Source organism: Pseudomonas sp. SK2, assembly GCF_016772395.1.
GTDB classification, from domain to species: Bacteria; Pseudomonadota; Gammaproteobacteria; order Pseudomonadales; family Pseudomonadaceae; genus Aquipseudomonas; species Aquipseudomonas taiwanensis.
This window is the reverse complement of record NZ_CP061944.1, coordinates 3,771,866-3,828,494: the sequence shown is the minus strand read 5'-3', so window position 1 is coordinate 3,828,494 and position 56,629 is coordinate 3,771,866. Positions and strand designations below refer to the sequence as shown.

Below are 56,629 nucleotides of genomic sequence, written 5' to 3'. Positions count from 1 at the left end.
GCGCCGTGACGTCGAGGCCTGGATCAGCCAGGGCCGTATCAAAGTCAACGGCGTCGAAGCCACCCTCGGCCTGCGCGTCGACCTGCACGATGCGATCACGGTCGATGGCAAGCTGATCAAGCGCGAAGAGGCCGCCGAGGCCACTCGCCGGGTGATCATGTACAACAAGCCCGATGGCGAGATCTGCACCCGTGACGACCCCGAAGGTCGTCCGACCGTGTTCGATCGCCTCCCGCGCCCGAAAGAAGGCCGCTGGATCAACATCGGCCGTCTGGACATCAACACCACTGGCCTGTTGCTGTTCACCACCGACGGTGAGCTGGCCAATCGCCTGATGCACCCCTCCTACGAGATGGACCGCGAGTACGCAGTGCGTGTGCGTGGCGAGGTGGACGACGAGATGATCGAACGCCTCAAGGCCGGCGTGATGCTCGAGGATGGCCCGGCCAAGTTCACCGACATCCAGAAAGCCCCCGGTGGTGAAGGCTTCAACCACTGGTATCACTGCGTGGTAATGGAAGGGCGTAACCGTGAGGTACGTCGCCTGTGGGAATCCCAGGGCATGGTGGTCAGCCGACTGAAGCGCGTACGTTTCGGCCCGGTGTTCCTCAATTCCGACCTGCCGATGGGCCGCTGGCGCGAAATGACCCAGGGCGAAATCGACATCCTGGCCGCTGAAGTGGGCCTGCAGCCGGTAGCGCTGCCAGCCATGAACCTCAAGGCCAAGGACAAGATGGAGCGCATGCAGCGCAAGTCGACCCGTCCACTGGGCCGCAACGAGCGCGTACGCAACCTTCGCCCGGCGCACGAGGGCAGCGCTGCCGAGCGTCCTGCGCGTCAGCCACGTGAAGAAGCCCCGCGCAAAGGCAGCCGCGGCAGCACTGTCGCCGAGCGCCCGAGCGAGATGCGCAAGCGTCCTGCAAGGCCGGAAGGCGACAAGCCAACCGGGCGCGGTCGTGGCAAGCCGCGTGGTTGATCTGCACTGCTGATCAAAGAGCCAGCCTTCGGGCTGGCTTTTTCATGTCTGCACGATGCGGCCGCGCCATGCAACGCTCAGCCAAGATCTTGAACGAAAAGAAATTTTCCGACGACTGGCAAGTTTTCAAACCGCCTTGTAAAGAAAATTGTACGAAATCATCCGATTTCCCTGACCGTCACCTTTTTCTGTAAACAGAACTTGCCGACAAGCACCTCCTCGAACCTGCCCTGTCCCCGCCGGCCTATTGCCCAAACCCCCGCCCCACGCTGATATAGCGAGCATTGCCGCGTGCAAGAAGCCCCTCCGCAGAGCTGGGCATACAGAACAACAAATGGAGGCGCCATGTACGCCGATCACCTCGCCTTTGAAGGCCTACACCACAGGACCGGTGCGTTTTTTTCCCAGGAAACGACGCAACGCGTTGACGCCTGCGCGTTCGCGGGGGTATACAGTGCGCCGCGTTTTACCTGTGACCCTTATGCGTACCGCGCACTCTTGGCCACGCCCGGCTGATCCGCCCCGGCGGAGCCTGTGTCCAAGAAACCCAAGGTAACCACCTTGCCCCATTCCGCTGCGCCACGAGCGCGGTGGGTCCGATTCCGTCACAGATAAAAACAATGCAGGTGACTTCGTTCATGAGTGGACAAAACATGCATTCAGGCGAGCTCAAGCGGGGCCTGAAGAACCGCCATATCCAATTGATCGCCCTCGGCGGCGCGATTGGTACCGGTCTGTTCCTCGGCTCGGCAGGCGTGATGAAATCCGCCGGCCCGTCGATGATCCTTGGCTACGCCATCTGCGGCTTCATCGCCTTCATGATCATGCGCCAGCTCGGCGAAATGATCGTCGAAGAGCCGGTGGCCGGTTCGTTCAGCCACTTTGCCCATAAATATTGGGGGGGCTTCGCCGGTTTTCTGTCGGGATGGAACTGCTGGGTGCTGTACATCCTGGTCGGCATGTCGGAGCTCACCGCGGTTGGCAAGTACATTCACTACTGGTGGCCGGAGATCCCGACTTGGGTCACGGCAGCGGGCTTCTTCCTGCTGATCAACTTCATCAACCTGATGAACGTCAAGGTATTCGGTGAGGCCGAGTTCTGGTTCGCAATCATCAAGGTCGCGGCGATCGTCGGCATGATCGGCCTGGGTGCCTATCTGTTGACCAGCGGCAGCGGCGGCCCCGAGGCCTCGGTGACCAACCTGTGGGCGCATGGCGGCTTCTTCCCGCATGGCGTCAGCGGCCTGGTGATGGCCTTGGCATTCATCATGTTCTCCTTCGGTGGCCTGGAAATGCTCGGTTTCACCGCGGCCGAGGCCGACAAGCCGAAAACCGTCATCCCCAAGGCGATCAACCAGGTCATCTACCGCATCCTGATCTTCTACATCGGTGCGCTGGTGGTCCTGCTGTCGCTGACCCCTTGGGACAATCTGGTCGCCAGCATCGACGCCTCTGGCGGCAGCTACGGCAGCAGCCCGTTCGTCCAGGTGTTCTCGTTGCTGGGCAGCGATGTGGCTGCGCACCTGCTGAACTTCGTGGTACTGACTGCAGCGCTGTCGGTCTACAACAGCGGTACCTACTGCAACGCCCGCATGCTGCTGGGTATGGCTGAGCAGGGCGATGCACCTGCGGCGCTGGCAAAGGTCGACAAGCGCGGTGTGCCGGTTCGTTCGATTCTGGTTTCGGCGGCGGTGACCTTGATCGCCGTGCTGCTGAACTACCTCATTCCGCAGAATGCGCTGGAGCTCTTGATGTCGCTGGTGGTCGCGACCCTGGTGATCAACTGGGCGATGATCAGCTACTCGCACTTGAAGTTCCGCCAGCATCTGGATCGCACTGGCCAAAGGCCGCTGTTCAAGGCGTTGTGGTACCCCTATGGCAACTACATCTGCCTGGCTTTCGTGGTGCTGATCCTGGGCGTCATGCTGCAGATTCCTGGGATCCAGGTGTCGGTGTACGCGATTCCGGTGTGGCTGGTGGTGATGTATGTGTTCTACGTAGCTAAGGGCAAGCGTGGGGCGCAGGCCGTCGGCGAGGCTGGGACCATTACCAAGTAACCGCCTGATGGCATGAATGAAAACCCGACATCCGGTCACCGGTGTCGGGTTTTTTGTTGTCCGTCACTGCTTGTCAAGGGCGGTTTGCCGACGTTGAGGGTCGCTGCAGGCAACCCGCCCATCAGATCTGCTCCAGCAACCACCCGCGAAACGCCCGCAACGACGGCAGCGCCTCATTTCTCGGCGGGTAGATCAGGTAGTAGCTGCGTTGACTGGCAAAGGCGGTCCCTGGGCTGAAGAGCTCACCCTTGGCCAGTTCCTCCTCCACCAGGATTCTCGGCACCAGGCCGATGCCGATTCCGGCCCGTACCGCTTGGATCAAGTGTGAGGTCAGCTCGAAGCTGGGCCCCAGGCGCATGGCCCGGTGGGATAGGCCATGGTGCGAGAACCATTCGCCCCAGGCGTGCGGGTTGTTGGCCACGTTAAGCAGCACTTCTTCACTGATCCGCGCCGGCTCCCAGCCTTGGGCGTCGTTGCCGGCTTCGGACGGCAGGATCACCACCAGCTCTTCGGCATGCAAGCGATGGCAGATCAGGCCCGGCAAGTCGTGGCTGGCCACGCCAATGGCCGCGTCGATCTCGCTGGTGTCGAAGTTGATCGCTTCGATGCGTGAATGTATATGCACCAGCATGCCTGGGTGCGCGCTGTAGAACGCATGCAGGCGAGGTAGCAGCCATTTCGAGCCGAAGGTGGGAAGGGTTGCCAGGCGCAGGGTGCCGACGCCGGACTGGTATGCCAGGGCCTGCAAGGTCGCGTTGCGGATGCGCCCCAACGCCTCGCTCAGTTCGCGCTGGTACAGGCGGCCAACGTCGGTCAGCTGCACCTGTCTGCCCTCGCGCCGGAACAGCGTCAGGCCAAGCTGCTGCTCCAAGGCCTGCACTTGCCGGCTGACCGCGCTCTGCGTCAGGGACAGCTCGGCGGCGGCACGGGTGTAGCTTTCATGCCGGGCGGCAGCTTCGAAGGCCAGGAGTAGCGACATCGAAGGGGTCAGGTGGCGGTAATTCATTCATAAAAGTCATCGATAGCGGCAGGATTATCCGTTTGCCCCTGGGGCGAAAGTACAGGAACATGGGCCTATTCGTCATCCGTGCATACAGCGAACCATGCCGGAAAGACAGGATTTCCGTGAATTAGCCCATATCAAGAGGCCATCCTTCGATGATCGCCCAGCTGCCCACCCGCGCGCCGGCCGCCAACTACCCCGAATTTCTCGAAGCCCTGCGCAGCAGCGGCTTCCGTGGCCAGATCAGTGCCGACTACGGCACGCGCACCGTGCTGGCCACCGACAACTCGATCTACCAGCGCCTGCCCCAGGCAGCGGTGTTCCCGATGGACGCCGACGACGTGGCGCGGGTCGCTACACTGATGGGCGAGCCACGCTTCCAGCAGGTCAAGCTGACCCCGCGGGGCGGTGGTACCGGCACCAACGGTCAGTCGCTGACCGACGGCATCGTCGTCGACCTGTCGCGTCACATGAACAAGATTCTGGAAATCAACGTCCAGGAGCGTTGGGTGCGGGTTCAGGCGGGGGTGGTCAAGGACCAGCTCAATGCTGCGCTCAAGCCCCACGGTCTGTTCTTCGCCCCTGAACTGTCCACCTCCAATCGTGCCACTGTCGGCGGCATGATCAATACCGACGCCAGCGGCCAGGGCAGTTGCACCTACGGCAAGACCCGCGACCACGTCCTGGAGTTGCACAGCGTGCTGCTTGGCGGTGAGCGCCTGCACAGCCTGCCGATCGATGATGCGGCGCTGGAGCAAGCCTGCGCCGCACCTGGCCGGGTGGGCGAGGTGTACCGCATGGCTCGCGAAATCCAGGAAACCCAGGCCGAGCTGATCGAAAGTACCTTCCCCAAGCTCAACCGCTGCCTGACCGGCTACGACCTGGCGCACCTTCGCGACGAACAGGGCCGCTTCAACCTCAACAGCGTGCTGTGCGGTGCCGAAGGCTCGCTGGGCTACGTGGTCGAGGCCAAGCTCAACGTGTTGCCGATTCCCAAGTATGCGGTGCTGGTGAACGTTCGCTACACCAGCTTCATGGATGCCCTGCGCGATGCCAATGCGCTGATGGCGCTCAAGCCATTGTCGATCGAGACGGTGGATTCCAAGGTGCTGATGCTGGCGATGAAAGACATCGTCTGGCACAGCGTGGCTGAATATTTCCCCGCCGACCCCGAGCGCCCGACCCTGGGCATCAACCTGGTGGAGTTCTGCGGCGACGAGCCAACCGAGGTCAACGCCCGGGTGCAGGCGTTCATCGAGCACCTTCAGAATGACACCAGCGTCGAACGCCTGGGCCACACCTTGGCTGAGGGGGGCGACGCGGTCACGCGGGTCTACACCATGCGCAAGCGCTCGGTGGGCCTGCTGGGCAACGTCGAGGGCGAAGTGCGCCCGCAGCCCTTCGTGGAAGACACCGCGGTACCGCCAGAGCAGCTTGCCGACTACATCGCTGACTTCCGTGCCCTGCTCGATGGCTATGGCCTGTCCTACGGCATGTTCGGCCATGTCGACGCCGGGGTGCTGCACGTGCGTCCGGCGCTGGACATGAAAGATCCAGCCCAGGCGGCGCTGGTCAAGCCGATTTCCGACGCCGTGGCGGCGCTGACCAAACGCTATGGTGGCCTGCTGTGGGGCGAACACGGCAAAGGCCTGCGCTCGGAATACGTGCCGGAGTACTTTGGTGAACTCTACCCGGCGCTGCAGCGCCTCAAAGGCGCCTTCGACCCGCATAACCAGCTCAACCCAGGCAAGATCTGCACCCCGCCGGACAGCGCCGAAGGCCTGACACCGGTCGATGGTGTGACCTTGCGCGGCGATCTCGACCGTACCATCAGCGAGCGCGTGTGGCAGGACTTCCCCAGCGCCGTGCACTGCAACGGCAACGGCGCCTGCTACAACTACGACCCCAACGACGCCATGTGCCCCTCGTGGAAGGCCACCCGCGAGCGCCAGCACTCGCCCAAGGGCCGTGCCTCGCTGATGCGTGAGTGGCTGCGCCTGCAAGGCGAAGCCGATGTCGACGTGCTGGCGGTGGCGCGCAACAAGGTGTCCTGGCTCAAGGGCCTGCCGGCACGCCTGCGCAACAATCGCGCCCGTCAGCAGGGGCAGGTGGACTTTTCCCACGAGGTGTACGACGCCATGGCCGGTTGCCTGGCGTGCAAGTCGTGCGCGGGTCAGTGCCCGATCAAGGTCAATGTTCCAGACTTCCGCTCGCGCTTCCTTGAGCTGTACCACGGTCGCTACCAGCGTCCGCTGCGTGACTACCTGATCGGCTCGCTGGAATTCACCATCCCGTACCTGGCTCATGCGCCAGGGATTTACAACGCGGTGATGGGCTCGAAATGGGTCAGCAAGCTGCTGGCCGATAAGGTTGGGATGGTCGACAGCCCGCTGATCAGCCGCTTCAACTTCCAGTCGACCCTGACTCGCTGCCGGGTGGGTGTGGCCAGCGTACCGGCCCTGCGTGAGCTCACCCCGGCCCAACGCGAGCGCAGCATCGTGCTGGTGCAGGACGCCTTCACCCGGTACTTCGAGACACCGCTGCTGGCATCGTTCATCGAGCTGGCCCACCGCCTGGGCCATCGGGTATTTCTGGCGCCTTACAGTGCCAATGGCAAGCCGCTGCATGTGCAAGGCTTCCTGGGCGCCTTCGCCAAGGCTGCGATCCGCAACGCTACCCAGCTCAAGGCGCTGGCCGACTGTGGCGTGCCGCTGGTGGGCTTGGACCCGGCGATGACCCTGGTCTACCGCCAGGAATACCAGAAGGTGCCTGGCCTGGACGCGTGCCCGAAAGTGCTGTTACCCCAGGAGTGGTTGATGGAGGTGTTGCCGGAGCAGGCTGTGGTCGCGCCAGGCACCTTCCGGCTGATGGCCCACTGCACCGAGAAGACCAATGTGCCGGCCAGCACCAAGCAGTGGGAGCAGGTGTTCGCCCGTCTGGGCCTGAAGTTGGTGACCGAGGCCACCGGGTGCTGCGGCATGTCCGGCACCTATGGGCATGAGGCGCGCAATCAGCAGACCTCGCGGACCATCTTCGAGCAGTCCTGGGCGACCAAGCTGGACAAGGAAGGTGAGGCGCTGGCGACTGGTTATTCGTGCCGCAGCCAGGTCAAGCGCATGACCGAGCGGCAGATGCGCCACCCGCTGGAGGTGGTGTTGCAGTACGCGCAGCGCTGATCCGCGGGCGTAGACGGGGCGCCCTCTTCGTGGATGAACTCACAACCATGGGCTGATGCGGCCCTTATCTGTGGGGTCGGCTTTGGCGCGAAGAGGGCGTTGGCGATTCAGGATGGTCGCGGCATTTTGCGGGCTCGCCGCGCCTGTTGGTAAAGGTACAGGCTCAACGCAAGTCCGCAGCAGGACGCCGCCGCCGCGAACAGAAACATCGAAGCGAATCCGAACCCCGACGCCACAGCACCGACCAAGGGTCCGGTGATCCCCAGCGACAGGTCGATGAACAGCGAGTAGGCCCCCACCGCTGCGCCACGGTTGGCCGCCGAGACCTGATTGACCGCTTCCACGCCCAGCGCTGGAAACACCAGCGAGAACCCGAAGCCACTGAGGGCGGCGCCCGCCAGGGCCATTTCCGCGCTTGGCGCCAGCCACAGCATGAGCAGGCCCACGGTCTCCACCGAAAGACAGGCAATGGCCACCCGAAAACCACCAAGCCGGTTGATCATGTTGCCGAACAATAGCCGTGCGCAGATGAAGCTCGCGCCGAACAGGCTCAGGGTCAGTGCTGCGTTGGGCCATTGGCGGCTGGCGTAGTACAGGGTAATGAAGGTGGCGATGGTGCCGAAGCCGATCGAGCCCAGCGCCAGTCCGGAACCATGGGGGAAGACCTTGCCCAATACCCGCATGAACGGCAGGCGAACGCCACTGACGACAGGTGCGGCGCGCTTCGGCCAGGCCAGCAGCAAGCCGATGATGCCCAGCAATAGGATGCTCGCTCCCATGCTCCACAGGCCCAGGCTCTTGACCATCAGCACGCCCAGCGGTGCGCCGACGGCCAGTGCACCATAGCTGGCGATGCCATTCCAGGAGATGACCTTGGCGGTATGTTCGGCGCCGACCCGGCCAATGCCCCAGCCGATGGAGCCGGAGCCCACCAGGCTCTCAGCGCTGCCTAGTACCAGGCGGCCGACGAACAGGCAGGCAAGGCTCAGCCACGGCAGGTCATTGAGGAAGGCGCAAGCCAGCATGAACACGCCGCTCAGGCCGCAGCCGAACAGGCCGTACATGACGGCCTTCTTGCTGCCGAGGTTATCGATGATGCGCCCGGCAGTGGGGCGGCTGAGCAGGGTGGCCAGGTACTGGACGCTGATCACCAGGCCGGCGACCACGGCGCTGAAGCCCAGGTCGTTATGCACATAGCCGGGCAGCACGGCCAGGGGGATGCCGATGTTCAGGTAGCCGATGAAAGTGAAGAGAACGATGGAGACGACTTGCTGGGTGACCGCAAGAGGTCGCGGTGAATCTGGCATGGGGGCCTTCGTGGCAGAGGTTCTGGACGGTGTGAAAACGCGATGACAAGGGTAGACCGCGGGTCAGCCGTTTTCACACTGTCGGAGGGCGTGCGCGGTTATTCCTGGTCGGCGCTGGATTTATCGTCGCCATCCTGCTCGACGCCAGGCGTCGGTTCGGTGTGGGCGGCAACGGATTGCTCTTCGGGGTTCAGGCTTGGGAAGGGAAGATTCGGGATTTCATGCATCTCGTCGTTCCTCGCAAGAGTGAGTGAAAAGACTGCGCCAGGCGCGTGAGTGGCTTCGAAAAGCTGGGGCAGGATACAGCACTCGGGATGACAGTTTGAACTTTTTGCCGGTCAACTGTCGGTTTTGCGGGCGGATATCGGGCGTTGAATCCAGGGCGCAGGCAGAGGCGCTGCGCCCCGCCGACAGGGTGGGCGTGCACTGCGTGGGTGTGGCCTTGCGTCGCGGAAGGGGGCAAGCGCCCCCCGCTTTTGGACGGCGTGCGGTTACTTGCGGCCTTCAGCCGTCTCGGCAACTTTGTCGGTGCGTGCGCACATGATGAAGTCGTTGCGATGCAGGCCTTTGATCGAGTGGCTCCACCAGGTCACGGTGACTTTGCCCCACTCGGTCAGCAGGCCTGGGTGGTGGCCTTCGGCTTCGGCGATTTCGCCGACAGCGTTGGTGAAGGCCAGCGCGTGCTTGAAGTTCTTGAACAGGAACACACGCTCCAGCTCCATGTGGCCGTCACGCACTTCGATGTTCCAGTCCGGGATCTCGCGAATCAGCTCCGCCAGTTCTTCGTCGGTCACTTTCGGCGCGTCGGCTCGGCAGGCTTCGCAATGGGCTTGGTTCAAGGCATTCATGGGTTGTTTTCCGGTTTGAGTTGTTATCGGCAAGGTCGCTCAGGCAGCGACCTTGGGTGGAAACTTCGGCGCATGCAGGCCCAGCTGCATGGCCTGGTGAACCATGCCCATGATGTCTTCATGGGCCAGGTCGAACAGGCGCTTGAGGTTGGGCAGCACGAAGTAGATCGGTTGCAGAATGTCGATACGATAAGGGGTGCGCATCGCTTCGATCGGGTCGAAGGCCTGGTGTTCTGGCTCGTCCGAGAGACTGTAGACGGTTTCTTTCGGCGAGGAGAGGATGCCGCCACCATAGATCTTGCGACCTTGCGGGGTTTCCATGAGGCCGAACTCGATGGTCATCCAGTACAGACGGGCCAGGTAGACGCGCTGTTCCTTGGTCGCGGCCAGGCCGAGCTTGCCATAGGTATGGGTGAATTCGGCGAACCAGGGGTTGGTCAGCAGTGGGCAGTGGCCGAAGATTTCGTGGAAGATGTCCGGTTCCTGCAGGTAGTCGAGCTCTTCCGGGGTGCGGATGAACGTCGCTACCGGGAAGCGCTTGCTGGCGAGCAGTTCGAAGAAGGTCTGGAAGGGGATCAGTGCGGGCACGCGGGCGACTTGCCAGCCGGTGGTGGCTCCCAGCACTTTGTTGATCTCGCCCAGTTGTGGAATGCGGTCATGCGGCAATTGCAACTGATCGATGCCGTCCAGGTATTCCTGGCACGCACGGCCCTCGATGACCTTCATCTGGCGAGTGATCAGTGTGTTCCACACCGCATGCTCTTGCTGCGGGTAGTCGATAAAACCGTGCGCATCGGGCTCGCGTGCCACGTACTGCGTCTGTTTCATGTGGCTCTCCTAGTAGGGCTTTTCTTGTTATGTCCACGACATACCCTAGGAATATCCCTTCATCCGCTCGATTGCACGGTGTGTCCTGGCTGCGACTAGCGCTTTTCGTCTCGTTGTTGTAACGATAATTTTACAAAATCAGCGCTTTGCCTGAAAATCCGCAGCGTCAGGCTGGAGAATTCGATGAATTTGTCAGCTTATCTTTACGACTTTTCCGCGCGCAGGTGAAAAACTTCGGCGCTTCGAGAGCTTTCATGCGTATCAAAGTCCATTGCCAAAACCGCATCGGCATCCTTCGGGACATTCTCAACCTGCTGGTGGAATACGGCATCAACGTGCTGCGCGGGGAGGTGGGGGGTGACCATGGCAACGCCATTTACCTGCACTGTCCCAACCTGATCAACCTGCAGTTCCAGGCGCTGAGGCCAAAGTTCGAGTCCATCGCCGGGGTGTTCGGGGTCAAGCGCGTGGGGCTGATGCCCAGCGAGCGCCGGCACATGGAGCTCAACGCGTTGCTCGGCGCATTGGATTTTCCGGTGCTGTCGATCGACATGGGTGGCAGCATCGTCGCCGCGAACCGCACCGCTGCACAGCTGCTGGGGGTGCGGGTCGATGAGGTGCCTGGCATGCCATTGGCACGCTACGTCGAGGATTTCGACCTGCCGGAGCTGGTGCGAGCCAACAAATCGCGTATCAACGGCATGCGCGTCAAGGTCAAGGGTGATGTATTCCTGGCTGACATCGCGCCCTTGCAGTCCGAGCACGATGACAGCGAGGCGCTTGCCGGTGCGGTGCTGACCCTGCATCGCGCCGACCGTATCGGCGAGCGCATCTACAACGTGCGCAAGCAGGAGTTGCGTGGCTTCGACAGCATCTTCCAGAGTTCACGCTTGATGGCTGCGGTGGTGCGTGAGGCGCGGCGCATGGCGCCGCTCGATGCGCCCCTGTTGATCGAGGGAGAGACCGGAACCGGCAAGGAGTTGCTGGCCCGTGCCTGCCATCTGGCCAGCCCGCGTGGCCAAGCGCCGTTGATGGCACTCAATTGTGCCGGCTTGCCGGAGTCCATGGCGGAGACCGAATTGTTCGGCTACGGGCCCGGCGCTTTCGAGGGCGCGCGGGCCGAGGGCAAGCTTGGGCTGCTGGAGCTGACGGCGGGCGGCACGCTGTTCCTCGACGGGGTAGGGGAAATGAGCCCGCGTCTTCAAGTGAAACTGCTGCGTTTTCTGCAGGACGGGTGTTTCCGTCGTGTTGGCAGCGATGAAGAGGTGTACCTGGATGTCCGGGTCATCTGTGCAACCCAGGTGGATTTGTCTGAATTGTGCGCGCGCGGCGAGTTCCGCCAGGACCTCTACCACCGCCTCAACGTGCTGTCGTTGCATATTCCGCCGCTGCGTGAGTGCATGGACGGGCTGGAGGGCTTGGTGCAGCATTTTCTCGACCAGGCCAGCCGGCAGATTGGCTGTGCGATGCCGCGTCTGGCGCCAGCGGCGATGGACAAGCTCGGCCAGTACCATTGGCCAGGCAACGTGCGGCAATTGGAGAACGTGCTGTTCCAGGCCGTATCGTTGTGCGAGGGCGGGGTGGTGAAAAGCGAACATATTCGTTTGCCGGACTATGGCGTGCGCCAACCGTTGGGTGAGTTTTCCCTGGACGGGGACCTTTCGCAGATTGTCGGGCGCTTTGAAAAAGCCGTACTGGAAAGTTTGATGGCCGAATACCCAAGCAGTCGGGCATTGGGAAAACGACTGGGGGTTTCGCACACGACGATTGCCAATAAGTTGCGTGATTATTCGCTCAACAAGTCGGGTGAATAGTCAAGAACGCGAAAGGGCCCCAGTGGGGCCCCATTCCAGCTCGCAACGCCAGAGAAACTTAGCCGTTAGAGCAACCGTTACCCATCACACGGTATTCGAGAACGTGCTTCTGGCCCTTGGAGTCCTCGTAGGTCATGCGGGCAGGTACTACTTCGCAGACATTAGGCACTTCGCTCATGGAGATCACGCGGGCGATGTCCAGGTGCTGCGAGTAACTGTATTGTTCAACCGGAATCTGCTCGGCCTCTTTTGCAACTTCGCCCGCCATCGCTGCGCTGCAAACAACACTGCCAAGTACCAATGCCAGTAACGCTTTCATTTTCATTTTACCTTTCTAAGGTCGTGAGGGGGTGCGCGGCGCTTTTGGCGCCGCGAGTACAGCTAAGTTTCAACTATCAGTTAGAGGGAGATTAACAGTTGCCTTCGTGGGGGCTGTTACCAGTAGTTAATCGCCTTGCCGTTGTTGGCGAGGTGAAGTTTATGCCCAGGTAGTGGGGTGAAACAGAGCGTGTTTTGATAAAGTTTTTTTGCCTTTTGACAGAATCTGTAACAATCCCTGGGCAACCTCCTTGGTTTTTTCCTCTGGCAGGGCCGCCGGGCGCGGGCTAGAGCGTTTGTGAAAAAACCTTCAGGGGAAATCGGGCCCCGCTACTACCAACGTCGAATGGCTTTTGCCGCTCTGGTACAGTTACAAACGAATCCATACAACAACAACTATTACACCGAGGTAACACAGATGAGTGCGGCTCCACTGTATCCCGTTCGTCCCGAGGTTGCGGCCACTACCCTGACCGACGAGGCCACCTACAAGGCCATGTACCAGCAATCGGTGATCAACCCGGACGGCTTCTGGCGTGAGCAGGCCCAGCGAATCGACTGGATCAAGCCTTTCACCAAGGTCAAGCAGACCTCTTTCGACGACCACCACGTCGATATCAAATGGTTCGCCGACGGCACTCTGAACGTTTCCTCCAACTGCCTGGATCGCCACCTCGAAACGCGCGGCGACCAGGTGGCGATCATCTGGGAGGGCGACGACCCTTCCGAACACCGCAACATCACTTATCGCGAACTTCACGAGCAGGTGTGCAAGTTCGCCAACGCTCTGCGTGGCCAGGACGTGCACCGTGGTGACGTGGTGACCATCTACATGCCGATGATTCCAGAGGCGGTGGTGGCCATGCTGGCGTGCGCCCGTATCGGCGCCATTCACTCGGTGGTGTTCGGCGGCTTCTCGCCGGAAGCGCTGGCCGGGCGCATCATCGACTGCCGCTCGAAGGTGGTGATCACCGCCGACGAAGGTGTGCGCGGTGGTCGTCGCACGCCGCTCAAGGCCAACGTCGACCTGGCCCTGACCAACCCCGAAACCAATAGCGTGCAAAAGATCATCGTATGCAAGCGCACCGGTGGCGACATCGCCTGGCACCAGCACCGCGATATCTGGTACGAAGACCTGATGAAAGTGGCCTCCAGCCACTGCGCGCCGAAGGAAATGGGGGCCGAGGAGCCGCTGTTCATCCTCTACACCTCGGGTTCCACCGGCAAGCCCAAGGGTGTGCTGCACACCACCGGCGGCTACCTGGTGTATGCCGCACTGACCCATGAGCGCGTGTTCGACTACCGCCCGGGCGAAGTCTACTGGTGCACCGCGGACGTCGGTTGGGTCACTGGTCACAGCTATATCGTCTATGGCCCTCTGGCGAACGGTGCCACCACCCTGTTGTTCGAAGGCGTGCCGAACTACCCCGATATCACCCGCGTGTCGAAGATCGTCGACAAGCACAAGGTCAACATTCTTTACACTGCGCCTACCGCCATCCGCGCGATGATGGCCGAAGGGCAGGCCGCGGTGGAGGGCGCCGATGGTTCCAGCCTGCGCCTGCTCGGTTCGGTGGGCGAGCCGATCAACCCGGAAGCCTGGAACTGGTACTACAAGACCGTTGGCAAAGAGCGCTGCCCGATCGTCGATACCTGGTGGCAGACCGAAACCGGCGGCATCCTTATCAGTCCGCTGCCAGGGGCTACCGGCCTCAAGCCCGGTTCGGCGACCCGTCCGTTCTTCGGGGTGGTGCCCGCGTTGGTGGATAACCTGGGCAACCTGATCGAGGGCGCCGCCGAGGGCAATCTGGTGATCCTCGACTCCTGGCCGGGCCAGTCGCGTTCGCTGTTTGGCGATCACGATCGCTTCGTCGACACCTACTTCAAGACTTTCCGAGGCATGTACTTCACCGGCGACGGTGCGCGTCGCGATGAAGATGGCTACTACTGGATCACGGGGCGCGTGGATGATGTGCTCAACGTGTCCGGGCACCGCATGGGTACCGCCGAGATCGAAAGTGCGATGGTTGCCCACTCCAAGGTCGCCGAGGCGGCGGTGGTGGGGGTGCCGCATGACATCAAGGGGCAGGGCATCTATGTCTATGTCACCCTCAATGCGGGCATCGAGCCCAGCGAGCAACTGCGTCTGGAGCTCAAGAACTGGGTGCGCAAGGAGATCGGTCCAATCGCTTCGCCGGATGTCATCCAGTGGGCGCCAGGGCTGCCGAAGACCCGTTCGGGCAAGATCATGCGCCGTATCCTGCGCAAGATCGCTACCGGCGAGTACGACGCGCTGGGTGATATCTCGACACTGGCCGATCCAGGGGTGGTGCAGCACCTGATCGACACCCACAAGTCGATGAGCCTGGCTTCAGCGTAAATCGTGCAAAGGCCGGCTCGCCGGCGATGGGGCCGCTCTGCGGTCCTTGTGAACAATAAAAACCCCGTCCGGGCAACCGGCGGGGTTTTTGCTTTACTTACATCCTGTTACCCGACTTTCATCGGTAACCCTCTTTGTCACCGATTTCGCACAAGGCCGGGGCAAGAAGAAACAGGTTCGTGCGGTTTTGGTGCATTTGCGTAGGCATTTTTTGCAAGTCGGCACGCTGCACTTGCCGTACTACAAGGCTTTGCCAATAATAGGCCCGGTAATTGCTAGGTCAATAGGTTCTATTCCTTGCGCTTTTGCATATTTTGCAATGGCTGTCAACATCGCTCGATGCCGTTTCAAGCGCTTCTGTAAGTAGTTGTCGCTTTGAAGAAATATCGGCTTTCGGGCTGTCGTTAAAATGCCACTCACTCGCTCGTGGTCTGCGACCTTGGTCGAAACCTGCGCGGCTCGCGTTGTACCCATTCGCATATCGGGCAGCTGTTACCTCCTGCCTCGTATTGCCCCGTACCGATGGAGTTACCTGATGAAGAAGCTTGCACTGCTTGGCGCCCTGGCGCTGTCCGTGTTTTCCCTGGTGTCGCAGGCCGATGAAAAACCGCTGAAAATCGGTATCGAGGCCGCCTACCCACCCTTCGCCTTCAAGCAACCCGACGGTAGCATCGCCGGTTTCGACTACGACATCGGTAACGCCCTGTGCGAAGAAATGAAAGCCAAGTGCACCTGGGTCGAGCAGGAGTTCGACGGCCTGATCCCAGCGCTGAAAGTGCGCAAGATCGACGCCATCCTGTCGTCCATGTCGATCACCGAAGACCGCAAGAAGTCGGTGGACTTCACCAAGCGCTACTACCTGACCCCAGCTCGCCTGGTGATGAAGGAAGGCACCACCGTCAGCGACAGCCTGGATGAGCTCAAAGGCAAGAAAATCGGTGTGCAGCGTGGCTCGATCCACGACCGCTTCGCCAAGGAAGTCCTGGCTCCGAAGGGCGCCACCGTCGTGCCTTACGGTACCCAGAACGAAATCTACCTGGATGTCGCCGCTGGCCGCCTGGATGGCACCGTCGCCGACGCCACCTTGCTGGAAGACGGCTTCCTGAAGACCGATGCTGGCAAGGGCTTCGCCTTCGTCGGCCCATCGTTTACCGATGTGAAGTACTTTGGTGATGGCGTCGGCATCGCCGTGCGCAAGGGCGACAAGGCCAACGCCGATCGGATCAACGCCGCCATCGACGCTATCCGGGCCAATGGCAAATACAAACAAATTGAAGCCAAGTACTTCAACTTCGACATCTACGGTCCAGACTCGAAGTAAGACGTCGGGTTTCACCTGTGCAATGGTGCAAACAGCAGAGGCTCTGAGGTTTGCACCATTTTTATTTCTCTAGGTCGAGGACCTCATCATGTTGAAAGGCTACGGGGCAGTCATCCTCGACGGGGCGTGGCTGACGCTGCAGCTCGCCCTGTCGTCGATGGCCCTGGCCATCGTGCTCGGTCTGATCGGTGTGGCGCTGCGCTTGTCGCCGGTGCGCTGGTTGGCCTGGCTGGGTGACATGTACGCCACGGTGATCCGTGGTATTCCGGATCTGGTGCTGATCCTGCTGATCTTCTATGGCGGTCAGGACATCATCAACCGCGTGGCACCGCTGCTTGGCTACGACGATTACATCGATCTGAACCCGCTGGTCGCCGGTATCGGCACGCTGGGCTTCATTTTCGGGGCGTACCTCTCGGAAACTTTCCGTGGCGCCTTCCTCGGTATTCCCAAGGGCCAGGCCGAAGCCGGCGTGGCCTATGGCATGAGCAATCGCCAGGTCTTCTTCCGCATCCTGGTGCCGCAGATGATCCGGCTGGCGATTCCCGGTTTCACCAACAACTGGCTGGTGTTGACCAAGGCGACGGCGCTGATTTCGGTGGTCGGCCTACAAGACATGATGTTCAAGGCCAAGCAGGCTGCCGATGCCACCCGTGAACCTTTCACCTTCTTCCTGGCGGTGGCGGCGTTGTACCTGGTGATCACCAGTGTCTCGCTGCTGGCCCTGCGGTATCTCGAGAAACGCTACTCGGTAGGCGTCAAGGTGGCTGAACTATGATCTTCGACTACAACGTGGTCTGGGAGGCGATGCCGCTGTACTTCGGTGGATTGCTGACCACCCTGAAACTGCTGGCGCTGTCGCTGTTGTTCGGCCTGCTGGCGGCCATCCCGCTGGGCTTGATGCGGGTCTCCAAGCAGCCGTTGGTGAATGTCGTGGCCTGGCTGTACACCTATGTGATCCGCGGCACGCCGATGCTGGTGCAGCTGTTCCTGATCTACTACGGCCTGGCGCAGTTCGAGGCGGTGCGGGAGAGTATCTTCTGGCCATGGCTGTCGAGCGCGACGTTCTGTGCGTGCCTGGCCTTTGCCATCAACACCAGCGCCTATACCGCCGAGATCATCGCCGGTAGCCTCAAGGCCACGCCCCATGGCGAGATCGAGGCTGCCAAGGCGGTGGGCATGTCGCGCATGAAGATGTATCGACGCATCCTGCTGCCCTCGGCCCTGCGCCGTGCGCTGCCGCAGTACAGCAACGAGGTGATCATGATGCTGCAGACCACCAGTCTTGCCTCCATCGTGACCCTGATCGACATCACCGGTGCCGCGCGCACGGTCAATGCCCAGTACTACCTGCCTTTCGAGGCCTACATCACGGCGGGCGTGTTCTACCTGTGCCTGACCTTCATCCTGGTGCGCCTGTTCAAGATGGCCGAACGCCGCTGGCTCGGCTACCTGGCGCCGCGCAAGCACTGATCGCTCTGTGAGAACCGAAAGCATGTACAAATTAGAAGTCCAAGACCTGCACAAGCGCTACGGCAGCCATGAAGTGCTCAAGGGTGTGTCCCTGGCGGCCAAGGCAGGCGATGTGATCAGCATCATCGGCTCCAGTGGCTCGGGTAAGTCGACCTTCCTGCGCTGCATCAACCTGCTCGAGCAGCCCCATGCCGGCAAGATCCTGCTCAACAACGAAGAGCTGAAGATGGTCGCTGGCAAGGATGGCGCGCTGAAGGCTGCCGATCCGCGCCAACTGCAGCGCATGCGTTCGCGGTTGTCGATGGTGTTCCAGCATTTCAACCTGTGGTCGCACATGACTGCGCTGGAGAACGTCATCGAGGCGCCGGTGCATGTGCTTGGGGTGAGCAAGAAAGAAGCCCTTGAAAAAGCCGAGCACTACCTGGCCAAGGTGGGTGTTGCCCATCGCAAGGATGCCTTCCCAGGCCATATGTCCGGTGGTGAGCAGCAGCGCGTGGCGATTGCCCGTGCCTTGGCAATGGAGCCCGAGGTAATGCTGTTCGACGAGCCGACATCGGCGTTGGACCCGGAGCTGGTGGGCGACGTGCTCAAGGTGATGCAGGCCTTGGCCCAGGAAGGCCGCACCATGGTGGTGGTGACTCACGAAATGGGCTTCGCCCGCGAGGTGTCCAACCAGCTGGTGTTCCTGCACAAGGGGCTGGTGGAGGAGACAGGTTGCCCGCGTGAAGTGCTGGCCAACCCGAAATCGGAGCGCCTGCAGCAGTTTCTCTCCGGCAGCCTGAAGTAAAGGCTGCACCTTTGCACCAGAATAGGGCATGCTGCGCGGCAAGCGCAGCCTGACCCGGCGCCACAGACTCGAAGAACCTCAGGTTTCGGACCGTACCCTATGACCACCCAGCGAATCGGTTTTCTCATCTGGCCCAGCACCAAGCCCCTGACTTTGGCGCTGGCCGAGGACGTGTTGCAGGTGGCGCAGCGGGTGCATCCGGATGTGGTGTATGAGACGGTCTTCCTGCAGGCGGAGCCGGCCCCGGAGGGCGCCTGGCGCCTTCCTGGCGAGCCTTGGAGCGGTCGACTCGAAGGTTGCCACAAGCTGTTCCTGCTGGCGGACGAGCCGCCGCAGGTCGTGGGCTCTGCCTTGTCGTCCGCGCTCAAGCAGCTGGCGCGCAGCGGTTGCATGATGGGCGGATTGTCCGCCGGGGTGTATCCGATGGCCCAGCTTGGGCTGCTCGATGGTTACCGTGCGGCGGTGCACTGGCGTTGGCAGGATGATTTCGCCGAGCGTTTTCCCAAGGTGATCGCCACCAGCCATCTGTTCGATTGGGATCGCGATCGCCTTACAGCCTGCGGTGGCATGGCGGTGACCGACCTGCTGCTGGCGGTGCTGGCGCGTGACCATGGTGCGGAGCTCGCCGGGGCTGTGTCCGAAGAGCTGGTAGTCGAGCGCATCCGCGAGGGTGGTGAGCGCCAGCGTATTCCGTTGCAGAATCGCCTGGGCTCCAGTCATCCAAAGCTGACTCAGGCGGTGGTGTTGATGGAGGCCAATATCGAGGAGCCGCTGACCACCGACGAGATCGCCCAGCATGTGTGCGTTTCGCGCCGGCAGTTGGAGCGGATCTTCAAGCAGTATCTCAACCGGGTACCTAGCCAGTATTACCTGGAGCTGCGCCTGAACAAGGCGCGGCAGATGCTGATGCAGACCAGCAAGTCGATCATCCAGATCGGCCTGTCCTGCGGGTTCTCGTCGGGCCCGCATTTCTCCAGCGCCTATCGAAATTTCTTTGGTGCCACTCCGCGCGAAGACCGCAATCAGCGGCGTAGCAGCAGCCCGTTCGAGCTGAGTTCGGCGCCTGCCGAAAAAGGCTGAATTTTTCTGGGGTGGGGCGCATGCCTTGGGTTTGAGGGGGCGTGAATCGAGCGCCGCCCGCGCGGCGCATCGCGAGCAAGGCTCGCTCCTATGCTTGTTTCGGGCCCATCATGCCTGTGGGATTTGCGCGCAACCGCTTGGGTGCACGGCGCGATATTGGATTGTACAAACAAGGCGGTCGCGCGCGTCTGGCACAGACATAATTGGCCGGAAACAAGCGTAGGAGCGAGCCTTGCTCGCGATGCGCCGCGCGGGCGGCGCTCGATTTCGGCCGCACTGCAAAAACCAACCCCGTTCACCCAGCCCATCTCTACCGTTACACTGCGCGATTGCGACAGTGTTTGTCGCATTGCCGAAAACCTTGCTGAAACAAGGTTTAGCGCTGTAACAAGTTGTCGCTTGGCCGCAAGGACAGGCGCGGATCAGTCCTTACAATCCCCCCCATCGCTCGCCACTTCCAGGCCAGCGTTCCTCTTCAGGAGACTCAGATGTCCGTTGAGCAAGCCCCGGTGCAACGTGCCGATTTCGACCAGGTCATGGTTCCCAACTATTCTCCGGCGGCCTTCATTCCTGTGCGAGGCGAGGGTTCCCGAGTCTGGGATCAATCGGGCCGCGAGTTGATCGACTTCGCCGGCGGTATCGCCGTCAACGCCCTGGGGCATTGCCACCCGGCGCTGGTCAAGGCGCTGACCGAGCAAGCCAACACCCTCTGGCACGTTTCCAACGTCTTCACCAATGAGCCGGCGCTGCGCCTGGCCCACAAGCTGGTGGACGCGACCTTCGCCGAGCGTGCTTTCTTCTGCAACTCCGGCGCCGAGTCCAACGAGGCTGCCTTCAAGCTGGCCCGTCGTGTCGCCCATGACCGCTTCGGCCCGGAGAAGCATGAAATCATCGCCACCGTGAACAGCTTCCACGGTCGCACCCTGTTCACTGTCAGCGTCGGTGGCCAGCCCAAGTACTCCGACGGTTTCGGCCCGAAGATCACCGGCATCAGCCATGTGCCGTACAACGATCTGGAAGCGCTCAAGGCGCAGATCTCCGACAAGACCTGTGCGGTGGTGATCGAGCCGATCCAGGGCGAGAGCGGCGTGGTTCCGGCCGACAAGGCCTACCTCGAAGGCGCGCGCAAACTGTGCGATGAGCACAACGCCTTGCTGATCTTCGACGAAGTGCAGACGGGCGTTGGCCGCACCGGCTCGCTGTACGCCTATCAGCACTACGGCGTGACGCCGGATATCCTGACCAGTGCCAAGAGCCTGGGCGGCGGTTTCCCGATCGGCGCCATGCTGACCACCAGCGAACTCGCCAAGCACCTGGCCGTCGGCACCCATGGCACCACGTATGGCGGCAACCCGCTGGCTTGTGCAGTGGCCTGCGCCGTGCTCGATGTGGTCAACACGCCGCAAACCCTGAATGGCGTCAAGGCCAAGCACGAACGCTTCAAGTCCCGCCTGGAGCAGATCGGCCAGCAATACGGCCTGTTCTCCAAGGTGCGTGGTGTCGGCCTGTTGATTGGCTGCGTACTGACCGAGGCCTGGAAAGGCAAGGCCAAGGACGTGCTCAACGCCGCCGAGAAAGAAGGCGTGATGGTGCTGCAAGCTGGCCCGGATGTGGTGCGCTTCGCCCCGAGCCTGGTGGTTGAAGATGCCGACATCGATGAAGGCCTGAACCGCTTCGAGCGCGCCGTGGCGCAACTGACCAAGGGCTGATCGGCCGACGGTCGCTTCGCTGGCCCCGCTGTTCGGCCAGCGATACCTGAATTCCAGAGCGGGTGTGCGCTTGCAAGCGCGATTGCGCACCTGCCGTTTTTTCGCGCCGTCGTGAACGGCCCGTTTTCCCAAAGGAGTGACACCATGCTGGTGATGCGCCCCGCGCAAATGGCTGATCTCAACGAAGTGCAGCGCATGGCTGCCGACAGCCCCATTGGTGTCACTTCGCTGCCGGATGATACCGCCCGCCTGGGCGACAAGATCGCTGCGTCCGAGACGTCGTTTGCCGCTGAAGTCAGCTTCAATGGCGAAGAGAGCTACTTCTTCGTGCTCGAGGACAGCGCCACCGGCAAGTTGGCCGGTTGCTCCGCGATCGTCGCGTCGGCCGGGTACTCCGAGCCGTTCTACAGCTTCCGCAACGAAACCTTCGTGCATGCCTCTCGCGAACTGAAGATCCACAACAAGATCCATGTACTGTCGTTGTGCCATGACCTGACTGGCAACAGCCTGCTGACCAGCTTCTATGTCTTGCCAGAGCTGGTTAACAGTGCCTGGGCAGAACTTAACTCGCGAGGACGGTTGTTGTTCATGGCGTCGCACCCCGAGCGTTTCGCCGATTCGGTGGTCACCGAGATCGTCGGCTACAGCGACGAACAGGGCGAGTCGCCGTTCTGGGACGCCATCGGCCGCAACTTCTTCGACCTCAACTACGCCGAGGCCGAGCGCCTTTGCGGCCTGAAGAGCCGGACCTTCCTCGCCGAACTGATGCCGCACTACCCGATCTACGTGCCCCTGCTGCCCGATGAGGCCCAGGAGGCCATGGGGCAGGTACACCCGCGTGCGCAGATCACCTTCGACATCCTCATGCGTGAAGGCTTCGAGACCGAGCACTACATCGACATCTTCGATGGCGGGCCGACCTTGCATGCACGCACCTCCGGCATCCGTTCCATCGCCCAGAGCCGTGTAGTGCCGGTCAAGCTCGACGATGCGCCGATCAAGGGCGGGCGTCCGTACCTGGTGTGCAACGGCCTGTTGCAGGACTACCGTGCGGTGTTGCTGGAGCTGGACTGGGTGCCGGGCAAGCCGGTCAGCCTGACTGCCGAAGCGGCCGACGCCTTGGGTGTTGGTGAGGGCGCCAGCGTGCGTCTGGTTGCCGTTTGAGGCCTTCGCATTAAAGAGTTTCGCGGTGGCGCAGGCTGCTGCACAAGGAGATAGCATGATCGTTCGTCCTGTACGCAGCAGCGATTTACCCGCGCTGATCGAGTTGGCTCGCAGTACCGGCACCACTGGCCTGACCACCCTGCCGGCCAATGAAGAGCGCCTTGGGCATCGTGTCGGCTGGGCCGAAAAAAGCTTCCGCGGCGAAGCCGAGCGCGGTGATACCGATTACCTGTTCGTACTGGAGAACGACGAAGGCCTGGTGGTAGGCATCAGTGCCATCGCCGGAGCCGTGGGGTTGCGTGAGCCCTGGTACAACTACCGGGTCGGCCTGACGGTCAGCGCCTCCCAGGAACTGAACATCTACCGGGAGATTCCCACGCTGTTCCTGGCCAACGACCTGACCGGCAACTCCGAGTTGTGTTCGTTGTTCCTGCGGGGGGACTACCGTTCCGGCCTCAATGGTCGCCTGCTGTCGCGGGCACGCATGCTGTTCATCGCGGAGTTCCCGGAACTGTTCGGCAACAAGATCATCGCCGAAATGCGCGGTATGTCCGACGAACACGGTCGTTCGCCGTTCTGGGAAAGCCTCGGACGCCACTTCTTCAAGATGGAGTTCAGCCAGGCGGACTACCTGACGGGTGTCGGCAACAAGTCGTTCATCGCTGAGCTGATGCCCAAGTTCCCGCTGTATACCTGCTTCCTGTCCGAGGCGGCGCGCGCCGTGATCGGCCGCGTGCACACCGACACCGAGCCGGCGCTGGCCATGCTCAAGCAGGAAGGTTTCAACTACCAGGGTTATGTCGACATCTTCGACGCAGGTCCCGCCATCGAATGCGAAACCTCGAAGATTCGCGCCGTGCGCGAAAGTCAGACGCTGGTGCTGGCCGTCGGTACGCCGGGTGACGATGCCACCCCCTACATCATTCACAACCGCAAGCGCGAAGACTGCCGTATCACGGCAGCGCCAGCGCGCTTGGCGGCGGGCACCCTGGTGGTCGACCCGCTGACCGCCAAGCGCCTGCGCATGGGCGCCGGTGACAACGTTCGTGCCGTGCCGCTATCGGCAAGCCGGGAGGCCAAGTAAATGACCACGCATTACATCGCCGGCCAGTGGCAGGCTGGCCAGGGTGAAGCCCTGCAATCGCTGAACCCGGTCACCCAGGCCGTGATCTGGCAAGGGCGGGGCGCAGACGCCAGTCAGGTGGGCGCCGCCGTGCAGGCCGCTCGCCAGGCATTCCCAGCCTGGGCCCAACTGAGCCTCGAAGCGCGTATCGATGTGCTGGAGAAGTTCGCCGAGCAGCTCAAGCAGCACGCCGAGGCGCTGGCCCACTGCATCGGTGAGGAAACCGGCAAACCGCTGTGGGAGTCGGCCACCGAAGTCACCAGCATGATCAACAAAGTCGCGATCTCGGTGCAGAGCTACCGCGAGCGTACGGGCGAGAAAAGCGGCCCTTTGGCGGACGCCACTGCCGTGCTGCGACACAAGCCCCATGGCGTGGTCGCTGTGTTCGGCCCTTACAACTTCCCGGGCCACCTGCCTAACGGGCATATCGTCCCGGCACTGCTGGCAGGTAACTGCGTGGTGTTCAAGCCCAGCGAGCTGACGCCCAAGGTCGCTGAACTGACCGTCAACTGCTGGATTGCCGCTGGTCTGCCAGCCGGTGTGTTGAACCTGGTGCAAGGGGCGCGGGAGACGGGCGTGGCGCTGGCGGCCAACCCAGGTATCGATGGTCTGTTCTTCACCGGTTCCAGTCGCACCGGCAACCTCTTGCACCAGCAATTCGCCGGGCGTCCGGACAAGATCCTGGCCCTGGAAATGGGGGGCAACAACCCGTTGGTGGTGGACGAGGTCAAGGACCTCGACGCCGCGGTGTACACCATCATCCAGTCGGCGTTCATCTCGGCTGGCCAGCGCTGCACGTGCGCCCGGCGTCTACTGGTGCCGCAAGGGGCCTGGGGCGATAGGCTGCTTGCCCGGTTGGTCGAGGTGTGCAAGGGCATCAGTGTCGGCGCCTTCGACCAGCAGCCGGCGCCGTTCATGGGGTCGGTGATTTCTCTGCAGGCCGCTCGCGCGCTGCTTGCGGCTCAGGCCGAATTGCTTGGCAAAGGTGCCACCAGCCTGCTGGAAATGACCCAGCCACGCGCCGAGGCCGCGCTGCTGACGCCGGGCATCGTCGATGTCACGACCGTGGCTGAGCGTCCGGACGAAGAATTCTTCGGCCCGCTGCTGCAGGTAATCCGCTACGCCGATTTCGATGCTGCCATCGATGAGGCCAACAACACCCAGTACGGCCTTGCCGCCGGATTGTTGTCCGACTCCCATGCCCGTTACCAGTATTTCTGGCTGCGTAGCCGGGCCGGTATCGTCAACTGGAACAAACAGCTGACCGGGGCCGCCAGCAGCGCGCCGTTCGGAGGGGTGGGTGCCAGTGGCAACCACCGCGCCAGTGCCTATTACGCAGCCGACTACTGCGCTTACCCCGTGGCTTCGCTGGAGACCGCCAGCCTTGCCTTGCCGGCGACATTGACGCCGGGCGTCACTCTATAACAACAGGTCACGGAGCCTAGCCGATGAAATCCTATGAAGTGAATTTTGATGGCCTGGTGGGGCCAACCCACAACTATGGCGGCCTGTCTTACGGCAACGTGGCTTCGCAGAGCAACAGCCAGCAGACGTCCAACCCGCGTGAGGCGGCGCGTCAGGGCCTGGCCAAGATGAAGGCCCTGGCCGACATGGGCTTCAAGCAAGGCGTGCTGGCGCCGCAGGAGCGTCCGGATGTGGCCGCGCTGCGCCGTCTGGGCTTCTCTGGCAGTGATGCCGAGGTCATCCAGCGTGCAGCCAAAGAAGCCATGCCGCTGTTGGTGGCCAGTTGCTCGGCGTCGAGCATGTGGGTGGCCAACGCTGCCACCGTGAGTCCCAGTGCCGACACGGCCGATGGCCGCGTGCACTTCACGGCTGCCAACCTCAACTGCAAATACCATCGCAGCATCGAGCACCCGACCACCAGTCGCGTACTCGCGGCGATGTTCGCTGATGACAAGCACTTCGCCCACCACGCGGCGCTGCCTGCGGTCGCGCAGTTCGGTGACGAAGGCGCGGCCAACCACACGCGCTTCTGCCGCAACTATGGTGAGGCCGGTGTCGAGTTCTTCGTCTATGGTCGCAGCGCGTTCGACAGCCGCTACCCGGCGCCGCAGAAGTACCCCGCGCGCCAGACTCTGGAAGCCTCGCAGGCCGTGGCCCGCCTGCATGGCCTGAGTGACGATGGTGTGGTCTACGCTCAACAGAACCCAGCGGTGATCGACCAGGGCGTGTTCCACAACGATGTGATTTCGGTGGGCAATGGCGAGGTGCTGTTCTATCACGAGGATGCGTTCCTGGAGACGGGCGCGGTGCTTGGCCAACTGCAGGCTAAACTGGCCAACAAGGGCGGTAACTTCCAGGGCATCTGCGTACCTCGGGCACAGGTGACGGTCGAGGACGCAGTGCGCTCCTACCTGTTCAACAGCCAGTTGCTCAGCCGTGACGATGGTTCGATGCTGCTGGTGGTGCCCGAAGAGTGCCGTAACAACGAGCGCGTCTGGGCGTACCTGAACCAGTTGACCAGCCAGGGCGGCCCGGTGAAGGAGGTCAAGGTGTTCGACCTCAAGCAGAGCATGCAGAACGGCGGTGGGCCAGCTTGCCTGCGTCTGCGCGTGGCATTGAAGGAATCGGAGCTGGCGGCGGTCAATCCAGGCGTTATCATGACCGCCCCGCTGTACGACACGCTGGTACAGTGGGTCGACAAGCACTACCGCGACCGCCTCGGCGAAGCGGACCTTGCCGACCCGCAACTGCTGGTCGAATGCCGTACCGCGCTGGATGAGTTGACCCAGATCCTTAAGTTGGGCTCGGTCTATCCGTTCCAACGCCAACCTTGAAGAGAAAATTTGCAATGACCGACGCCCTGCGCCTGATCCTGGAAGACGACGACGGCACCCAGCTGGAAACCTCCTGCACCCGTTTTGCCGTGGTCTGGCAAGGCAAGGAAGTGTGGATCCAGCAGGACGGCCGCGGCCAGTTGCTGATCGGTGTGGACGTCGAGGAAGACGACACCGAGTACGCCAACCTCTTGCTGCGCCCGATGGCCACCAACCTGGTCAGCCTGCAGCTTGAAATGGAGCCGGCCGAAATCGGTGACGACGACCACGTGCACGGTCCGGATTGCGGCCACCACCACTAAGGAAGCGCCTATGCTCGCCCTCGGTAAATTGCTTGACCTGACCCTGGCCGATCACGAACCGGCCGAGAAGACGCAAGTAACGGTCGGGGGCGTGCGTTTGCGTTGGCTGGGGGAGGGCGCGCTCGAGGTGCGTCCGCCCGAGGCGCAGGACAAGCAACTTGACTTGCTGCTGTCGGCCGGGATTCATGGCAACGAGACCGCGCCGATCGAGTTGCTGGAAAAACTGCTGCACGGCATCGCCAGTGGCAAGATCAAGCCGCAGGTGCGTATTCTCTTCCTGTTCGGCAACCCGGAAGCGATCCGCCGGGGCGAGCGCTTCGTCGAGCAGGATATCAATCGCCTGTTCAACGGCCGTCACGAGCTTTCCAGCGGCGATGAAGCGCTGCGTGCGGCAGAGCTCGAGCAGTTTGCCCGGGTGTTCTTCAGCCTGCCGGGGCGTGCCCGCCTGCACTACGACCTGCATACTGCGATCCGCGGTTCGAAGATCGAGCAGTTCGCGCTTTATCCGTTCAAGGAGGGGCGCAAGCATTCACGCCGTGAGCTGGCCCGGCTGGCGGCCGCAGGCATGGAGGCGGTGCTGCTGCAAAGCAAGTCGTCGATCACCTTCAGTGCCTTTACCTACGAGCAGCTGGAGGCGGAAGCCTTCACGCTGGAACTGGGCAAGGCCCGTCCGTTTGGCCAGAACGAGCAGGTCAATCTGAGTCGCCTGGAAGCTCGCCTGGTCCAGATCATCGAAGGCACCGAGCCCGAGACCCAGGACGCCCTCGATGGCTTGAAACTGTTCAGCGTGTCCCGCGAGATCATCAAGCACAGTGATAGCTTCCACCTGCACCTGCCGGCGGACATCGAGAACTTCTCCGAGCTAAGCAAGGGCTACCTGCTGGCCGAAGACCTGGCCGAGACGCGCTGGGTGGTCGAGGAGGAGGGGGCGCGGATCATCTTCCCTAATCCGAAGGTCAAGAATGGCCTGCGGGCGGGAATCCTGATCGTGCCGGACTCGGGCCAGCATCTGGTTTGAGGCCGGCGCCACCTGCTCTCATTCCCTGTGCGAGCAGGTTTGCCCGTGGGGCAGGCGGCACGGCTAGCCGATCCCACGGGTCATGAAACACTTTTAATTCACCGCCTGTTCCATTTTCCCTCCCTGTAAGCGGTAATTGGCTTGCCAGTAGCGAAACGCAGGATTTAGCATCCGGCCATGTCGTTTCCAATGCATTAGCCCGAAAAACCGTCCAAACGACGGTTTCTATCGTATAAACACACTGCATCGAGACTGCAGGACCGATATAATGCGGCCCTTTGCCGTCGTTTCGTCGACGCGTTTGCCCCAAGGGCCGCCGTTTCCGTGGAAGAACCTATGAAAAGCGCAGAAATCCGTGAAGCCTTCCTTCGCTTCTTCGAAGAGCAGGGACACACCCGAGTTGCCTCCAGCTCCCTGATTCCGGGCAATGACCCGACCCTGCTGTTTACCAACGCCGGTATGAACCAGTTCAAGGACTGCTTCCTCGGCCAGGAAAAGCGCGCCTACACCCGTGCGGTCAGCAGCCAGAAGTGCGTGCGCGCCGGCGGCAAGCACAACGACCTGGAAAACGTCGGTTACACCGCGCGTCACCACACCTTCTTCGAGATGCTGGGCAACTTCAGCTTCGGCGACTACTTCAAGCGCGATGCCATCACCTTCGCCTGGACCTTCCTGACCTCCGACAAGTGGCTGAACCTGCCGAAGGAAAAGCTCTGGGTCACTGTCTACGCCAGCGACGACGAAGCCTACGACATCTGGACCAAGGAAGTCGGCGTGCCGGCCGAGCGCATGGTTCGCATCGGTGACAACAAAGGCGCCCCCTACGCTTCCGACAACTTCTGGACCATGGGCGACACTGGCCCGTGCGGTCCGTGCACCGAAATCTTCTACGACCACGGCCCGGACATCTGGGGTGGCCCACCCGGTTCCCCGGAGGAAGACGGCGACCGTTACATCGAGATCTGGAACAACGTCTTCATGCAGTTCAACCGCACCGCCGATGGCGTACTGCACCCGCTGCCAGCACCGTCGGTCGACACCGGCATGGGCCTGGAGCGTATCAGTGCGGTCATGCAGCACGTGCACTCGAACTACGAGATCGACCTGTTCCAGAACCTGCTGGCGGCCGCGGCCAAGGCCATCGGTTGCAGCAACGATGCGCAGGCGTCGCTTAAGGTGGTCGCCGACCACATCCGTTCCTGCGGCTTCCTGATTGCCGACGGCGTGCTGCCATCCAACGAAGGCCGTGGCTACGTGCTACGCCGCATCATTCGTCGCGCCTGCCGCCACGGTAACAAGCTGGGCGCCAAGGGCAGCTTCTTCTATCAGATCGTCGCCGCACTGGTGGCCGAGATGGGCGAGGCGTTCCCCGAGCTCAAGAACCAGCAGGCGCACATCGAGCGCGTGCTCAAGGCTGAAGAAGAACAGTTCGCCAAGACCCTGGAGCAAGGGTTGCGCATCCTCGAGCAGGATCTGGCCCAACTCAAGGGTAACGTGGTTCCGGGCGACGTGGTGTTCAAGCTGTACGACACCTATGGCTTCCCCATGGACCTGACCGGCGACATCGCACGTGAGCGCGAGCTGACCATCGACGAAGCTGGCTTCGAGCGCGAAATGGAGGCCCAGCGTGAGCGTGCCCGCTCCGCCAGCGCCTTCGGCATGGACTACAACAGCCTGGTCAAGGTCGACACCGCCACCGAGTTCCTTGGCTACGAGGCCACCGAAGGGCAGGGCAAGGTCATCGCACTGTACAAGGACGGCCAGGCCGTCGAGCAGTTGGCCGAAGGTGAGCAGGGCGTGGTGATTCTGGACCGTACCCCGTTCTACGCCGAATCCGGTGGCCAGGTCGGTGACACCGGCTACCTGCAGGCCGGTGGCGTGCGCTTCGACGTGCGTGATACTACTAAGACCGGTGGTGCGTTCCTGCACCATGGCGTGGTTGCCAGCGGTAATCTGAGCGTCGGCGCTGCAGTGGCGGCCAAGGTCGATGCCGATGTGCAGCACGCAACCTCGCTGAACCACTCGGCTACCCACCTGCTGCACGAAGCGCTGCGCCAGGTGCTGGGCGATCATGTGCAGCAGAAAGGCTCGCTGGTCGACAGCCAGCGCCTGCGTTTTGACTTCAGCCACTTCGAAGCGGTGAAGCCGGAGCAGATCAAGGCCCTGGAAGACATCGTCAACCGCGAAGTGCGCAAGAACACCGCGGTGGAAACCGAGCTGACCGATATCGAAACCGCCAAGCGCAAGGGCGCCATGGCCCTGTTCGGCGAGAAGTACGGCGATACCGTGCGCGTGCTGAGCATGGGTGGCGATTTCTCGGTCGAGCTGTGCGGCGGTATCCACGCCAAGCGCACCGGCGATATCAGTCTGTTCAAGATCATCAGCGAAAGCGGCGTGGCCTCGGGCGTGCGCCGCATCGAAGCGGTCACCGGCGAAGCAGCGCTGGCTTACCTGAACGCTGCCGAAGAGCAGGTAAAGGAAGCCGCGCAACTGGTCAAAGGTAACCGCGACAACCTGATCGACAAGCTGTCGGCTGTGCTCGAGCGCAACCGTCAGCTGGAAAAGCAGCTGGAGCAGCTGCAGGCCAAGGCCGCCAGCGCCGCCGGGGACGATCTCTCCAACGCGGCTGTTGAGGTCAAGGGCGCCAAGGTGCTCGCCGCCCGCCTGGACGGGCAGGATGGCAAGGCCTTGCTGACCCTGGTCGATCAGTTGAAGAACAAGCTCGGCCACGCAGTGATCCTGCTGGGCAGCGAGCATGAGGGCAAGGTCGTGCTGGTGGCCGGCGTGACCAAGGACCTCTCCAGCCAACTCAAGGCTGGCGACCTGATGAAACAAGCCGCTGCGGCAGTGGGTGGCAAGGGCGGTGGCCGTCCGGACATGGCGCAGGGTGGCGGCGTCGACGTCGCGGCACTGGACCAGGCCCTGGCGCTGGCCGTGCCATTCGCAGAGCAGGGACTTTGAGATGCGGGGGCGGCTGGTCTAGTCGGCCGCCCCTGCATGTTGGATGGTTTTTTTGGGGCCCTGTATGGGCTGAGGCACCATTGAAATGGCGTTGATCGTACAGAAATTTGGCGGCACCTCTGTCGGTTCCATCGAGCGGATCGAGCAGGTAGCCGAAAAGGTCAAGAAACACCGTGAGGCGGGCGATGACCTGGTGGTTGTGCTCTCGGCCATGAGTGGTGAAACCAATCGCCTGATCGACCTGGCCAAGCAGATCACCGATCAGCCGGTTCCGCGTGAGCTGGACGTGATCGTGTCGACCGGCGAGCAGGTCACCATTGCCTTGCTGACCATGGCCTTGATCAAGCGTGGTGTGCCAGCGGTGTCCTACACCGGCAACCAGGTGCGTATCCTCACCGACAGTGCGCACAACAAGGCGCGCATCCTGCAGATCGACGACCAGAAGATTCGCGCCGACCTCAAGGAAGGGCGTGTAGTGGTGGTCGCGGGCTTCCAGGGCGTCGACGAGCACGGCAACATCACCACCCTCGGCCGTGGTGGCTCCGACACCACCGGCGTAGCCCTGGCGGCTGCCCTGAAGGCTGACGAGTGCCAGATCTACACCGATGTCGATGGTGTCTACACCACCGACCCGCGCGTCGTGCCGCAGGCCCAGCGCCTGGAGAAGATCACCTTCGAAGAGATGCTGGAAATGGCCAGCCTCGGTTCCAAGGTGCTGCAGATTCGTTCGGTGGAGTTCGCCGGCAAGTACAACGTTCCGCTGCGCGTGCTGCACAGCTTCAAGGAGGGTCCAGGTACCCTCATTACCATTGATGAAGAGGAATCCATGGAACAGCCGATCATTTCCGGTATCGCCTTCAACCGTGATGAGGCCAAGCTGACCATCCGCGGCGTGCCGGATACCCCGGGCGTTGCCTTCAAGATCCTCGGCCCGATCAGCGCTTCGAACATCGAAGTCGACATGATCGTGCAGAACGTCTCGCACGATAACACCACCGACTTCACCTTCACCGTACACCGCAATGAGTACGAGAAGGCCCATAGCGTGCTGGAAAACACCGCTCGCGAAATCGGTGCCCGTGAAGTGATCGGCGACACCAAGATCGCCAAGGTCTCGATCGTCGGCGTTGGCATGCGCTCGCACGCAGGCGTCGCCAGCCGCATGTTCGAAGCCCTGGCAAAAGAGAGCATCAACATCCAGATGATCTCCACTTCCGAAATCAAGGTTTCGGTGGTGATCGAAGAGAAGTACCTGGAGCTGGCCGTTCGCGCGCTGCACACCGCGTTCGAGCTCGACGCTCCTGCCCGACAGGGCGAGTAAGGCGCTGCCTGGAGGGGCGCGGCTTGCCGCGCCCTTCGCGTTTCTGAGCGTTGAGCAGCCCCTGTTCTGCCTGCGCAGCGCTCAACCAAAGGCCGTGTCGCATGTCCTCGAACCGGCCTTGATACCAATGACTGTTATCCCTGAATGTTTTGCGTAAGGAGAAAGCTATGTTGATTCTGACTCGTCGGTGCGCCGAGAGCCTGATTATTGGAGACGGCGAGATCACCGTGACGGTGCTCGGCGTCAAAGGAAACCAGGTGCGTATCGGCGTCAGCGCCCCTAAAGAAGTGGCCGTTCACCGCGAAGAAATCTACCTGCGGATCAAGAAAGAGAAGGACGAGGAGCCAAGCCTTTAATTTTTTTGAAGTTTTTTCAAAAAAAAGGGTTGCAAACGAGGAAGAGCCTGTTTAATATTCGCCTCGTGTTGCGGTGAGGTGGCCGAGTGGCCGAAGGCGCTCCCCTGCTAAGGGAGTATACCTCATAAGGGTATCGGGGGTTCGAATCCCCCCTTCACCGCCATTATTCGCTTAGGGCGCTGTAGCTGATCAGGCTTCAGCCAGATCGTTCAGCGACCTAGCATGCGCAGCAAGACACGGACTCATAGCTCAGCTGGATAGAGTACTCGGCTACGAACCGAGCGGTCGGAGGTTCGAATCCTCCTGAGTCCGCCATTTTTGAAGTGGCTTTGTGTGTCAGGGTGACTTCAATCAACCAGTGGTAACCTGGTCTAAAACTACCATCTACGGACTCATAGCTCAGCTGGATAGAGTACTCGGCTACGAACCGAGCGGTCGGAGGTTCGAATCCTCCTGAGTCCGCCACTTTTGAAGTGGCTTTGCTTGCCAAGGCGGCTTCAGTCAACCAGTGGTAATCTGGTCTAAAACTACCATCTACGGACTCATAGCTCAGCTGGATAGAGTACTCGGCTACGAACCGAGCGGTCGGAGGTTCGAATCCTCCTGAGTCCGCCACTTTTGAAGTGGCTTTGTTTACCAAAGCGGCTTCAGTCAACCAGTGGTAATCTGGTCTAAAACTACCATCACGGACTCATAGCTCAGCTGGATAGAGTACTCGGCTACGAACCGAGCGGTCGGAGGTTCGAATCCTCCTGAGTCCGCCATACATCAAGAAGCCCGCTCAAATCGAGCGGGCTTTTTGTTTTTCGTTGTCGCTGAATTGTCAGCAATGTGCAACTAAGCTTTCGGGTAAGGGTCGGCTTGCCGGCGATGGGGTGCGCAGCAGCCCAGTCCCTTCACGAACTGAAAGCCTACAGGCGCATGATAAATGTGCTTTTAACGTCAGAGCAGCCGTCGCACTGATAGCTTCGAGCGTTGTCCTAGCTTTATCGCGCAAACGATTGTTCTGGCCAAAAATTTAAGCGATCTGACAGCTTAGGCAGTGTATGATTGCGCCCGTCAGCCCCGCCGGGGCTTGTGGAATACCACCATGGACTTACCCAGTAGTTACTCCTTAAGAAGATTCATACAGAAAGATCTGACCGATTGATTCTCCCGGCGTGCTCCGCTGCTGGGAGTGGAGTTCGCCTATGACTGAAGTAGAAGTAAAAAAAGGCCAAGAGAGCCTGCAGGATCGCCTGGCCCAGGTGGTCGAGCTGCTGCAGCGCCAACGAGTGGTCGAAGACCTGACGCACCGCCAGGAAGGTCACCACCATGACCTGGTGGAAAACCTCGTCCACCGTCAGAACCTGGTTGAGCTGCAACGCAAGCTCGACGACCTGCACCCTGCCGACATTGCATACATCCTCGAAGCATTGCCACTGGAAGACCGTCTGACGGTTTGGCAGCTGGTGCGCTCGGATCGCGATGGCGACATTCTTCTTGAAGTCTCCGACGCCGTGCGGCAAACCCTGATCGCCGATATGGACGATCACGAGCTGTTGGCTGCCGCCAAGGAGATGGATGCCGACGAGCTGGCCGACCTGGCCCCAGAGTTGCCGCGAGACGTCATTCACGAGCTCATGGAAAGCCTCGATGCCCAGCAGCGTGAGCGCGTACGCTCGGCACTGAGCTACGACGAAGAGCAGGTCGGCGCGCTGATGGACTTCGAGATGGTCACCATCCGCGAAGACGTCAGCCTGGAAGTGGTGCTGCGTTACCTGCGCCGGCTCAAGGAGCTGCCGAACCACACGGACAAGCTGTTCGTGGTCGACTATGACGGCAAGCTCAAAGGCGTATTGCCCATCAAGCGTCTTTTGGTCAACGACCCGGAGAAGAAGGTGGCGGAGGTCATGGCGACTGACCCCGTGTCCTTCAACCCTGAGGAAGACGCCTACGACGCGGCCCAGGCTTTCGAACGTTACGATTTGGTTTCCGCTCCGGTGGTGGACAAGAGCGACCGTTTGATCGGTCGTCTGACCATTGACGAGATGGTCGACCTGATCCGTGAGGAGAGCGAAAGCGAAGTGCTGAACATGGCCGGTCTGCGCGAAGAGGAAGATATCTTCGCCTCGGTCTGGCGCTCGCTGCGCAACCGCTGGGCTTGGTTGGCGATCAACCTGATCACGGCGTTTCTGGCGTCCCGCGTGATCGGTCTGTTCGAAGGCTCGATTGAAAAGCTGGTTGCGCTGGCGGCGCTGATGCCGATCGTGGCAGGCATTGGCGGTAACTCCGGTAACCAGACCATCACCATGATCGTGCGGGCCATGGCGCTCGATCAGGTGTCTCCGGGCAACACCGCGCGCTTGATGCGCAAGGAATTGGCGGTCTCTCTGCTCAATGGCCTGATCTGGGGCGGCGTGATCGGGGCGGTTGCCTTCTGGCTATATGGCAGTTGGTCGCTGGGGTTGGTGATGACCGCGGCAATGACCCTGAACCTGTTACTGGCAGCGCTGATGGGGGTGTTGATCCCGATGACCCTGACCCGTCTGGGGCGCGACCCTGCCATGGGCTCTAGCGTGATGATCACTGCGGTAACCGACAGTGGTGGCTTCTTCATTTTCCTGGGATTGGCAACGCTGTTCCTGATGTAGGAAGGGGTTGCCGATGGGCTGATTTAGGCAGCCCATGGCGACGCAAAAAAAAGCCAGCTTACGCTGGCTTTTTAATGCTTGCTCGAAGCCTCAGGAGGCGTCGGCAGCCATTTCCACATCGTGAGCGATGAGGGCGACCAGCGCATTCTGCTGGCGGTGGGAGAGCTGGCGGAAGCGTTGCAGCAACTCGCGCTCATGCAGGGACAGTTCAGGGCTGTCCAGGCGCATGCTTAGCTCGTCGCCCAGCGCACCTTCCTGGATAAGGCTTTGTTCCAGGCGAGCGATGATTTCAGAGTTCATGCTGCGGTGGTGGTTGCGCGCTACCTCGGCAATGCGCTCACGCATTCCGTCTGGCAGGCGGACGACAAACTTGTCAGCGGTGCGGCTCGAATAGATAGCCTGTTTCATTGGGCGCATATAAATTGACCGGATTTTTTGGTTCAGGGGAAGCGGTTCTCAAATTGGCCGCACGGGGTGGAAGTACGACCGTGGCGACGACAAAATGTTCAACCGTCGTGAAAAATTGGGTGCTCATCTTGCCTCAAGGTCGCCGTTTCCTTGGCGTCAATTCTGTGACAAATAGTGAGCCGGATAAAGGCTTTTTGCCAGTACCAATTATCAGAAATGAGCACTGGTTTGAAAAGTTTTGCATGTACCGGCACGCCACACCGTCAGACCTTTGCCGTCAAAAACTGGTAAATCGCAGCAAAGGGTCGGGAAAACACCTAGAATGCGCGGGTTTCCTACATTGAGCATAGTGGCTATGCAACATGACGCAAGCGCCCGCAATACACCCTCAGGCCGCCTGATCTACTTGGTAGGACCATCAGGTTCAGGAAAAGATTCCCTGATCGATGCATCGCGTGCGCAATTGACCGCCGCTGGGGTGGAAATTGCCCGTCGGGTCATCACGCGATCTGCTGAGTCCAAGGGCGAGGCGGCGCACGGTGTCACGTCCGAGCGCTTCGAGGAGATGCGCAAGGCTGGAGCGTTCGCCATGCATTGGCGAGCCAATGGTCTGGATTACGGTATTCCGTCGCAAGTGGACCAATGGCTCAGTGAGGGCCGGCATGTGCTGGTCAATGGTTCGCGCGCCTACCTGCCTTTGGCGCGGCAGCGTTACCCCGACATGGTGGCGGTATGCATTGCCGTGCGGCCAGAGGTGTTGCGCCAGCGTTTGCTAGCCAGGGGGCGTGAAACGTCGGAAGAGGTCGAGCAGCGCTTGGCGCGCAATGCCCAGTTGCAGACCGGGCAGGAGCCGGGTGTGCATGTGCTGGATAACTCCACTTCGCTGGAAATGGCCGTCGAAGGGCTGCTGGCGCTTTTGAGACAAGAGCGCCTGCTGGACTAAGCGTTTTGCCAACATCGGAAATCGCCTACGTGCAAAAAGCCCGACAGAGACATGACAAACGGCATTGCGCTGGTTAACATGATTGCCGTCCTGCCGTGTAGCGCTCGCTGCCGGCTCTTGTGTCTCAGTAGCTCAATTGGATAGAGCATCCCCCTCCTAAGGGGAAGGTTGCAGGTTCAATTCCTGCCTGGGACGCCACTCAAAGCCCAAACAAATTACCTTTGCACCAAGCGTGGCAACCGGATCGCCGGTACATCCACGCTTAAAGTTTCCTGTCAGCATGCCGATCACTTGGTCACTGGATACGGGCAATGCATCCGTATCGCCAATGGTTGAAGTTGCTGCCTTCAGCGGCAGTGTGCGTCGCCTTGCGTCCACTTCAATTCATGCCCCGCTGCTGGTCGACGCAGCCTGCGGTGGGCATTGGTCACAATGAGTTCTGAAGGGGCAAGTATGAATTTTTATGTCAACCAGGTGAAAAACAAGCCGGACTACCGGGGCTCGCTGTTCAAGGGCGACATTTTCCTGGAGACCGGCCTTGGCAATGCGCACCAGTTGTGCGCCCTGGCCCGGCAGAGCATCACCGCTGCGTTCGATGGCGAAACCGATCACCAGTCGCTGCACAAGATGATGCCGGTGGAAACCTTCGTCGAGCGTGTCACCGCACTCAAGCGCCAGTTCACCAATGGCCCTGAGGCCAAGGCGCTGATCCGCGATTTCATTCGGGAGATCGGGGCCGACCCGAAGGACTACATCTTCGACGTGCCTCGGGTACGTGTGGTACCCAACTATGACTATCTGCACGCGGGCGTGAGCTACGCCTACAAGCCGCACCGCGATACCTGGTACGGCAGTGTGGAAAGCCAGGTCAACACCTGGATGCCGGTGTACAGCATCGAGCCCGACCAGACCATGATGATCAACCCGGCCTACTTCGACCGTCCTGTGCAGAACAGCTCCGCCCAATGGAGCCTGAACGACTGGATCAATGTGCAACGGCACAAGGCTTCTCAGAACATCACCGAAGAGACCCGCGTGCACCCGGTGCCGTTGGAGGACATCGACACCAGCGCCGAGTTGCGCGTGGCCGCCAACAGCGGCGAGATGCTGATATTCTCCGGTTCCCATTTGCACGGCACCGTGGCCAACTTCACCGACAAGGTGCGCTTCAGCGTGGACTTTCGCCTGATCCACCTGCAAGACCTGCTGCACAAGCGCGGCGCGCCGAACGTCGACAATGGCTGTTCGGATGCAGAGGCCGGCTTCAAAGACTTTTTCAATGCCAGCGACTTTTCGCAATTCCAGGGAGTTAACCCATGACCAAGCGTCGCCTGACTGCTGCCGAGGTCGAGTACAACGAAAAGCGCGCTAGCGTGCTGAGCCGTGTCGATGCCCAATACGTGGCGGATGCGCCGTTCGTGTTTGCCAACCGTATCGCCGTGACCGCCGCGCTGTCGCGCATCGAGCTGTTCAAGATGGTCCAGGACATCCCTGGCGCCATCGTCGAGTGCGGTGTGTACAAAGGCAACTCGCTGATGCTGTACATGCAGCTTTCGATGATCCTGGAACCTTACGCGATCAACCGTTCGATCATCGGTTTCGATACTTTCGGCGGCTTTGCCAGCATCGACGCCGAGCAGGATCCAGCCGACATCAACGAGAGCATGTTCTCCGATACGGACGAGACCCTGATCCAGGACATGATCGAGGCCAACGACCTGATCCGTCCGGTCAACCGTATCCCCCGTTGCGAGATCGTCAAGGGCGACATCCTGGAGACCGTACCGGCTTTCGTGAAAACCCGTCCTGACCTGGTGGTGGCGATGCTGATCCTCGACACCGACCTGTACTCGTCGACCAAGGTCGCCTTGGAGACGTTCCTGCCATACATGCCAAAGGGTGCGATCGTGGTGCTGGATGAAGTCGCCTATCGCAACTTCCCAGGCGAGACTGCCGCTCTGCGTGACGTGCTGGACCTGAACAAAATCGAGCTCAAGCGCCTGCCGTTCGACTCGTCGGTGGGGTACTTCCGCGTCTGATGTGAACCATCGGCATGAGAGGGCACGACCTGGGCGTCGGCCCTTTCATGTGCGGTTCTCCTTGACCGGGATAAAGGCGAGGAGGATCAGACCTCCATCGCTTCCAGGGCCTTCTCGCGGTCCTGTGCGCTCTGCGATGTCGCCACGTCAGCGCCTACCTGGGCCCGCGCTTCACTCAGCGCCTGTTGTTGCACCTTGGCCTGGGTGTTCATCTCGATATCTTCCTTGATCCGCTGGGCGATCTGCTCACCGATCTTCTGCTTCTGCTCCGGCGGCAGGGCTTCGAACTCCTCGACCGTCAGGCCCAGTTCTGCCAGAACCTTCTCCTGCACCTTCTCTTCCGGTGTCTTGGCCATGTACTCACGGAATTCCTGCAGGGCATTGCTGGTGTCCTGCGAGTTGATGCTGGCCTGCTGGCGCGCCGCGATGTCGGGGTTTTGCAGCAGCACCTTGAGTTTGGCGAAGGCCTCTTCGCGGGCATCTTCGGCGTTTTGCTGTGCAGTGTTGCCCTGACTGTTCTGTTGAGCCGAGGTATTGCTGGTGGTTACCGGGGGACGTGTCTGCACGACTTCGGCCAGTGCCTGTTCATTGCTGACTCGCTGCTGTTGGATGTTCGCCTGCCAGCCCAGGCCGTTGGATGTAATGAGCATGTTTCCTCCTTGGAAAGGTATAGGACAGGAGGGGGGGTCGCAAAAGCTGTGCCAGGCGCGAAAAGCGCGAACGTAGAGCGCTTTGGCCATTTCCGGCGGGCATTTGCTCGGAACATGCTTGCCCTTGTGCGGAATGACCTTGCCGCAGGCGGCAAGCACGGGATGAAAAAAGACCCGCGGCGCCTGGGGCGCAGCGGGCCAACATCGGCCGTAGCCGCTTCAGTGTCAGATATGCAGTGCGTGGCCCAAGGCGCGCAGTGCTGCTTCCTGCACCGCCTCGCCCAAGGTCGGATGGGCGTGGATGGTGCCGGCGATATCCTCCAGTCGCGCACCCATTTCCAGTGACTGGGCAAAGGCGGTGGACAGCTCGGAGACCGCCACGCCAACCGCTTGCCAGCCAAGGATCAGATGGTTGTCGCGACGCGCCACCACCCGCACGAATCCGCTTTTCGACTCCAGGCTCATGGCCCGGCCATTGGCGGCGAACGGGAACTGCGCGACGATACAGTCAAGGCCTTGCGCGGTTGCCTGCTCGGGGGTTTTGCCGACCACCACCACTTCCGGGTCGGTGAAACACACCGCCGCAATGGCCGCAGGCTCGAAACGCCGTGCCCTGCCGGCGATGATTTCGGCCACCATCTCACCTTGCGCCATGGCGCGATGGGCAAGCATGGGTTCGCCCGCCACGTCACCGATGGCCCAGACATTGCGCATGCTGGTCTGGCAGCGGTCGTCGACGGCAATGGCCGCGCCGTTCATCTTCAGGTCCAGGCATTCCAGGTTGTAGCCCTGGGTACGGGGACGGCGTCCGACCGCCACCAGCACCCGGTCGGCGTCCAGGCTCAACTGCGCGCCCTGGCTGTCGCGGGCCAGCAGGCAGCCATCGGCATAGCCCTCGACGCTGTGGCCAAGGTGCAGCCGGACACCCAGTTTCTTCAAGGTTTCGGCCACGGGTGCGGTCAGTTCGCTGTCGTAGGTCGGCAGGATGCGCTCGCGTGCCTCGACCACGCTGACCTCGGCGCCCAGCTTGCGGTAGGCGATGCCCAGCTCAAGGCCGATGTAGCCGCCGCCGACCACCACCAGATGCCGGGGCAGGGTCGTGGGCGCCAGGGCTTCGGTGGACGAGATGACGGCACCACCCAGTGGCAGCATCGGCAACTCGACGCTGTTCGAGCCAGTGGCCAGCAACAGGTGTTCACACTGGATGCGCTGGCCGTCGACCTCGACATGCTTGCCGTCGAGGATCTTCGCCCAGCCATGGATCACCTTCACGCCATGCTTCTTCAGCAAGGTCGCCACGCCGGTGGTAAGACGGTCGACGATGCCATCTTTCCACGCCACGCTGCGGCCGATGTCCAGGGTTGGCGAGCTTACGCTGATGCCAAGCGGCGACTGTTCGGTGTGCCGTGTCATCTGATGGAACTGCTCGGCCACGTGGATCAGTGCCTTGGAGGGTATGCAGCCGACGTTCAGACAGGTACCGCCCAGGGCCTGGCCTTCCACCAGCACGGTGGGGATGCCCAGTTGCCCGGCACGGATGGCGGCCACGTAACCGCCAGGGCCGCCGCCAATGATCAGCAGTGTGGTATCGATAGTCTGTTGCATGCTCACTCCACGAACAGGCAGGCGGGTTGCTCAAGCAGGCCGCGCACGGCCTGGATGAACAAAGCGGCATCCATGCCATCGACCACGCGGTGGTCGAACGAGCTGGACAGGTTCATCATCTTGCGCACCACGATCTGGCCGTCGATCACCACGGGCCGCTCGACGATGCGGTTGACCCCGACGATGGCGACTTCCGGGGTGTTGACCACCGGCGTGCTGACGATGCCGCCCAAGGCGCCAAGGCTGGTCAGGGTGATGGTCGAGCCGGACAGCTCCTCGCGGCTGGCCTTGTTGTTGCGGGCAGCGAGGGCCAAGCGCGCGATTTCGCTGGCATTGCCCCACAGGCTGCCGGCCTCGGCGTGACGCAGCACCGGCACCATCAGGCCGTTGTCGCCCTGGGTGGCGATGCCGACGTGCACCGCGCCGTGACGGGTGATGACCTGGGCGTCGTCATCGTAGGTGGCGTTGATCTGTGGGAAGTCGCGCAGGGCTACGACCAGCGCACGAACCAGGAATGGCAACAGGGTGAGCTTGCCTCGGCTTTCACCGTGCTTCTGGTTCAGTTGCTGGCGCAGGGCTTCCAGCGCGGTGACGTCGATTTCCTCGACATAGCTGAAGTGCGCCACTCGGCGCTTGGCATCCTGCATGCGCTGGGCAATCTTGCGGCGCAGGCCGATCACCTGCACCTGTTCACTGTCAGTGCGCTTGGCGTAGCCCATCGGCGCTTGTCCGGCGCTGGTCTGCGGTTTGCTCATGAACGCATCGAGGTCTTCGTGCAGGATACGCCCAGCCGGGCCGCTGCCGTGCACGTAACGCAGTTCGATGCCCGCATCCAGCGCCCGCTTGCGTACGGCGGGGGAGGCCAGTGGTTTCTCATTGGCCTGGCGCGGCACGATGGGGGCCGCCGAACAAGCGGCAGTGGGCTGGCTGGCCACCGGCTTTGCGTGCGGTTGCGGCTCAATGGCAGCCGGCGCCGCCACTGTCGGTGTTTCAAGCGCTTTGGGCTGCGGTACATCCACATGGTTGCCGCTGCCTTCCACTTCGATGCGGATCAGCTCGCTGCCGACCGCCATCACTTCCCCAGGCTGACCGCCAAGGGCCAGCACCTTGCCGCTCACTGGTGAGGGAATTTCCACGGTGGCTTTGTCGGTCATGACATCGGCCACCACCTGGTCTTCGGTGATGACATCACCGACCTTGACGAACCACTCGACCAACTCGACCTGTGCGATGCCTTCGCCGATGTCCGGCATCTTGATGACGTGCGTGCCCATTCAGACCTCCATGACCCGTTTCAATGCCGCGCCTACCCGAGAAGGGCCTGGGAAGTAAGCCCATTCCTGTGCATGAGGGTAGGGAGTGTCCCAGCCGGTCACACGCTCGATGGGGGCTTCGAGGTGGTGGAAGCAATGCTCCTGGACCAGCGAAACCAGTTCGGCGCCGAAGCCGCAGGTGCGGGTGGCTTCGTGCACCACCACGCAACGGCCGGTCTTCTTCACCGACTCGACGATGGTCTCAAGGTCCAGCGGCCAGAGGCTGCGCAGGTCGATTACCTCGGCGTCCACGCCGGTTTCCTCGGCGGCTACCTGGGCGACGTAGACGGTGGTGCCGTAGGTCAGCACGGTGACATCGTTGCCCGGGCGGGTGATGGCGGCCTTGTCCAGCGGCACGGTGTAGTAACCGTCCGGCACGGCGCTCTGCGGGTGTTTCGACCAGGGCGTTACCGGGCGTTCGTGGTGGCCATCGAAGGGGCCGTTGTACAGGCGCTTGGGCTCGAGGAAGATCACCGGGTCGTCGCATTCGATCGAAGCGATCAACAAGCCTTTGGCGTCGTAGGGGTTGGACGGCATCACGGTACGCAGGCCGCACACCTGGGTGAACATCGCCTCAGGGCTCTGGCTGTGGGTCTGGCCGCCGTAGATGCCGCCGCCGCAGGGCATGCGCAGGGTCAGCGGGGCGATGAACTCACCGGCGGAACGATAGCGCAGGCGTGCCATTTCCGAGACGATCTGGTCGGAGGCAGGATAGAAGTAGTCGGCGAACTGGATTTCCACCACTGGCCGCAAACCATAGGCGCCCATGCCCACGGCGGTGCCGACGATACCGCTTTCGGAAATCGGTGCGTCGAACACCCGCGACTTGCCGTACTTGTTCTGCAGGCCCTCGGTGCAACGGAACACGCCGCCGAAGTAACCGACGTCCTGGCCGTAGATCACCACGTTGTCATCGCGCTCGAGCATGACATCCATGGCCGAGCGCAGGGCCTGGATCATGGTCATGGTAGTGGTGGCCATGGCGGTTTCCGGTTTGATGCTGTTGTTGTGATCGTTCATCTCAAACCCCCAGTTCCTGGCGTTGGCGGCGCAGGTGATCGGGCATCTCCTTGTACACGTCCTCGAACATCGAGGCGGCGCTTGGAATATGGCCGTTGGCCAGGGTGCCGTATTGTTCGGCTTCCTTCTGCGCGGCCAGGACGGCGGCCTCCAGCTCGGCGGTCACAGCCTGGTGTTCTTCCTCGGACCATTGGCCGATGGCGATCAAGTGCTGTTTCAGGCGCAGGATCGGGTCGCCCAGTGGGAAGTGGCTCCAGTCATCGGCAGGGCGGTACTTGGACGGGTCATCCGAAGTCGAGTGCGGGCCGGCGCGGTAGGTAACCCACTCGATCAGGGTCGGCCCCAAACCACGGCGAGCACGCTCGGCGGCCCACCGCGAGGCGGCGTAAACGGCCAGGAAGTCGTTGCCATCGACGCGCAGCGACGCGATACCGCAGCCTACGCCACGTCCGGCAAAAGTGGTCGACTCGCCACCGGCAATGGCCTGGAAGGTGGAGATCGCCCACTGGTTGTTGACCACATTGAGGATGACCGGCGCACGGTAGACGTGAGCGAAGGTCAAGGCGGTGTGGAAGTCCGACTCGGCGGTGGCGCCATCGCCGATCCAGGCAGAGGCGATCTTGGTGTCGCCCTTGATCGCCGAGGCCATGGCCCAGCCAACGGCCTGGACGAACTGGGTGGCCAGGTTGCCGCTGATGGTGAAGAAGCCCGCTTCGCGCACCGAATACATGATTGGCAGCTGGCGCCCCTTGAGCGGGTCGCGCTCGTTGGACAGCAGTTGGCAGATCATCTCCACCAGCGACACGTCGCGGGCCATCAGAATGCTCTGCTGACGATAGGTGGGGAAGCACATGTCGGTGCGGTTCAGGGCCAGGGCCTGGGCGCTGCCGATGGCTTCCTCGCCCAGGCTCTGCATGTAGAAGGACATCTTCTTCTGGCGCTGGGCGACCACCATGCGGTTGTCGAAGATGCGCGTCTTGAGCATGGCGCGCATGCCTTGACGCAATACCTTCGGATCGATGTCCTCGGCCCATGGACCCAGGGCATTGCCCTGTTCGTCCAACACACGAATCAGGCTGTAGGACAGGTCTGAGGTGTCGGCAGGTTCGACGTCGATCGGTGGTTTACGGACTTGACCCGCATCGTTCAGACGCAGGTAGGAGAAATCGGTCTGGCAGCCTGGCCGGCCGGTAGGCTCGGGCACATGCAAACGCAGGGGGGCGTACTCGTTCATGCTTTTTACGCTCGCTCGGATGTTGTTTTTGTGAGCTCTGAAGCGGCCGCCGCTGAATACCGGCTTGTGACTGGTAAGTCAGCGTCATTTACATCTTAGAGGCACGGCGGAAGAATTTTTCTCTCAAGTTGATTGCCTTTGCAGTGCGGGGAAGATAAACATTCCGCATAAACACAAAAAACCGGTGAATTTGTCTCATGCGCAAACTCGATCGTACGGATATCGGCATTCTCAACAGCCTTCAGGAAAACGCTCGCATCACCAACGCCGAGCTTGCGCGCTCGGTGAACCTCTCGCCCACGCCCTGTTTCAACCGGGTCAAGGCCATGGAAGAGCTGGGCGTGATTCGTCAGCAGGTGACGTTACTGGCGCCTGAAGTGCTTGGTCTGGATGTGAACGTGTTCATCCATGTCAGCCTGGAGAAGCAGGTGGAGCAATCGCTGCATCGCTTCGAAGAGGAGATTGCCGAGCGGCCGGAAGTGATGGAGTGCTACCTGATGACGGGAGATCCCGACTATCTACTGCGGGTCTTGTTGCCGAGCATCCAGGCGCTGGAGCGGTTTCTCGATTACCTGACCCGTTTACCGGGGGTGGCGAATATTCGTTCCAGCTTCGCGTTGAAGCAGGTGCGATACAAGACCGCATTGCCGTTGCCGGCCAACGGGATGACGTTGCGGGAATAGGGCGCCTGTAATGGGATAGACGCCGGCTTGCCGGCGATGACTGTGGCAGGCAAGCACCTTGCCGTAGGTGCTTGATATTTTAAACACCCCCAGCCTAATGTTGTTTCAGCTGATAACAACAAGGACCGCGTCATGACCACCGCCAGCCCGCGCTCGCTCGCCGAGCGCCTCAAGGGCATCGACCAGATCGAATGCGTCACCCCCGACCTCAACGGCGTTCCGCGCGGCAAGGTGATGACCGCCGAAGGTTTTCTCGAAGGCCGGCGCCTGCAGATGGCGCGCGGAGTCCTGCTGCAATGCATCATGGGGGGGTATCCTCCGGCGAAGTTCTACGGAAGCGACGACGGTGACCTGGCCCTTGCTGCAGACCCGGCTCACATCTATCGTCTGCCTTGGAGCGACGGGGGGCTGGCCTTGGCGATTTGCGACGCCAACGAGCTGAGTGGCAATCCGTCAGGCTTGTCCACGCGCGGTCTGCTAAAAGCAGTCATCGCCCGATACGCTAGCCTGGGCCTGGCGCCAGTAGTGGCGACCGAGCTTGAGTTCTTCGTCTTCGCCGCCAACAGTGACCCGGTTCAGCCCTTCTTGCCGCCGCTTGGCAAGGATGGCCGCCGCGAACTTGGTCACTCGGCGTTCAGCGTCAGCTCCAACCACGGTCTTCGGCCTTTCTTCGCCGAGGTGTACCAGTGCATGGCGGCCATGGGCCTGCCGCGTGACACCTTCATGCACGAGATGGGCGTCAGCCAGTTCGAGATCAACCTGTTGCACGGTGATCCGCTGTTGCTGGCTGACCAGACCTTCCTGTTCAAGCACTTGCTCAAGGAAGTGGCGCTCAAGCATGGCCTGACCGTGGTCTGCATGGCCAAGCCACTGGCCAGGACGCCTGGTAGCTCGATGCACATCCACCAGAGCCTGGTGCAGATCGACACAGGGCGCACTGTGTTCAGCGATGACCAGGGCCAGGCGACCGAGACCTTCTACCACTTCATCGGTGGCTTGCAGGCCTGCCTGGCCGACTTCACCGCGTTGTTCGCGCCCAACGTCAATTCCTATCAGCGCCTGTGCCACCCGTATGCCTCGCCGAACAACGCCTGCTGGTCGCAGGACAACCGCGCCGCGGGCTTGCGCATTCCCGCCAGCGCGCCGGCGGCGCGGCGGGTCGAGAACCGTCTACCAGGTGCGGATGCCAACCCTTACCTGGCTATTGCCGCCAGTCTTGCGGCGGGCCTGCACGGTATCGAGCAGCGCCTGCAGCCGACGCCGGCCATCCAGGGCGAGTTCGAGGTGCCGGAACACCTGAGTCTGCCCTGCACGCTGCACGCTGCGTTGGAGCGCCTCCAGCGCAGTGGCCTGGCGCGGGAGCTGTTCGGGGATGAGTTCATCGAGGGTTACCTGGCCACCAAGACGATGGAGCTGACGGATTTCTTCGATGAGATCACGCCTTGGGAGCGGCGAGTGCTGGCGACACAGGCCTGAACGCGACACAAGCACGACTGGATGCGCCTTTGACCAGGTATTTCACCTTCAAGGGCCTGCGCCGTGGCCGATTTACTTTTATGCTTGCCTGCAACCAACGCCACCTGACCAGGGAGCTAGACGGGACGTATGCGTAACATCTGGAAGCCGTTTCAGTCGCTGTATTTCGCGGCCTTGATGATGCTGATCGGCTCAGGCCTGCTCAGTACCTACCTGGCCCTGCGCCTGGCGGCCGATCATGTCGACAGCCTGTGGGTGGGTGCGCTGATGGCGGCCAACTATTTTGGCCTGGCGGTGGGCGGCAAGGTCGGTCACCGACTGATCGGCAGGGTGGGGCACATTCGTGCCTACGCGACCTGTGCCGGAATCGTAGGTGCGGCGGTATTGGGCCACGGCCTGACCAATTGGCTGCCGGTCTGGGTCGGGCTGAGGATGATCGTCGGCCTGGGCATGATGTGCCAGTACATGGTGATCGAAAGCTGGCTCAACGAGCAGGCGGATGCCAAGCACCGTGGTGCGGTGTTCAGTGGCTACATGATCGCCTCGTACCTGGGGTTGGTACTCGGTCAGTTGATCCTGGTGGTGCACCCGCAGTTGGGGCCTGAGCTGCTGATGCTGGTCGCCATGTGCTTTGCCCTGTGCCTGGTTCCGGTTGCCATGACCCGGCGGATTCACCCGGCGCCGCTGCGCCCGGCACCGATGGAGCCGAAGTTCTTCATCAAGCGGGTACCGCAGTCGCTGAGCACGGTGTTGGGTTCGGGCCTGATCGTCGGTTCGTTCTACGGCCTGGCGCCGCTGTATGCCTCCAGCCAAGGGCTGTCCACCGAACAGATCGGTCTGTTCATGGGTAGCTGCATCTTTGCCGGCCTGCTGGTGCAGTGGCCGTTGGGCTGGCTATCAGATCGCTACGATCGCGCGGTGCTGATCCGCAGCGTCGCCGTGGGGCTGGCGCTGGCTTCGGCACCTTTGGCCTTCCTGCCCAGTGTGCCGCTGGAGTTGCTGTTCGGCATTGGCTTCGTGATTTCTCTGTTGCAGTTCTGCCTGTATCCGTTGGCAGTGGCATTCTCCAATGACCACGTCGAAAGCGAGCGACGGGTTTCATTGACCGCCATGCTGCTGGTCACCTACGGCGTGGGTGCGTGCATAGGGCCCTTGGCAGCGGGGGTGCTCATGAAGGTGCTGGGCGCGCAAATGCTGTACGCCTTCTTCGTGTTCTTCGCGTTGGTACTGGTATGGCGGATCCGACCGAAAGCGGTTACCGGTCTGCATCAGGTGCAGGACGCGCCGCTGGGTCACGTGGCGATGCCGGCGGCGGGCTCGCCGCTGTCGGCGGCACTTGACCCGCGGGTTGACGAACAGACCGTGCAGGACATGATGCAGGCGCCGGTAGCGGCGGAGGATACCGAGGAAGATCAGGCGCCAAGGGCCAATGGCGTCAAGCCTGAGGCAGAGGTGGACCGTTCGGTTTGACGCGGTGAGCAATCCGCAGTGGCCGGTGGGGCCATCGCGGATCGCCTCAGGCAACCGTGATGTTACGCAGTTGGAATCTCAATATCTCGCCGTCCATGTTCCCGGCGTTGAGAAACCAGTGATGCAAATGCGGTTTGTTCCTCGTGTAGACGCTTTTGATGTGTGCCACCCTGTAGCCGTCCTTGTCGCGTAGGTAGAACTCGATGTTCTCGGCGCTCTGGATGTCGCCATCCCATGGCTGTAGCGTTTCGATTTTCCAGATCGTCTGGCGGGTGGGCAGCAGGTTCACAGGATTCAGCGCGTCAATGATCCTTCCTGCCACGTGCGTCCCGTACAGGCCAAGCCAGCCGTTCTTGTTCTGTTGGAGCCTCGCACCTCGATACTCCCAGGTGTCCGCGCACTGGATGCGGTAAAGGGTGCGGTCATGTTTTTCCTCGATGAACACGAATTCGAACGTGATCGGCCTGAAACTCAGCGTTGCGCCTCGATAATCTTCGGTGCACAGCCAGCCGTCCTGGTCGGCGGCGTAAAGCGGGTGCGCTGCCAGCGGTGTTTCGACAACGCCTACCCGGCCGTGCTGGCAATGTAATTCGGCGGTAAATGTGCGATGCAGCATCGTGTGTCCTCGGCTCGAAGCGTTCTTGGCGCGGTGCGGGACACACTAAACGGTCGGGCTTTGGCCGGTAACCTGGAAACGCTGCAGCAAAGGGGAGCTGCTTGTTAGGCTGCAAGTCATCCGGGCGGAAAAACGAAAACGCCACCCATTGGGTGGCGTTCACGGAGGAGGCGAGCGATCAATAATCGTCTTTGTCGAACCGGCGCGCTTCACGCTGCAGCTGGTAAACGAAACTTTCGATCTTGCGTTGCGCCTGGCCGTTCAGGTTATGGAAGCGCACGCCCGCGAAAGTGGTGTTGATCCGCTCTTCGAAGTGCAGGTGGCGCAGCTCGACCATGGTATCCACCAGGCCCAGGGGGTTGCCGGACTTGAACCGTTCGTACACTTGGCCCAGCTGCAGGCGCTCGGAAACGTCGCCTTCAAAACGCAGTTTGCAGCCGGTGGCCGAAATATCCAGCAGTTTGCCACGCAGGGCACCGTTACCCTTGAGGTGGGTGCCGTCAAGGATGACGTCGACCAGTTGCGAGAGCTTCAGCGCAGCGCGAAAGGCATTGCGACGCTGGTGGTAGGTCATCTCCCTCGGCAGGCCGCCACGGTAGCAGCGGTGACCATCGACTTCGCTGATTCGCAGCTGATCGTTGCATTCCCAGGCGATGCGCACGCCATCATGGAAGCCTTCGACGCGGAAGGGTTCGCCGTTCTCGATGAATTTTTCGCCATCGCGCGGGATCATTTCATCCAGGGCCAGGACATCGCTATCGCGGTCCACTTGCACCACGTAACTCTGGAACCGCTGGCTACGCTCATGGAAGGTGATGATCAGAGGATCGTGGCTTTCCTGCAACTGGCGTAGGTTGGCCGCGATCTCCAAAGGCGTGGTCAGCACCTTTGGTGGCTGCGGAGCGTCGGTTTCATTGAACACGGGTTATCAATCTCCAGGCAAAAACGGCACACGCAAGTTACGGCATTTTGCCATTATGTTCCGTGCCTTGATAGAACTAATCACACTTGGCTGAGCGCCCGGGGCTTGTTCATTGGCGAGGTGGTGCCACGGCTGTCATACAGGGACGGAGAGTCGCCACCGTTGAGAATTCGGATCTGGTTGGCCGTGGTGTGTTGTTGCATCTGGATGATACGGCCATTGGTCTCGTTGACCTTCTTGCAGGCATCCAGCAATTGGCCGAGTACATCAAGCTGCTGCATGATGATTTCGCCGTTGGACGATTGTGCGGCCAGGGCTTGCACGCCAGCACGGTCGGGGCTCAGGCCCAGCTGGGTGAGCAACTGGTTGCGTCGCTGCCCCTGCTGCTCCAGCAAGACGATCAAAGACTGCTTACGGGCCAGAATGTGCTCCAGCACCATCATGTCGCGGCCATGCAGGGCCAGCGCTTCCTTTTCAAGAAGCTCGAGCAGCTCCTGAGTGGGGGCGATGTCGTCTTCGATCAGTTGCAGCAGAGTGATATCGTGCATGGCTAACTCTTAGGCCTTTATTAGCGTCCGTGAAGTCAGCGCGCCGTAAGGTTAGCGCTGGGCTTCGAAATCAAGCAGTTTGCTGGCGACCCGGCCGGCATCGACCTGGTAGCTGCCGTCTGCGATCGCCTGTTTCAACTGGGCCACACGGGCGCTGTTGACCTCGGGTTGATCGCGCAGCTTGTCGCTGATCTTCTGCAACTGCTGAGCCTCTTGGCTGAGGTGTACCGCTTCTCCGCTGGCGCTGGCGCTTTTCGGCGCCTCTTGGGTTTCGCCGGTTTTGTCGGCGCTACCGGACGCGGTGTTGCCGCGTACGCCGCCCGTGATGGACGGAGAGTTATTCAAACGACTGAAGTCGATGACCATGATCAGAAACCTCTGGGTATTTGGACGCTTGCCTTGTTTTCGGCCAACCCGAAAGAAACTTTAGGCACAAATGCATAGCCGCCTGGCAGCGCGCTCGCGAACCCGATTTCTGACACAGTTTAGGAAAAGCAGTTCCTCACTGCCAGTCCATTCTACATGGCGACCTCCACCTGCCCTGGGCCTGTGACCCGGGCTTTTACCACGCGTTTGGAGTTCAGGTTGCGGATGCGGATCTGTTCGCCGATGCCGCCTTTGCTGAGCGCTTCGCCTGGCATGCGCACGCTCAGGGTGCCGCTGCGCGCAACGATCACCACGTGGTCGCCCTTGCGCACGACGTCGGCCTGTTCCAGGTGTTGGGGAGTCAAGACCTGGTCGAGCACCGTGGGGCGCAGCACTTTCATCTCAAGCGCCTGGTCGAGTTCGGTGAGAAAGCCTTGGTTCAGCGTTCCGACATCCCGTTCGCGCAGGGCGACGTCACCCTCGCCGACCGTGCTGCCGCGCTTGAGTGGGCGGGTGGCCACCACCACGTCGCGATACAGCCGCACGGTGGCCGGCACGAATACCGTCCAGGGGGCGCTGCCATCGCAGCGTACGCGCACCGTTACCCGGCCCAGCGGCTGGGCCGGGCTTTCCAGGGAAGCGTCCAAGGCCTGGCTGCACAGTGGCATGCGTAGGCGCGGGTCGAGCGAATTGACCTGGATGTCGTAGCGGCCCGCGGTCTGGGTCGTGGCCAGGTAATCCTCAACGGTAAATTCAAGAAACCCTTGGGTGACACCGATAAGCTGTTCAGGCAAGGTGAACGCGTCCGCCAGCGTACGAGCACCGGGTGCCAGCAGGCACAGCGCGGCGAGCGTGCTGCTCAGCAGGCGGGTCAATCGTCGGAAAAATGTCGTTTTCGTGTACATGGCACTCAAAAAAGCAAAGCCCGTGCCGACTCGGTACATAGGCTGACAAGTAAAGGAGTCTGGCATGGCTGGTGTTATGGATTCGGTCAACCAGCGCACGCAACTGGTGGGGCAGAATCGCCTGGAGTTGCTGTTGTTCCGCCTCAACGGCGAGCAACTCTACGGCATCAACGTATTCAAGGTCAGGGAAGTGCTGCAGTGCCCGGAGCTGACCTTGCTGCCCAAGTCCCATCCGGTGGTGCGTGGTGTGGCCAATATTCGCGGGGCGACCATCCCGATCCTCGACTTGTCGATGGCGACCGGTTTGCCCGGCCTTACGGAAGACACGCGCAACAGCTTCGTGATCATCACCGAGTACAACACCAAGACTCAGGGCTTTTTGGTGCACTCGGTGGAGCGCATCGTCAACATGAACTGGGAAGAGATCCATCCGCCACCCAAGGGGACTGGGCGCGATCACTACCTGACGGCGGTCACCCGGGTGGACAACCGCATGGTCGAGATCATCGATGTGGAGAAGGTGCTGGCCGAAGTGGCGCCGTCGTCCGAGTCGGTGTCCGCCGGCGTGGTCGATGCCGAGGTGCAGGACAAGGCCGTGCTGCTTCGGGTGCTTACTGTCGACGACTCGTCGGTGGCGCGCAAGCAGGTCAGTCGCTGCCTGCAGACGGTCGGTGTCGAGGTGGTGGCGCTCAACGATGGTCGTCAGGCCCTGGATTACCTGCGCAAGCTGGTGGACGAGGGCAAGCGACCCGAGGAGGAGTTCCTGATGATGATCTCGGACATTGAAATGCCGGAAATGGATGGCTATACGCTGACTGCGGAGATTCGCAGTGACCCGCGTATGCAAAAGTTGCACATCGTCCTGCATACTTCATTGTCGGGGGTGTTCAACCAGGCCATGGTCAAGAAGGTCGGCGCCGATGACTTCCTGGCCAAATTCAAGCCGGACGACCTTGCCCAGCGCGTGGTCGACCGGATCAAGGCAACGCATTGAAGCAGTTGGGGGGACAGCTCCCGACACCAGTGATTGAAAAGAGGCGGCGTTAGTGTCTACGGGTAATTTGGATTTCGAACAGTTCCGGGTATTCCTGGAGAAAGCCTGTGGCATCCTGCTGGGCGAGAATAAGCAGTATCTGGTCTCCAGCCGTCTCAACAAGCTGATGGAGCAGCAGGGCATCAAGAGCTTGGGCGAGCTGGTCCAGCGTATTCAGACGCAGCCGCGTGGTGGGCTGCGCGAGCAGGTGGTCGATGCCATGACCACCAACGAGACCCTGTGGTTTCGCGACACCTATCCGTTCGAAGTGTTGAAGAACAAGGTGGTTCCGGAGTTCATCAAGAACAATCCGGGTCAGCGTCTGCGCATCTGGTCGGCGGCCTGTTCGTCGGGGCAGGAGCCTTACTCCATCTCCATGGCGCTGGACGAGTTCGAGCGCAGCAACCTAGGGCAGTTGAAGATGGGAGCGCAGATCGTCGCCACCGACCTGTCCGGTTCGATGCTGAACAACTGCAAGACGGGTGAGTACGACAGCCTGGCGATTGCCCGTGGTTTGTCCCAGGAGCGGTTGCAGCGTTACTTCGACACCAAGGGGCCAGGGCGTTGGGCGGTGAAGCCGGCCATTCGTAACCGTGTCGAGTTCCGTTCGTTCAATTTACTCGACAGCTATGCGGCGCTGGGCAAGTTCGACATCGTGTTTTGCCGCAACGTGCTGATCTACTTCTCGGCGCAGGTGAAGAAAGACATTTTGATGCGCATTCACAGCACCTTGAAACCGGGTGGTTATCTGTTCCTTGGCGCTTCCGAGGCGCTGAACGGGCTGCCGGATCATTACCAGATGGTGCAGTGCAGCCCGGGGATCATCTACCAGGCCAAGTGATCAGGAGGGGCGGGTGCTTGTCTGTGGGGTGTGGCGTCTGTGAGATCGAGCGCCGCCCGCGCGGCGCATCCCCAGCAAGGCTCGCTCCTACGTTTGTTCACGGCCAATAACGTCTGTGGCGCGCGCGCGACCGCCGCAGCGCTCCCGACCAACTCCCATCGCCCCGCCATCTGCCCTCTGACGTCAATTTTTTGTTTTGCCGCTTTTGCCGTCCGGCAATTGCCGCTCAGGCATCTCCAGGCGGAAGCACTTTGCCGCTTTTCTGGCATGCCGGCGCTGCCGGTAACCGCAAAAACCCCGCAAACATGGGCTTCTACAGGTTTGGCACAGCACTTGCTAAAGCTTTGGCAACCACACGCTGGTCAACCTTTGAAGGTTCCCTGACATGAGCATCAGTTTCGACAAGGCGCTTGGCATTCACGAAAAGGCCCTGGGCTTCCGCGCCCAGCGTGCCGAAGTGCTGGCCAACAACATCGCCAACGCCGACACGCCCAACTACAAGGCGCGTGACATGGATTTCTCGTCGGTGCTCGCCGCCGAGAGTCAGAAGCAGCAGAGCGGGCGCTTCGCCATGGAGCGTACCAACAGCCGGCACATCGAGGCCGAAGGTCTGGCCATGGCGGACGATACCCTCCAGTACCGTACGCCTGCGATGCCGTCGATCGACCAGAATACCGTCGACGCCCAGGTAGAGCAGGCCAACTACACGGAAAACGCCATGGGCTTCCAGGCCAGCTTCACCTTGCTCAACAGTAAATTCAAAGGGCTGGTTTCGGCCCTGCGCGGAGAGTAACCATGTCCCTGTCCAGTGTCTTCAACATCGCAGGCTCCGGCATGAGCGCGCAGAACACGCGTCTCAATACCGTGGCCTCCAACATCGCCAACGCCGAGACCGTTTCGTCGAGCATCGACCAGACCTACCGCGCTCGCCACCCGGTGTTCGCCACCACGTTCCAGAACGCGCAGAGCGGCGTCAGCCAGTCGCTGTTCGAAGACCAGGGTGAAGCCGGTCAAGGCGTTCAGGTCAAGGGCATCATCGAAGACCAGAGCAACCTGGAAGCGCGCTACGAGCCCAACCATCCGGCGGCGAACAAGGACGGTTACGTCTACTACCCCAACGTCAACGTGGTCGAGGAGATGGCTGACATGATCTCCGCCAGCCGTGCGTTCCAGACCAACGCCGAACTGATGAACACCGCCAAGAACATGATGCAGAAAGTACTGACCCTGGGTCAGTGATAAGGAATCCAGACCATGGCAGTCGATAGCACCAGTGGTGTGAACCTCAATGACGTCATCGCGGCGTCAGGTGTCACCACCAGCAGCGCCAAGAAGACCACGACTACCAGCGCTGCGACCGGCAACCAGACGTTGGGCAAAGATGCCTTCCTGCAGTTGCTGGTCACCCAGATGCAGAACCAGAACCCGCTGGATCCGCAGGACAACAGCGAATTCGTCGCACAGTTGGCGCAATTCAGTAGCCTCGAAGGCATCACCTCGTTGAACGAGTCGGTCAGCGCCATCACCAGCGCCATGGCTTCGTCGCAAGCGCTGCAGGCGTCCTCGCTGGTCGGTCGTTCGGTGATCGTGCAGAACGACAAGGCCATCGTCGACACCACTGAGAGCTTCAACGCGCAGTTCGTGGTGCCCCAGGCCATCAGCGAAGCGAAGATCACTATCACCGACAAGGATGGCAACACCGTCAAGACCATCGAGTTGGGCGAGCAGAAAGCCGGTTATGCCGACTTCATCTGGGATGGCACCAACAGCAAGGGCGAGAAGGTCGATCCGGGCACTTACACCTTTACCGCCACTACCACGGTGGACGGCAAGGCGGTGCAGATGAATACCTTGCTGCCAGCCAAGGTCACCAGCGTCAGCTTCAACACCACCGGCGAGATGGTGCTGAACCTGGCGGGTGTCGGCAAGGTTTCGCTGTCCGACGTACAAACCATCGGTATCTAAGGCCGATAGAACGGCAAGAAAAGGAGCAACTACATGTCTTTCAATATCGGCCTTAGCGGTCTGTACGCGGCCAACAAGCAACTGGACGTCACTGGCAACAACATCGCCAACGTCAACACCACCGGCTTTAAATCCTCCCGTGCCGAATTCGCAGACGTATACGCGGGGGCCAACCGCCTGGGCGTGGGCAAGAACCAGGTGGGTAACGGTGTGCGCTTGGCAGCGATCTCCCAGCAGTTCAGCCAGGGCGACGTCAACAACACCGGCAACGTACTGGACATGGGTATCCAAGGCCAGGGCTTCTTCATCCTGTCTGACAACGGCGCGCGTGTGTACACCCGTGCCGGTGCCTTCCAGAACAGCAAGGATAACTACGTGATCACCTCGGACGGCCTGCGCCTGCAAGGCTATGCCGCCGACGAGAACGGCAACATCAAGCGTGGCGTACTGACCGATCTCAAGATCGATACCTCCTCGCTGGCGCCGAAGGCCACCACCCTGATCGACCAGGGCATCAACCTGAACTCCGAGGCGGACATCATTCCGCTGCCGAGCGCCACGCCTGCCGGTCCGGCGTTCGACCCGGCCGACGATACTACCTATACCAAGTCGTTCCCGACCAAGGTGTATGACAGTCAGGGTAACGAGCACACCATGGAGCAGTTCTACCGCAAGACCGGGACGAACCAGTGGACCATGTACACCCTGATCGATGGCCGCAATCCGATGGACCCGACGTCGGCTGCCCCGCTGGAGGCGTCCATGACCTTCAACTCCGACGGTAGCGTGGCGTCGATGGCGACCGACCCTGCCAGCATTCCTGTGGGTGCTCCGGCCGGTGCCCAGTGGGACGTGACCAACAATACCTTCACCCTCAAGGGTTGGATTCCAGCCGCCAAGGATGCTTCGGGTAACTGGGCCTCCAACGGTTCTGCGGAAAACGCTGCGGGCATGCGCCTGTCGATGAACAGCACCACGTCCTACAACACGGAAACCGCGCGCATGTCGCAGTCCCAGGACGGCTACGCCACCGGTATCCTGTCGAGCCTGTCGATCGACTCCACCGGCGTGATGTTCGCAAGCTTCAGCAACCAGCAGTCGCGCGCCATCGGCCAGGTGGCCCTGGCCAGCTTCGCCAACGAACAGGGTCTGCAGCAGATTGGCGGCACTCGCTGGACCGAGACCTACTCCTCGGGTATTCCGGGCATTGACTCGCCGAAGACCGGTACTCTGGGTAGCGTCGAGTCCAACTCGCTGGAAGCCTCGAACGTCAACCTGACGCAAGAGCTGGTCGAGCTGATCAAGGCGCAGAGCAACTACCAGGCGAACGCCAAGACCATCTCCACCGAAAGCACCATCATGCAGACCATCATCCAGATGACCTGATGCTGGATTGAGGGTAGGGGCTGCAGGGCGGCCCCGCTTCATGGAGTTAGCATGAACAAGTGGCTCATTGCGCTGGTCGCCGTTTTTTGCCTTGCCCAGGTCCAGGCTGGCACCGCTTATTGGTGGCGCTGGGAGAGCCAGGCGGATGGCCGGCTGGTCTGTTCGCAATGGTCGCCGGGTGATGGCTGGAAGAAGTTCGCCGGGCCATACACCAATGGTGGCTGCAGGGAGCCATAGCGCCACTTGGGATCTTGCCGGCGACGAGGTCTTAACAAGCCATCGTCTTTGCCGCCAGCGGCAACCCGGCGCCGGATAACCGACGTCAGTGCCGGTCACCAGCCCCTCGAAAGCCCGTATTCACGGGCTTTTTCACGATTTAAGAAAGTTGGTTCGGAACTTGCTTTAAAGCCTGCACAGCAACGGCGAGCGGCAAATGATCGCCAGTGCAGCGGA

51 protein-coding genes and 6 tRNA genes (1 of these 57 only partly in view) are annotated in these 56,629 nt (G+C 61.3%); 40 read left to right on the top strand and 17 right to left on the bottom strand.

What is annotated here, in order from left to right; genetic code table 11:
* Together rluB and IF103_RS17150 are read left to right on the top strand one after the other, a co-directional pair.
* On the top strand, positions 1-976 hold the 3' portion of the coding sequence (gene rluB, locus IF103_RS17155) for a 23S rRNA pseudouridine(2605) synthase RluB (RefSeq protein ID WP_023381611.1). Its footprint begins 89 nt before the window's first position; only the last 976 of its 1,065 coding nucleotides appear in the window; its start codon lies off the left edge, out of view; its stop codon occupies positions 974-976.
* Positions 977-1,614: 638 nt separating this feature from the next.
* A complete protein-coding gene (locus IF103_RS17150; RefSeq protein ID WP_162144470.1) occupies positions 1,615-3,033 on the top strand; it encodes an amino acid permease in 1,419 nt (472 codons plus the stop codon).
* Between the two features lie 121 nt (positions 3,034-3,154).
* Here IF103_RS17150 and IF103_RS17145 read toward each other — a convergent pair whose 3' ends face one another.
* A complete protein-coding gene (locus IF103_RS17145; protein ID WP_202675506.1) occupies positions 3,155-4,039 on the bottom strand; it encodes a LysR substrate-binding domain-containing protein in 885 nt (294 codons plus the stop codon).
* Between the two features lie 152 nt (positions 4,040-4,191).
* Between IF103_RS17145 and ydiJ the strand changes: the two genes are divergently transcribed.
* Positions 4,192-7,212, top strand: a complete 3,021-nt coding sequence (ydiJ, locus tag IF103_RS17140) for a D-2-hydroxyglutarate dehydrogenase YdiJ (protein WP_202675505.1) — start codon at positions 4,192-4,194, stop codon at positions 7,210-7,212.
* A 107-nt stretch (positions 7,213-7,319) separates the two neighbouring features.
* Here the strand turns inward: ydiJ and IF103_RS17135 are convergent, their stop codons facing one another.
* The 4 genes from IF103_RS17135 to phhA form a co-directional block, all read right to left on the bottom strand.
* Complete coding sequence (locus IF103_RS17135) at positions 7,320-8,519, bottom strand: MFS transporter (RefSeq protein ID WP_104881388.1); 1,200 nt, start codon at positions 8,517-8,519, stop codon at positions 7,320-7,322.
* Between the two features lie 98 nt (positions 8,520-8,617).
* A complete protein-coding gene (locus IF103_RS25130) occupies positions 8,618-8,746 on the bottom strand; it encodes a hypothetical protein (RefSeq protein WP_023381605.1) in 129 nt (42 codons plus the stop codon).
* Positions 8,747-9,010: 264 nt separating this feature from the next.
* Complete coding sequence (locus tag IF103_RS17130; RefSeq protein WP_003254532.1) at positions 9,011-9,367, bottom strand: 4a-hydroxytetrahydrobiopterin dehydratase; 357 nt, start codon at positions 9,365-9,367, stop codon at positions 9,011-9,013.
* Positions 9,368-9,406: 39 nt separating this feature from the next.
* Positions 9,407-10,195, bottom strand: coding sequence for a phenylalanine 4-monooxygenase (gene phhA, locus IF103_RS17125; protein ID WP_023381604.1), 789 nt, complete (start codon positions 10,193-10,195; stop codon positions 9,407-9,409).
* 254 nt (positions 10,196-10,449) lie between these two features.
* On the opposite strand from phhA, the gene IF103_RS17120 reads away from it, so the two are divergent.
* Positions 10,450-12,009 (top strand): sigma-54-dependent transcriptional regulator, encoded by a 1,560-nt coding sequence (locus IF103_RS17120; protein WP_104883411.1) that lies wholly within the window; start codon positions 10,450-10,452, stop codon positions 12,007-12,009.
* Between the two features lie 58 nt (positions 12,010-12,067).
* Here IF103_RS17120 and IF103_RS17115 read toward each other — a convergent pair whose 3' ends face one another.
* Entirely contained in the window at positions 12,068-12,328 is a 261-nt protein-coding gene (locus IF103_RS17115; RefSeq protein WP_023381602.1) for a DUF2790 domain-containing protein, read from the bottom strand.
* 417 nt (positions 12,329-12,745) lie between these two features.
* On the opposite strand from IF103_RS17115, the gene acs reads away from it, so the two are divergent.
* The 22 genes from acs (at position 12,746) to mgtE (ending at position 34,753) form a co-directional block, all read left to right on the top strand.
* Positions 12,746-14,707 carry an acetate--CoA ligase gene (gene acs / locus IF103_RS17110; protein ID WP_023381601.1) on the top strand — a complete coding sequence of 654 codons (1,962 nt, stop codon included), beginning with the start codon at positions 12,746-12,748 and terminating at the stop codon, positions 14,705-14,707.
* Between the two features lie 535 nt (positions 14,708-15,242).
* Complete coding sequence (gene aotJ / locus IF103_RS17105; protein ID WP_023381599.1) at positions 15,243-16,028, top strand: L-arginine-binding protein AotJ; 786 nt, start codon at positions 15,243-15,245, stop codon at positions 16,026-16,028.
* An 88-nt stretch (positions 16,029-16,116) separates the two neighbouring features.
* Entirely contained in the window at positions 16,117-16,806 is a 690-nt protein-coding gene (locus IF103_RS17100) for an ABC transporter permease (RefSeq protein ID WP_023381598.1), read from the top strand.
* Positions 16,803-17,501: an ABC transporter permease gene (locus IF103_RS17095; RefSeq protein WP_023381597.1), complete on the top strand. Its 699-nt coding sequence runs from the start codon at positions 16,803-16,805 to the stop codon at positions 17,499-17,501. The genes IF103_RS17100 and IF103_RS17095 overlap by 4 nt, the downstream gene beginning before the upstream one ends.
* Before the next feature lie 22 nt (positions 17,502-17,523).
* Positions 17,524-18,288: an ABC transporter ATP-binding protein gene (locus IF103_RS17090; RefSeq protein ID WP_023381596.1), complete on the top strand. Its 765-nt coding sequence runs from the start codon at positions 17,524-17,526 to the stop codon at positions 18,286-18,288.
* Between the two features lie 99 nt (positions 18,289-18,387).
* On the top strand, positions 18,388-19,368 hold the full coding sequence (gene argR, locus IF103_RS17085) for a transcriptional regulator ArgR (protein WP_202675504.1): 981 nt from the start codon (positions 18,388-18,390) through the stop codon (positions 19,366-19,368).
* A 488-nt stretch (positions 19,369-19,856) separates the two neighbouring features.
* Positions 19,857-21,077, top strand: a complete 1,221-nt coding sequence (locus IF103_RS17080; RefSeq protein ID WP_023381594.1) for an acetylornithine transaminase — start codon at positions 19,857-19,859, stop codon at positions 21,075-21,077.
* 144 nt (positions 21,078-21,221) lie between these two features.
* Entirely contained in the window at positions 21,222-22,241 is a 1,020-nt protein-coding gene (aruF, locus tag IF103_RS17075) for an arginine/ornithine succinyltransferase subunit alpha (RefSeq protein WP_023381593.1), read from the top strand.
* Positions 22,242-22,296: 55 nt separating this feature from the next.
* Positions 22,297-23,325 carry an arginine N-succinyltransferase gene (gene astA / locus IF103_RS17070; RefSeq protein WP_023381592.1) on the top strand — a complete coding sequence of 343 codons (1,029 nt, stop codon included), beginning with the start codon at positions 22,297-22,299 and terminating at the stop codon, positions 23,323-23,325.
* The gene (gene astD / locus IF103_RS17065) at positions 23,326-24,789 is read left to right on the top strand and encodes a succinylglutamate-semialdehyde dehydrogenase (protein ID WP_023381591.1); all 1,464 of its coding nucleotides are present in this window, start codon (positions 23,326-23,328) and stop codon (positions 24,787-24,789) included.
* Positions 24,790-24,812: 23 nt separating this feature from the next.
* Positions 24,813-26,162, top strand: a complete 1,350-nt coding sequence (astB, locus tag IF103_RS17060; protein ID WP_023381590.1) for an N-succinylarginine dihydrolase — start codon at positions 24,813-24,815, stop codon at positions 26,160-26,162.
* A 14-nt stretch (positions 26,163-26,176) separates the two neighbouring features.
* Positions 26,177-26,464 carry a hypothetical protein gene (locus IF103_RS17055; RefSeq protein WP_023381589.1) on the top strand — a complete coding sequence of 96 codons (288 nt, stop codon included), beginning with the start codon at positions 26,177-26,179 and terminating at the stop codon, positions 26,462-26,464.
* 10 nt (positions 26,465-26,474) lie between these two features.
* The gene (gene astE, locus IF103_RS17050; RefSeq protein ID WP_023381588.1) at positions 26,475-27,482 is read left to right on the top strand and encodes a succinylglutamate desuccinylase; all 1,008 of its coding nucleotides are present in this window, start codon (positions 26,475-26,477) and stop codon (positions 27,480-27,482) included.
* A gap of 336 nt (positions 27,483-27,818) precedes the next feature.
* Complete coding sequence (gene alaS / locus IF103_RS17045) at positions 27,819-30,443, top strand: alanine--tRNA ligase (RefSeq protein WP_202675503.1); 2,625 nt, start codon at positions 27,819-27,821, stop codon at positions 30,441-30,443.
* An 85-nt stretch (positions 30,444-30,528) separates the two neighbouring features.
* Positions 30,529-31,764, top strand: coding sequence for an aspartate kinase (locus tag IF103_RS17040; RefSeq protein ID WP_023381586.1), 1,236 nt, complete (start codon positions 30,529-30,531; stop codon positions 31,762-31,764).
* A 167-nt stretch (positions 31,765-31,931) separates the two neighbouring features.
* Positions 31,932-32,120, top strand: a complete 189-nt coding sequence (gene csrA / locus IF103_RS17035) for a carbon storage regulator CsrA (RefSeq protein ID WP_003254503.1) — start codon at positions 31,932-31,934, stop codon at positions 32,118-32,120.
* Positions 32,121-32,192: 72 nt separating this feature from the next.
* Positions 32,193-32,283: transfer RNA gene (locus tag IF103_RS17030), tRNA-Ser, on the top strand.
* Between the two features lie 75 nt (positions 32,284-32,358).
* Positions 32,359-32,435, top strand: a tRNA-Arg gene (locus tag IF103_RS17025).
* Between the two features lie 73 nt (positions 32,436-32,508).
* Positions 32,509-32,585 (top strand) — tRNA-Arg (locus IF103_RS17020).
* 73 nt (positions 32,586-32,658) lie between these two features.
* Positions 32,659-32,735, top strand: a tRNA-Arg gene (locus tag IF103_RS17015).
* Between the two features lie 72 nt (positions 32,736-32,807).
* Positions 32,808-32,884, top strand: a tRNA-Arg gene (locus tag IF103_RS17010).
* Positions 32,885-33,310: 426 nt separating this feature from the next.
* Complete coding sequence (mgtE, locus tag IF103_RS17005) at positions 33,311-34,753, top strand: magnesium transporter (protein WP_023381585.1); 1,443 nt, start codon at positions 33,311-33,313, stop codon at positions 34,751-34,753.
* 90 nt (positions 34,754-34,843) lie between these two features.
* Here mgtE and IF103_RS17000 read toward each other — a convergent pair whose 3' ends face one another.
* A complete protein-coding gene (locus tag IF103_RS17000) occupies positions 34,844-35,170 on the bottom strand; it encodes an Arc family DNA-binding protein (RefSeq protein ID WP_003254499.1) in 327 nt (108 codons plus the stop codon).
* A gap of 346 nt (positions 35,171-35,516) precedes the next feature.
* On the opposite strand from IF103_RS17000, the gene phnN reads away from it, so the two are divergent.
* The 4 genes from phnN to IF103_RS16980 all read left to right on the top strand — a co-directional run bounded on the left by phnN (position 35,517) and on the right by IF103_RS16980 (position 38,143).
* Positions 35,517-36,104, top strand: a complete 588-nt coding sequence (phnN, locus tag IF103_RS16995; RefSeq protein WP_023381584.1) for a phosphonate metabolism protein/1,5-bisphosphokinase (PRPP-forming) PhnN — start codon at positions 35,517-35,519, stop codon at positions 36,102-36,104.
* A 121-nt stretch (positions 36,105-36,225) separates the two neighbouring features.
* A tRNA-Arg gene (locus tag IF103_RS16990) sits at positions 36,226-36,302 on the top strand.
* Positions 36,303-36,557: 255 nt separating this feature from the next.
* Positions 36,558-37,424 (top strand): hypothetical protein, encoded by an 867-nt coding sequence (locus IF103_RS16985; RefSeq protein WP_023381583.1) that lies wholly within the window; start codon positions 36,558-36,560, stop codon positions 37,422-37,424.
* On the top strand, positions 37,421-38,143 hold the full coding sequence (locus IF103_RS16980; RefSeq protein ID WP_012315576.1) for a TylF/MycF/NovP-related O-methyltransferase: 723 nt from the start codon (positions 37,421-37,423) through the stop codon (positions 38,141-38,143). The genes IF103_RS16985 and IF103_RS16980 overlap by 4 nt, the downstream gene beginning before the upstream one ends.
* A gap of 86 nt (positions 38,144-38,229) precedes the next feature.
* Here the strand turns inward: IF103_RS16980 and IF103_RS16975 are convergent, their stop codons facing one another.
* The 5 genes from IF103_RS16975 to IF103_RS16955 all read right to left on the bottom strand — a co-directional run bounded on the left by IF103_RS16975 (position 38,230) and on the right by IF103_RS16955 (position 43,965).
* Entirely contained in the window at positions 38,230-38,793 is a 564-nt protein-coding gene (locus tag IF103_RS16975) for a hypothetical protein (protein WP_023381582.1), read from the bottom strand.
* 225 nt (positions 38,794-39,018) lie between these two features.
* Positions 39,019-40,398, bottom strand: coding sequence for a dihydrolipoyl dehydrogenase (gene lpdA, locus IF103_RS16970; RefSeq protein ID WP_104883413.1), 1,380 nt, complete (start codon positions 40,396-40,398; stop codon positions 39,019-39,021).
* A 2-nt stretch (positions 40,399-40,400) separates the two neighbouring features.
* Entirely contained in the window at positions 40,401-41,672 is a 1,272-nt protein-coding gene (locus IF103_RS16965) for a dihydrolipoamide acetyltransferase family protein (RefSeq protein ID WP_027908226.1), read from the bottom strand.
* On the bottom strand, positions 41,673-42,731 hold the full coding sequence (locus tag IF103_RS16960; protein ID WP_023381579.1) for an alpha-ketoacid dehydrogenase subunit beta: 1,059 nt from the start codon (positions 42,729-42,731) through the stop codon (positions 41,673-41,675).
* A 1-nt stretch (position 42,732) separates the two neighbouring features.
* On the bottom strand, positions 42,733-43,965 hold the full coding sequence (locus tag IF103_RS16955) for a 3-methyl-2-oxobutanoate dehydrogenase (2-methylpropanoyl-transferring) subunit alpha (RefSeq protein ID WP_023381578.1): 1,233 nt from the start codon (positions 43,963-43,965) through the stop codon (positions 42,733-42,735).
* A 197-nt stretch (positions 43,966-44,162) separates the two neighbouring features.
* Between IF103_RS16955 and bkdR the strand changes: the two genes are divergently transcribed.
* The 3 genes from bkdR to IF103_RS16940 all read left to right on the top strand — a co-directional run bounded on the left by bkdR (position 44,163) and on the right by IF103_RS16940 (position 47,594).
* Positions 44,163-44,648 (top strand): Bkd operon transcriptional regulator BkdR, encoded by a 486-nt coding sequence (gene bkdR, locus IF103_RS16950; protein ID WP_023381577.1) that lies wholly within the window; start codon positions 44,163-44,165, stop codon positions 44,646-44,648.
* 234 nt (positions 44,649-44,882) lie between these two features.
* Complete coding sequence (locus tag IF103_RS16945) at positions 44,883-46,124, top strand: glutamine synthetase family protein (protein ID WP_177325265.1); 1,242 nt, start codon at positions 44,883-44,885, stop codon at positions 46,122-46,124.
* Positions 46,125-46,253: 129 nt separating this feature from the next.
* Positions 46,254-47,594: an MFS transporter gene (locus IF103_RS16940; RefSeq protein WP_023381575.1), complete on the top strand. Its 1,341-nt coding sequence runs from the start codon at positions 46,254-46,256 to the stop codon at positions 47,592-47,594.
* 46 nt (positions 47,595-47,640) lie between these two features.
* Here the strand turns inward: IF103_RS16940 and IF103_RS16935 are convergent, their stop codons facing one another.
* From IF103_RS16935 to flgA, 5 genes are all read right to left on the bottom strand, one after another.
* Positions 47,641-48,210, bottom strand: a complete 570-nt coding sequence (locus IF103_RS16935; RefSeq protein WP_023381574.1) for a hypothetical protein — start codon at positions 48,208-48,210, stop codon at positions 47,641-47,643.
* Between the two features lie 178 nt (positions 48,211-48,388).
* Positions 48,389-49,132 (bottom strand): flagellar brake protein, encoded by a 744-nt coding sequence (locus IF103_RS16930; protein WP_023381573.1) that lies wholly within the window; start codon positions 49,130-49,132, stop codon positions 48,389-48,391.
* Positions 49,133-49,212: 80 nt separating this feature from the next.
* Positions 49,213-49,680, bottom strand: a complete 468-nt coding sequence (locus IF103_RS16925; RefSeq protein WP_023381572.1) for a flagella synthesis protein FlgN — start codon at positions 49,678-49,680, stop codon at positions 49,213-49,215.
* 51 nt (positions 49,681-49,731) lie between these two features.
* On the bottom strand, positions 49,732-50,046 hold the full coding sequence (flgM, locus tag IF103_RS16920) for a flagellar biosynthesis anti-sigma factor FlgM (RefSeq protein ID WP_023381571.1): 315 nt from the start codon (positions 50,044-50,046) through the stop codon (positions 49,732-49,734).
* A gap of 152 nt (positions 50,047-50,198) precedes the next feature.
* On the bottom strand, positions 50,199-50,951 hold the full coding sequence (flgA, locus tag IF103_RS16915) for a flagellar basal body P-ring formation chaperone FlgA (RefSeq protein WP_023381570.1): 753 nt from the start codon (positions 50,949-50,951) through the stop codon (positions 50,199-50,201).
* A gap of 64 nt (positions 50,952-51,015) precedes the next feature.
* On the opposite strand from flgA, the gene IF103_RS16910 reads away from it, so the two are divergent.
* The 7 genes from IF103_RS16910 (at position 51,016) to IF103_RS16880 (ending at position 56,413) form a co-directional block, all read left to right on the top strand.
* Positions 51,016-51,945, top strand: coding sequence for a chemotaxis protein CheV (locus IF103_RS16910; protein WP_023381569.1), 930 nt, complete (start codon positions 51,016-51,018; stop codon positions 51,943-51,945).
* A 52-nt stretch (positions 51,946-51,997) separates the two neighbouring features.
* Positions 51,998-52,825 carry a protein-glutamate O-methyltransferase CheR gene (cheR, locus tag IF103_RS16905; RefSeq protein WP_202675502.1) on the top strand — a complete coding sequence of 276 codons (828 nt, stop codon included), beginning with the start codon at positions 51,998-52,000 and terminating at the stop codon, positions 52,823-52,825.
* Between the two features lie 385 nt (positions 52,826-53,210).
* Complete coding sequence (gene flgB / locus IF103_RS16900) at positions 53,211-53,618, top strand: flagellar basal body rod protein FlgB (protein WP_023381567.1); 408 nt, start codon at positions 53,211-53,213, stop codon at positions 53,616-53,618.
* Positions 53,619-53,620: 2 nt separating this feature from the next.
* Positions 53,621-54,064, top strand: coding sequence for a flagellar basal body rod protein FlgC (gene flgC / locus IF103_RS16895; protein ID WP_023381566.1), 444 nt, complete (start codon positions 53,621-53,623; stop codon positions 54,062-54,064).
* 15 nt (positions 54,065-54,079) lie between these two features.
* On the top strand, positions 54,080-54,790 hold the full coding sequence (gene flgD / locus IF103_RS16890; RefSeq protein WP_023381565.1) for a flagellar hook assembly protein FlgD: 711 nt from the start codon (positions 54,080-54,082) through the stop codon (positions 54,788-54,790).
* A gap of 33 nt (positions 54,791-54,823) precedes the next feature.
* On the top strand, positions 54,824-56,176 hold the full coding sequence (gene flgE / locus IF103_RS16885; RefSeq protein WP_023381564.1) for a flagellar hook protein FlgE: 1,353 nt from the start codon (positions 54,824-54,826) through the stop codon (positions 56,174-56,176).
* Between the two features lie 51 nt (positions 56,177-56,227).
* On the top strand, positions 56,228-56,413 hold the full coding sequence (locus IF103_RS16880) for a hypothetical protein (protein WP_104881393.1): 186 nt from the start codon (positions 56,228-56,230) through the stop codon (positions 56,411-56,413).
* Positions 56,414-56,629 lie beyond the last annotated feature (216 nt).

Bases quoted from the DNA above. Each gene is read 5' to 3' on its own strand.
- IF103_RS17150 (WP_162144470.1), top strand. From the start codon at position 1,615: ATGAGTGGACAAAACATGCATTCAGGCGAGCTCAAGCGGGGCCTGAAG.
- IF103_RS17145 (WP_202675506.1), bottom strand. From the start codon at position 4,039: ATGAATTACCGCCACCTGACCCCTTCGATGTCGCTACTCCTGGCCTTC.
- ydiJ (WP_202675505.1), top strand. From the start codon at position 4,192: ATGATCGCCCAGCTGCCCACCCGCGCGCCGGCCGCCAACTACCCCGAA.
- IF103_RS17135 (WP_104881388.1), bottom strand. From the start codon at position 8,519: ATGCCAGATTCACCGCGACCTCTTGCGGTCACCCAGCAAGTCGTCTCC.
- IF103_RS25130 (WP_023381605.1), bottom strand. From the start codon at position 8,746: ATGCATGAAATCCCGAATCTTCCCTTCCCAAGCCTGAACCCCGAAGAG.
- IF103_RS17130 (WP_003254532.1), bottom strand. From the start codon at position 9,367: ATGAATGCCTTGAACCAAGCCCATTGCGAAGCCTGCCGAGCCGACGCG.
- phhA (WP_023381604.1), bottom strand. From the start codon at position 10,195: ATGAAACAGACGCAGTACGTGGCACGCGAGCCCGATGCGCACGGTTTT.
- IF103_RS17120 (WP_104883411.1), top strand. From the start codon at position 10,450: ATGCGTATCAAAGTCCATTGCCAAAACCGCATCGGCATCCTTCGGGAC.
- IF103_RS17115 (WP_023381602.1), bottom strand. From the start codon at position 12,328: ATGAAAGCGTTACTGGCATTGGTACTTGGCAGTGTTGTTTGCAGCGCA.
- acs (WP_023381601.1), top strand. From the start codon at position 12,746: ATGAGTGCGGCTCCACTGTATCCCGTTCGTCCCGAGGTTGCGGCCACT.
- aotJ (WP_023381599.1), top strand. From the start codon at position 15,243: ATGAAGAAGCTTGCACTGCTTGGCGCCCTGGCGCTGTCCGTGTTTTCC.
- IF103_RS17100 (WP_023381598.1), top strand. From the start codon at position 16,117: ATGTTGAAAGGCTACGGGGCAGTCATCCTCGACGGGGCGTGGCTGACG.
- IF103_RS17095 (WP_023381597.1), top strand. From the start codon at position 16,803: ATGATCTTCGACTACAACGTGGTCTGGGAGGCGATGCCGCTGTACTTC.
- IF103_RS17090 (WP_023381596.1), top strand. From the start codon at position 17,524: ATGTACAAATTAGAAGTCCAAGACCTGCACAAGCGCTACGGCAGCCAT.
- argR (WP_202675504.1), top strand. From the start codon at position 18,388: ATGACCACCCAGCGAATCGGTTTTCTCATCTGGCCCAGCACCAAGCCC.
- IF103_RS17080 (WP_023381594.1), top strand. From the start codon at position 19,857: ATGTCCGTTGAGCAAGCCCCGGTGCAACGTGCCGATTTCGACCAGGTC.
- aruF (WP_023381593.1), top strand. From the start codon at position 21,222: ATGCTGGTGATGCGCCCCGCGCAAATGGCTGATCTCAACGAAGTGCAG.
- astA (WP_023381592.1), top strand. From the start codon at position 22,297: ATGATCGTTCGTCCTGTACGCAGCAGCGATTTACCCGCGCTGATCGAG.
- astD (WP_023381591.1), top strand. From the start codon at position 23,326: ATGACCACGCATTACATCGCCGGCCAGTGGCAGGCTGGCCAGGGTGAA.
- astB (WP_023381590.1), top strand. From the start codon at position 24,813: ATGAAATCCTATGAAGTGAATTTTGATGGCCTGGTGGGGCCAACCCAC.
- IF103_RS17055 (WP_023381589.1), top strand. From the start codon at position 26,177: ATGACCGACGCCCTGCGCCTGATCCTGGAAGACGACGACGGCACCCAG.
- astE (WP_023381588.1), top strand. From the start codon at position 26,475: ATGCTCGCCCTCGGTAAATTGCTTGACCTGACCCTGGCCGATCACGAA.
- alaS (WP_202675503.1), top strand. From the start codon at position 27,819: ATGAAAAGCGCAGAAATCCGTGAAGCCTTCCTTCGCTTCTTCGAAGAG.
- IF103_RS17040 (WP_023381586.1), top strand. From the start codon at position 30,529: ATGGCGTTGATCGTACAGAAATTTGGCGGCACCTCTGTCGGTTCCATC.
- csrA (WP_003254503.1), top strand. From the start codon at position 31,932: ATGTTGATTCTGACTCGTCGGTGCGCCGAGAGCCTGATTATTGGAGAC.
- mgtE (WP_023381585.1), top strand. From the start codon at position 33,311: ATGACTGAAGTAGAAGTAAAAAAAGGCCAAGAGAGCCTGCAGGATCGC.
- IF103_RS17000 (WP_003254499.1), bottom strand. From the start codon at position 35,170: ATGCGCCCAATGAAACAGGCTATCTATTCGAGCCGCACCGCTGACAAG.
- phnN (WP_023381584.1), top strand. From the start codon at position 35,517: ATGCAACATGACGCAAGCGCCCGCAATACACCCTCAGGCCGCCTGATC.
- IF103_RS16985 (WP_023381583.1), top strand. From the start codon at position 36,558: ATGAATTTTTATGTCAACCAGGTGAAAAACAAGCCGGACTACCGGGGC.
- IF103_RS16980 (WP_012315576.1), top strand. From the start codon at position 37,421: ATGACCAAGCGTCGCCTGACTGCTGCCGAGGTCGAGTACAACGAAAAG.
- IF103_RS16975 (WP_023381582.1), bottom strand. From the start codon at position 38,793: ATGCTCATTACATCCAACGGCCTGGGCTGGCAGGCGAACATCCAACAG.
- lpdA (WP_104883413.1), bottom strand. From the start codon at position 40,398: ATGCAACAGACTATCGATACCACACTGCTGATCATTGGCGGCGGCCCT.
- IF103_RS16965 (WP_027908226.1), bottom strand. From the start codon at position 41,672: ATGGGCACGCACGTCATCAAGATGCCGGACATCGGCGAAGGCATCGCA.
- IF103_RS16960 (WP_023381579.1), bottom strand. From the start codon at position 42,731: ATGAACGATCACAACAACAGCATCAAACCGGAAACCGCCATGGCCACC.
- IF103_RS16955 (WP_023381578.1), bottom strand. From the start codon at position 43,965: ATGAACGAGTACGCCCCCCTGCGTTTGCATGTGCCCGAGCCTACCGGC.
- bkdR (WP_023381577.1), top strand. From the start codon at position 44,163: ATGCGCAAACTCGATCGTACGGATATCGGCATTCTCAACAGCCTTCAG.
- IF103_RS16945 (WP_177325265.1), top strand. From the start codon at position 44,883: ATGACCGCCGAAGGTTTTCTCGAAGGCCGGCGCCTGCAGATGGCGCGC.
- IF103_RS16940 (WP_023381575.1), top strand. From the start codon at position 46,254: ATGCGTAACATCTGGAAGCCGTTTCAGTCGCTGTATTTCGCGGCCTTG.
- IF103_RS16935 (WP_023381574.1), bottom strand. From the start codon at position 48,210: ATGCTGCATCGCACATTTACCGCCGAATTACATTGCCAGCACGGCCGG.
- IF103_RS16925 (WP_023381572.1), bottom strand. From the start codon at position 49,680: ATGCACGATATCACTCTGCTGCAACTGATCGAAGACGACATCGCCCCC.
- flgM (WP_023381571.1), bottom strand. From the start codon at position 50,046: ATGGTCATCGACTTCAGTCGTTTGAATAACTCTCCGTCCATCACGGGC.
- flgA (WP_023381570.1), bottom strand. From the start codon at position 50,951: ATGTACACGAAAACGACATTTTTCCGACGATTGACCCGCCTGCTGAGC.
- IF103_RS16910 (WP_023381569.1), top strand. From the start codon at position 51,016: ATGGCTGGTGTTATGGATTCGGTCAACCAGCGCACGCAACTGGTGGGG.
- flgB (WP_023381567.1), top strand. From the start codon at position 53,211: ATGAGCATCAGTTTCGACAAGGCGCTTGGCATTCACGAAAAGGCCCTG.
- flgC (WP_023381566.1), top strand. From the start codon at position 53,621: ATGTCCCTGTCCAGTGTCTTCAACATCGCAGGCTCCGGCATGAGCGCG.
- flgD (WP_023381565.1), top strand. From the start codon at position 54,080: ATGGCAGTCGATAGCACCAGTGGTGTGAACCTCAATGACGTCATCGCG.
- flgE (WP_023381564.1), top strand. From the start codon at position 54,824: ATGTCTTTCAATATCGGCCTTAGCGGTCTGTACGCGGCCAACAAGCAA.
- IF103_RS16880 (WP_104881393.1), top strand. From the start codon at position 56,228: ATGAACAAGTGGCTCATTGCGCTGGTCGCCGTTTTTTGCCTTGCCCAG.